Origin of the sequence: Microbispora rosea (assembly GCF_044460045.1) — a bacterium.
Lineage (GTDB): Bacteria > Actinomycetota > Actinomycetes > Streptosporangiales > Streptosporangiaceae > Microbispora > Microbispora rosea.
Genome location: NZ_JBITJO010000003.1, coordinates 57210 through 113798, shown reverse-complemented (window position 1 = coordinate 113798; position 56589 = coordinate 57210). Strand labels below are relative to the sequence as shown.

The 56589-nt window shown below is 71.7% G+C and carries 51 protein-coding genes (2 of these 51 running past the window's edge); 18 read left to right on the top strand and 33 right to left on the bottom strand.

The window, feature by feature from the left end; all coding sequences use genetic code 11:
* Positions 1-221 carry the beginning of an AMP-dependent synthetase/ligase gene (locus ACIBK1_RS12975; RefSeq protein WP_396734595.1) on the bottom strand. It extends 1621 nt beyond the left edge of the window, so only the first 221 of its 1842 coding nucleotides appear in the window; its start codon is at positions 219-221; the stop codon falls past the left edge of the window.
* A 180-nt stretch (positions 222-401) separates the two neighbouring features.
* Between ACIBK1_RS12975 and ACIBK1_RS12970 the strand changes: the two genes are divergently transcribed.
* Positions 402-1907 carry a peptide MFS transporter gene (locus ACIBK1_RS12970; RefSeq protein WP_081903423.1) on the top strand — a complete coding sequence of 502 codons (1506 nt, stop codon included), beginning with the start codon at positions 402-404 and terminating at the stop codon, positions 1905-1907.
* A gap of 40 nt (positions 1908-1947) precedes the next feature.
* Here the strand turns inward: ACIBK1_RS12970 and yczR are convergent, their stop codons facing one another.
* Positions 1948-3441, bottom strand: coding sequence for a MocR-like transcription factor YczR (gene yczR / locus ACIBK1_RS12965; RefSeq protein ID WP_396734592.1), 1494 nt, complete (start codon positions 3439-3441; stop codon positions 1948-1950).
* A 64-nt stretch (positions 3442-3505) separates the two neighbouring features.
* On the opposite strand from yczR, the gene yczE reads away from it, so the two are divergent.
* The 3 genes from yczE (at position 3506) to ACIBK1_RS12950 (ending at position 7889) form a co-directional block, all read left to right on the top strand.
* On the top strand, positions 3506-4144 hold the full coding sequence (yczE, locus tag ACIBK1_RS12960; protein ID WP_030507263.1) for a membrane protein YczE: 639 nt from the start codon (positions 3506-3508) through the stop codon (positions 4142-4144).
* 97 nt (positions 4145-4241) lie between these two features.
* Complete coding sequence (locus ACIBK1_RS12955) at positions 4242-6068, top strand: glycoside hydrolase family 15 protein (RefSeq protein ID WP_396735989.1); 1827 nt, start codon at positions 4242-4244, stop codon at positions 6066-6068.
* 48 nt (positions 6069-6116) lie between these two features.
* Positions 6117-7889, top strand: a complete 1773-nt coding sequence (locus ACIBK1_RS12950; RefSeq protein ID WP_396734589.1) for a glycoside hydrolase family 15 protein — start codon at positions 6117-6119, stop codon at positions 7887-7889.
* Here the strand turns inward: ACIBK1_RS12950 and ACIBK1_RS12945 are convergent.
* The 3 genes from ACIBK1_RS12945 to ACIBK1_RS12935 form a co-directional block, all read right to left on the bottom strand.
* The gene (locus ACIBK1_RS12945; protein ID WP_396734586.1) at positions 7871-8764 is read right to left on the bottom strand and encodes a GNAT family N-acetyltransferase; all 894 of its coding nucleotides are present in this window, start codon (positions 8762-8764) and stop codon (positions 7871-7873) included. The genes ACIBK1_RS12950 and ACIBK1_RS12945 overlap by 19 nt on opposite strands.
* 98 nt (positions 8765-8862) lie before the next feature.
* On the bottom strand, positions 8863-9768 hold the full coding sequence (locus ACIBK1_RS12940) for a hypothetical protein (RefSeq protein WP_396724347.1): 906 nt from the start codon (positions 9766-9768) through the stop codon (positions 8863-8865).
* 44 nt (positions 9769-9812) lie between these two features.
* On the bottom strand, positions 9813-10775 hold the full coding sequence (locus tag ACIBK1_RS12935; protein ID WP_081903425.1) for a S66 peptidase family protein: 963 nt from the start codon (positions 10773-10775) through the stop codon (positions 9813-9815).
* A 31-nt stretch (positions 10776-10806) separates the two neighbouring features.
* Between ACIBK1_RS12935 and ACIBK1_RS12930 the strand changes: the two genes are divergently transcribed.
* Complete coding sequence (locus tag ACIBK1_RS12930) at positions 10807-11685, top strand: sulfotransferase family protein (protein ID WP_030507268.1); 879 nt, start codon at positions 10807-10809, stop codon at positions 11683-11685.
* Positions 11686-11713: 28 nt separating this feature from the next.
* On the opposite strand, the gene ACIBK1_RS12925 is transcribed toward ACIBK1_RS12930, so the two are convergent.
* The 5 genes from ACIBK1_RS12925 to ACIBK1_RS12905 all read right to left on the bottom strand — a co-directional run bounded on the left by ACIBK1_RS12925 (position 11714) and on the right by ACIBK1_RS12905 (position 17665).
* Complete coding sequence (locus tag ACIBK1_RS12925) at positions 11714-13600, bottom strand: ABC transporter ATP-binding protein (protein ID WP_030507269.1); 1887 nt, start codon at positions 13598-13600, stop codon at positions 11714-11716.
* A 222-nt stretch (positions 13601-13822) separates the two neighbouring features.
* Positions 13823-14677, bottom strand: a complete 855-nt coding sequence (locus ACIBK1_RS12920) for an enoyl-CoA hydratase/isomerase family protein (RefSeq protein WP_396734581.1) — start codon at positions 14675-14677, stop codon at positions 13823-13825.
* 201 nt (positions 14678-14878) lie between these two features.
* Positions 14879-15094: a helix-turn-helix domain-containing protein gene (locus tag ACIBK1_RS12915; protein ID WP_030507271.1), complete on the bottom strand. Its 216-nt coding sequence runs from the start codon at positions 15092-15094 to the stop codon at positions 14879-14881.
* 115 nt (positions 15095-15209) lie between these two features.
* A complete protein-coding gene (locus ACIBK1_RS12910; protein WP_396734578.1) occupies positions 15210-16808 on the bottom strand; it encodes an ABC-F family ATP-binding cassette domain-containing protein in 1599 nt (532 codons plus the stop codon).
* Between the two features lie 149 nt (positions 16809-16957).
* Positions 16958-17665 carry an acVLRF1 family peptidyl-tRNA hydrolase gene (locus ACIBK1_RS12905; protein WP_357317927.1) on the bottom strand — a complete coding sequence of 236 codons (708 nt, stop codon included), beginning with the start codon at positions 17663-17665 and terminating at the stop codon, positions 16958-16960.
* A 118-nt stretch (positions 17666-17783) separates the two neighbouring features.
* Between ACIBK1_RS12905 and ACIBK1_RS12900 the strand changes: the two genes are divergently transcribed.
* Positions 17784-19121, top strand: coding sequence for an EAL domain-containing protein (locus ACIBK1_RS12900; RefSeq protein ID WP_396734574.1), 1338 nt, complete (start codon positions 17784-17786; stop codon positions 19119-19121).
* A 13-nt stretch (positions 19122-19134) separates the two neighbouring features.
* Here ACIBK1_RS12900 and ACIBK1_RS12895 read toward each other — a convergent pair whose 3' ends face one another.
* From ACIBK1_RS12895 to ACIBK1_RS12810, 18 genes are all read right to left on the bottom strand, one after another.
* Positions 19135-19740 (bottom strand): response regulator transcription factor, encoded by a 606-nt coding sequence (locus tag ACIBK1_RS12895; protein ID WP_030507275.1) that lies wholly within the window; start codon positions 19738-19740, stop codon positions 19135-19137.
* A complete protein-coding gene (locus tag ACIBK1_RS12890; RefSeq protein WP_051761540.1) occupies positions 19737-20903 on the bottom strand; it encodes a sensor histidine kinase in 1167 nt (388 codons plus the stop codon). The genes ACIBK1_RS12895 and ACIBK1_RS12890 overlap by 4 nt, the downstream gene beginning before the upstream one ends.
* An 82-nt stretch (positions 20904-20985) precedes the next feature.
* Complete coding sequence (locus ACIBK1_RS12885; RefSeq protein ID WP_357317918.1) at positions 20986-21723, bottom strand: ABC transporter permease; 738 nt, start codon at positions 21721-21723, stop codon at positions 20986-20988.
* Between the two features lie 2 nt (positions 21724-21725).
* Entirely contained in the window at positions 21726-22610 is an 885-nt protein-coding gene (locus tag ACIBK1_RS12880) for an ABC transporter ATP-binding protein (RefSeq protein WP_030507278.1), read from the bottom strand.
* A 120-nt stretch (positions 22611-22730) separates the two neighbouring features.
* The gene (locus tag ACIBK1_RS12875; protein ID WP_143734694.1) at positions 22731-23297 is read right to left on the bottom strand and encodes a hypothetical protein; all 567 of its coding nucleotides are present in this window, start codon (positions 23295-23297) and stop codon (positions 22731-22733) included.
* A gap of 55 nt (positions 23298-23352) precedes the next feature.
* A complete protein-coding gene (gene hisG, locus ACIBK1_RS12870) occupies positions 23353-24198 on the bottom strand; it encodes an ATP phosphoribosyltransferase (RefSeq protein ID WP_030507280.1) in 846 nt (281 codons plus the stop codon).
* A gap of 61 nt (positions 24199-24259) precedes the next feature.
* Positions 24260-24523, bottom strand: coding sequence for a phosphoribosyl-ATP diphosphatase (locus ACIBK1_RS12865; protein WP_030507281.1), 264 nt, complete (start codon positions 24521-24523; stop codon positions 24260-24262).
* A 162-nt stretch (positions 24524-24685) separates the two neighbouring features.
* Complete coding sequence (locus ACIBK1_RS12860; RefSeq protein ID WP_030507282.1) at positions 24686-25651, bottom strand: acetylxylan esterase; 966 nt, start codon at positions 25649-25651, stop codon at positions 24686-24688.
* A 289-nt stretch (positions 25652-25940) separates the two neighbouring features.
* The gene (locus ACIBK1_RS12855) at positions 25941-27764 is read right to left on the bottom strand and encodes an alpha/beta fold hydrolase (RefSeq protein WP_396734569.1); all 1824 of its coding nucleotides are present in this window, start codon (positions 27762-27764) and stop codon (positions 25941-25943) included.
* Positions 27765-28010: 246 nt separating this feature from the next.
* On the bottom strand, positions 28011-29699 hold the full coding sequence (locus tag ACIBK1_RS12850) for a DEAD/DEAH box helicase (protein WP_030507284.1): 1689 nt from the start codon (positions 29697-29699) through the stop codon (positions 28011-28013).
* A 514-nt stretch (positions 29700-30213) separates the two neighbouring features.
* A complete protein-coding gene (locus tag ACIBK1_RS12845; RefSeq protein ID WP_030507285.1) occupies positions 30214-30603 on the bottom strand; it encodes a metal-sulfur cluster assembly factor in 390 nt (129 codons plus the stop codon).
* A 67-nt stretch (positions 30604-30670) separates the two neighbouring features.
* Positions 30671-31108 carry a Fe-S cluster assembly sulfur transfer protein SufU gene (sufU, locus tag ACIBK1_RS12840; RefSeq protein ID WP_030507286.1) on the bottom strand — a complete coding sequence of 146 codons (438 nt, stop codon included), beginning with the start codon at positions 31106-31108 and terminating at the stop codon, positions 30671-30673.
* Between the two features lie 3 nt (positions 31109-31111).
* Positions 31112-32374 carry a cysteine desulfurase gene (locus tag ACIBK1_RS12835; RefSeq protein WP_396734566.1) on the bottom strand — a complete coding sequence of 421 codons (1263 nt, stop codon included), beginning with the start codon at positions 32372-32374 and terminating at the stop codon, positions 31112-31114.
* Positions 32374-33126, bottom strand: a complete 753-nt coding sequence (gene sufC, locus ACIBK1_RS12830) for a Fe-S cluster assembly ATPase SufC (protein ID WP_076441416.1) — start codon at positions 33124-33126, stop codon at positions 32374-32376. The genes ACIBK1_RS12835 and sufC overlap by 1 nt, the downstream gene beginning before the upstream one ends.
* A gap of 6 nt (positions 33127-33132) precedes the next feature.
* Positions 33133-33462 (bottom strand): non-heme iron oxygenase ferredoxin subunit, encoded by a 330-nt coding sequence (locus ACIBK1_RS12825; RefSeq protein WP_030507289.1) that lies wholly within the window; start codon positions 33460-33462, stop codon positions 33133-33135.
* Entirely contained in the window at positions 33459-34583 is a 1125-nt protein-coding gene (gene sufD, locus ACIBK1_RS12820) for a Fe-S cluster assembly protein SufD (RefSeq protein ID WP_396734563.1), read from the bottom strand. The genes ACIBK1_RS12825 and sufD overlap by 4 nt, the downstream gene beginning before the upstream one ends.
* The gene (sufB, locus tag ACIBK1_RS12815) at positions 34583-35995 is read right to left on the bottom strand and encodes a Fe-S cluster assembly protein SufB (RefSeq protein ID WP_030507291.1); all 1413 of its coding nucleotides are present in this window, start codon (positions 35993-35995) and stop codon (positions 34583-34585) included. The genes sufD and sufB overlap by 1 nt, the downstream gene beginning before the upstream one ends.
* Positions 35992-36822 carry a helix-turn-helix transcriptional regulator gene (locus ACIBK1_RS12810; protein WP_081903426.1) on the bottom strand — a complete coding sequence of 277 codons (831 nt, stop codon included), beginning with the start codon at positions 36820-36822 and terminating at the stop codon, positions 35992-35994. The genes sufB and ACIBK1_RS12810 overlap by 4 nt, the downstream gene beginning before the upstream one ends.
* 263 nt (positions 36823-37085) lie before the next feature.
* Between ACIBK1_RS12810 and ACIBK1_RS12805 the strand changes: the two genes are divergently transcribed.
* The 3 genes from ACIBK1_RS12805 (at position 37086) to ACIBK1_RS12795 (ending at position 39893) form a co-directional block, all read left to right on the top strand.
* Positions 37086-38042, top strand: coding sequence for an ABC transporter ATP-binding protein (locus ACIBK1_RS12805; protein ID WP_051761543.1), 957 nt, complete (start codon positions 37086-37088; stop codon positions 38040-38042).
* Between the two features lie 56 nt (positions 38043-38098).
* Positions 38099-38812 (top strand): ABC transporter permease, encoded by a 714-nt coding sequence (locus tag ACIBK1_RS12800; protein WP_051761567.1) that lies wholly within the window; start codon positions 38099-38101, stop codon positions 38810-38812.
* A gap of 169 nt (positions 38813-38981) precedes the next feature.
* Positions 38982-39893 carry an EamA family transporter gene (locus ACIBK1_RS12795; RefSeq protein ID WP_030507295.1) on the top strand — a complete coding sequence of 304 codons (912 nt, stop codon included), beginning with the start codon at positions 38982-38984 and terminating at the stop codon, positions 39891-39893.
* 10 nt (positions 39894-39903) lie between these two features.
* Here the strand turns inward: ACIBK1_RS12795 and ACIBK1_RS12790 are convergent, their stop codons facing one another.
* Complete coding sequence (locus ACIBK1_RS12790) at positions 39904-40611, bottom strand: GntR family transcriptional regulator (protein WP_036405844.1); 708 nt, start codon at positions 40609-40611, stop codon at positions 39904-39906.
* Between the two features lie 164 nt (positions 40612-40775).
* Between ACIBK1_RS12790 and ACIBK1_RS12785 the strand changes: the two genes are divergently transcribed.
* Together ACIBK1_RS12785 and ACIBK1_RS12780 are read left to right on the top strand one after the other, a co-directional pair.
* Positions 40776-41783 carry a COX15/CtaA family protein gene (locus tag ACIBK1_RS12785; RefSeq protein ID WP_051761544.1) on the top strand — a complete coding sequence of 336 codons (1008 nt, stop codon included), beginning with the start codon at positions 40776-40778 and terminating at the stop codon, positions 41781-41783.
* A 6-nt stretch (positions 41784-41789) separates the two neighbouring features.
* Positions 41790-42530 carry a SanA/YdcF family protein gene (locus ACIBK1_RS12780; RefSeq protein WP_030507298.1) on the top strand — a complete coding sequence of 247 codons (741 nt, stop codon included), beginning with the start codon at positions 41790-41792 and terminating at the stop codon, positions 42528-42530.
* 362 nt (positions 42531-42892) lie between these two features.
* On the opposite strand, the gene ACIBK1_RS12775 is transcribed toward ACIBK1_RS12780, so the two are convergent.
* Positions 42893-43984: a lytic polysaccharide monooxygenase auxiliary activity family 9 protein gene (locus tag ACIBK1_RS12775; RefSeq protein WP_030507299.1), complete on the bottom strand. Its 1092-nt coding sequence runs from the start codon at positions 43982-43984 to the stop codon at positions 42893-42895.
* 201 nt (positions 43985-44185) lie between these two features.
* A complete protein-coding gene (locus tag ACIBK1_RS12770) occupies positions 44186-45601 on the bottom strand; it encodes a PrsW family intramembrane metalloprotease (protein WP_063754590.1) in 1416 nt (471 codons plus the stop codon).
* 140 nt (positions 45602-45741) lie between these two features.
* On the opposite strand from ACIBK1_RS12770, the gene ACIBK1_RS12765 reads away from it, so the two are divergent.
* The 3 genes from ACIBK1_RS12765 to ACIBK1_RS12755 all read left to right on the top strand — a co-directional run bounded on the left by ACIBK1_RS12765 (position 45742) and on the right by ACIBK1_RS12755 (position 48836).
* Positions 45742-47292, top strand: coding sequence for a N,N-dimethylformamidase beta subunit family domain-containing protein (locus ACIBK1_RS12765; RefSeq protein WP_197042543.1), 1551 nt, complete (start codon positions 45742-45744; stop codon positions 47290-47292).
* A gap of 141 nt (positions 47293-47433) precedes the next feature.
* Positions 47434-47832: a nuclear transport factor 2 family protein gene (locus ACIBK1_RS12760; RefSeq protein ID WP_030507302.1), complete on the top strand. Its 399-nt coding sequence runs from the start codon at positions 47434-47436 to the stop codon at positions 47830-47832.
* Between the two features lie 2 nt (positions 47833-47834).
* On the top strand, positions 47835-48836 hold the full coding sequence (locus ACIBK1_RS12755; RefSeq protein WP_030507303.1) for a zinc-dependent alcohol dehydrogenase family protein: 1002 nt from the start codon (positions 47835-47837) through the stop codon (positions 48834-48836).
* 998 nt (positions 48837-49834) lie between these two features.
* Here ACIBK1_RS12755 and ACIBK1_RS12750 read toward each other — a convergent pair.
* A complete protein-coding gene (locus tag ACIBK1_RS12750; RefSeq protein WP_030507304.1) occupies positions 49835-50743 on the bottom strand; it encodes a LysR family transcriptional regulator in 909 nt (302 codons plus the stop codon).
* A gap of 378 nt (positions 50744-51121) precedes the next feature.
* Between ACIBK1_RS12750 and ACIBK1_RS12745 the strand changes: the two genes are divergently transcribed.
* Both ACIBK1_RS12745 and ACIBK1_RS12740 read left to right on the top strand, forming a co-directional pair.
* Positions 51122-51622: a hypothetical protein gene (locus tag ACIBK1_RS12745; protein ID WP_156080861.1), complete on the top strand. Its 501-nt coding sequence runs from the start codon at positions 51122-51124 to the stop codon at positions 51620-51622.
* A 151-nt stretch (positions 51623-51773) separates the two neighbouring features.
* The gene (locus tag ACIBK1_RS12740) at positions 51774-52250 is read left to right on the top strand and encodes an MMPL family transporter (RefSeq protein WP_331281163.1); all 477 of its coding nucleotides are present in this window, start codon (positions 51774-51776) and stop codon (positions 52248-52250) included.
* A gap of 410 nt (positions 52251-52660) precedes the next feature.
* Here the strand turns inward: ACIBK1_RS12740 and ACIBK1_RS12735 are convergent, their stop codons facing one another.
* Positions 52661-53614 (bottom strand): heme o synthase, encoded by a 954-nt coding sequence (locus ACIBK1_RS12735; RefSeq protein WP_030507307.1) that lies wholly within the window; start codon positions 53612-53614, stop codon positions 52661-52663.
* A gap of 213 nt (positions 53615-53827) precedes the next feature.
* On the opposite strand from ACIBK1_RS12735, the gene tkt reads away from it, so the two are divergent.
* Together tkt and tal are read left to right on the top strand one after the other, a co-directional pair.
* Complete coding sequence (tkt, locus tag ACIBK1_RS12730; RefSeq protein WP_051761545.1) at positions 53828-55969, top strand: transketolase; 2142 nt, start codon at positions 53828-53830, stop codon at positions 55967-55969.
* Between the two features lie 10 nt (positions 55970-55979).
* Positions 55980-56589, top strand: the 5' portion of a protein-coding gene (gene tal / locus ACIBK1_RS12725) for a transaldolase (RefSeq protein ID WP_030507309.1). Its footprint extends 494 nt past the window's final position; only the first 610 of its 1104 coding nucleotides appear in the window; the start codon lies at positions 55980-55982; its stop codon lies beyond the right edge, outside the window.

Here is a 56589-nt window from a genome sequence, read left to right as displayed (position 1 = left end):
GCGTCGCCCGGCCGCAGGCCCAACGCGGCGTAGCCCGCGGCGATCTGCAGCGCCCTCCCGCGCGCCTCGGCGTAGGTCAGGGTCGTCCAGCCGTCGCCGGCGGGATCGGAGTAGGCAGGCGAGTCCGGATGCTCCTGCGCGGCCCACCTGAGCTGCTCGCACACCGTCCGGCCCGCGATCTCCTGTTCGATCGCGGCCCGCTCCTCGATCACGCCGGTCATCGCGCCTCCCAAGGGGTATTCCGCACGCGTGGCATGCATCGCACCACACAGGATCATCGGGGACAAGACCCCGGCGACGAGAAGCACGGCGCCCTGTGCTATGGGCGGCCCTCATAATCGGACAAACAAGACATAAAGGCAGGTAAGGTACACGGGACGATGCGTGATCGGGGGGATCGCATGGCATCCGGAAGATCGGGTCCGCCGACGGCCGAGCGGACGTTCTTCGGCCATCCGCGGGGGCTGGCCACGCTGTTCGGCACGGAGATGTGGGAGCGCTTCAGCTACTACGGCATGCGCGCCATCCTCGTCCTGTTCCTGACCGCGCCCGTCGCACGCGGCGGCATGGGCCTGCCGGAGACGACCGCGGTCGGCATCTACGGCGTCTACATCGCCTCGGTCTACCTGCTCGCCATCGCGGGCGGCTGGCTCGCCGACCGGCTGCTCGGGGCGCGCAGGACCGTGCTGTGCGGCGCCCTGGTCATCATGGGCGGCCACGTCAGCATGGCGATGCCCGTGGGCGGCGGGTTCGTCTGGCTCGGCCTCGTGCTGATCGCGCTGGGCAGCGGGCTGCTCAAGCCGAACATGTCGGCGCTGGTGGGCGAGCTGTACCGGAACGAGGACGACGCCCGGCGCGACTCCGGCTACACGATCTTCTACATGGGCATCAACCTGGGCGCCTTCCTCGGCATCATGGTCGTGCCCTGGCTGCAGACGGGCGGCCGCTGGCACCTCGCCTTCGGCGCGGCGGCGCTCGGCATGGCCTTCGGCCTGGCGCAGTACGTGCGGGGCCGGGCCACGCTCCACGGCGCCGGCGAGGAGCCGGACCACCGCATGACACCGGACGAACAGCGGCGCTTCAAGGCCGTCGCGGGCGTCTCGCTCGCCACCGGCGCGGGCGCGCTCGCCCTGTGGGCGCTCAGCGGCACGCTCACCGTGGACCGGTTCGCCCTCGTGCTCACGGTCGTGACGGCCGCCGTTCCGGTCGCGTACTTCGCCTTCCTGTTCTCCTCGCGCGAGGTCACCGCGGAGGAGCGCAAGGGCCTGTACGCGTACGTGTGGCTGTTCCTGGCCGCCGCGATCTTCTGGCTCGTCTACGACCAGGCCGGCAGCGCCCTGCTGCTGTTCGCGAAGAACGACACGAATCTGGACGTGCTCGGCTTCACGATCCCGCCGGGCTGGGTGGGCAACGTCAACTCGCTCGCGATCATCCTCGTCGCACCCCTCTTCGCGGAGATGTTCCTCAAGGCGGGCACCAGGATCAGCACTCCGCTCAAGTTCGCGGTCGGCCTGGTGCTCGTCGGGCTGAGCTTCGTCGTCATGTCGGTCGCGGCCGGCATCGCCTCCGGCGGGGTGAAGGTCTCGGTCATGTGGCTGCTGTCGGTCTACCTCATCCAAACCGTCGGCGAGCTGTTCCTCAGCCCGGCCGGGCTGTCGGTCACCAACAAGCTCGCCCCCCGGGCGTTCGAGAACCAGCTCATGGGTCTGTGGTTCCTCTCGATGGCCCTCGGCGACTCCGTCGGCGGCCAGGCCTACCGGCTGACCACGGTCGTGCCGATGCCCGTGTACTACCTCGCGCTCGCGCTCGCCGCGATCGCGGCGGGCCTGCTCATGCTGCTGTTCGTCCGCAGGCTCCGCATGATGATGGCCGAGCACCACGTGCCGTCCGTGCCCGCGGCCGGCTGAGCACAGCGGGACCGGGCAGAGGCAGGGCCGGAAACGCCGCTCACAGGGTCGGCGTGAGCGGCTCGCGCGGGCGATAACCGGCGGGGTCGCGGGCGATGCGGCGCACCGCCTCCTCCATCACCGCCGGCGGCTGGGTGAACGGCAGCCGCAGGTAGCGCTCCAGCGTGCCGTCCACTCCGAACCACGGGCCCGGAGCCAGCCGCACGCCGCGGGCGGCGGCGGCCTCGGCGACCGAGCTCGCCACCGGCCCGTCGAGCCGCACCCACAGCGAGCCGCCGCCGCGCGGCGGCGTGAACGCCCAGCCGGGCAGCTCCTCCCGCAGCACCGCGGCGAGCGCCGCACACGACGCGCCGAGCGCACGGCGGCGCTCGGCGCGCGCCTCCTCGACCCGCTCGAACAGGCACGCGACGACCAGTTGCTCGAAGACCGCGCCCGCGATGTCCACGGCGGCCCGCAGCACGGCCAGGCGGCGGATGGTCGCGGCGCTCGCCCGGATCCAGCCGACCCGCAGGCCGCCCCACCACAGCTTCGAGGCCGAGCCCACGCTGATCACCCGGCCGTCGGTGTCGAACGCGGCCAGCGGCGCCGCACGCGCCGTCTCGTCCAGCACGATCTCCGCCCAGCTCTCGTCGGCGATCAGCGTGACGCCGTACCGGCGGGCCGCCTCCACCAGTGCGGCGCGGCCGGCGTCGGCCATCAGGTGTCCCGTCGGGTTCTGGAAGTCGGGGATGACGTAGGCCAGGCGGGCCGCCGACTGGTGCATCGCGCAGCTCACCAGGTCGAGGTGCCAGCCGTCCTCCTGCACGCCGACCGGCACCAGGCGGGCTCCCTTCATCCGGGCCGCGTCGATCGCGTGCGGGTAGGTCGGCGACTCGACCAGCACCGGGTCGCCCCGCCCGGCGAACGCCGACATCAGCAGGTGGACGGCCTGCTGGGCCCCGGCCGTGACGAGGATCTGCTCGGGCCGGGTGGGCAGCCCCCGCTCGCCGTACCTGCGGGCGATCGCCTCGCGCAGCGGCGCGAGCCCGGCCGGGTGGTAGCCCATGCCCAGCGCGTACCGGTGGTAGGCCCGGCCCGCCTCCTCGATGGCCTCGCCCAGCAGGGCGGTCGCCGGGGGCGCCGCCGCGTGCAGCGGCAGCAGCCCGTCGTCGTCGGACGCCAGCCACGGGTTGTCGGTCCCGAGCGCGCCCGCGTCGGGCAGGGCCGCGCGGCTGCCCGATCCCTGCCTGCTCTCCAGGTAGCCCTGCTCGCGCAGCCGGTCGTACGCGGCGGTCACGGTGGTGCGGCTCACACCGAGGGCCTCGGCCAGGTGCCGCTCGGCCGGCAGGCGCACCCCCACGGCGAGCCTCCCGTCGAGGACCAGGCCGCGTACGGCCTCCGCGAGCGCCCGGTAGTAGGGCCGGGCCTCCGGCCTGTCCCCCGCGCCCTTCGCCGTGCCCTTCGCCGTGCCGTCAGCCGCGCCTTCAGCCGCGCCTTCTGCCCCGCCGCCCCGGACGAGCCGGGCGAGCTGGGCAGCGCTGAGATGCCGATCCATGCAGGCCAATTTCTCTGATTGGCCCTTTTCTCGCAACCCCTCCGGCTTGCACGATGGGCCGACTATGACCGAACTGTCCCTCCCCCGCCCTCGTTCGCTCCCGCTGCGGCTCATCCGCCTCTACACCGGCCTGGCGCTGTACGGCGCCGGGATCGCCCTGCTCGTCAGGTCCGGGCTGGGCCTCGACCCCTGGGAGGTCTTCCACCAGGGCATGTCGGTGCGCACCGGGTGGTCGATCGGCCTGTGCATCAACCTGGTGGGCGCGCTGGTGCTGCTGCTGTGGATTCCCCTGCGGCAACGCCCCGGCCTCGGCACGATCAGCAACGTCCTGGTGGTCGGCACCAGCGCCGACGGGGTGATGGCACTGGTGCCCGCGCCCTCGGCCTGGCCGGTCCAGTGGGCCTTCCTGCTGGGCGGCATCGTCGCCATCGCCGCCGCCTCGGGGCTCTACATCCACGCGGGCTTCGGCCCGGGGCCGCGCGACGGCCTGATGACGGGCCTCAACCGGCTCGGCCTGTCGATCCGGCTGGCCCGCACGGTCGTCGAGATCGGCGTGCTCGCCGTGGGCTGGCTGCTCGGCGGCACGGTCGGGATCGGCACGGTGGTGTTCGCGGTGACGATCGGCCCGGTGACGCAGGTCTTCATGAAGCTGTGGGCTCCCGCCGGGGACACCGCCCGGCCACCGGGTACGAAGCCGTCGTGATTACACGGCCGGGGCCCGGACCGCGGCAGGCGCGGATGCGCCCGACCAAGCAGGCCGGCGTGGGACCGCTGCCGGGGGAGGAGGCCCACGCCCGGCGCTGAGGGGGACCCGAGCGCGGGGAGGCGAGCGCATGCGGATCGAGGACTACGCCATGATCGGGGACACGCAGTCGGCCGCCCTCGTCGGCATGGACGGGTCGGTCGACTGGCTGTGCCTGCCGAGGTTCGACTCTCCCTCCTGCTTCGCCCGGCTGCTCGGCGACGAGCACAACGGCTTCTGGCGGCTCGCCGCCGCGGGGCACGACCGGGCCGCCCGGCGGGCCTACGTCGAGGACACGCTCGTGCTCGCGACCGAATGGGAGACCTCCACCGGGACGGCCAGGGTCGTCGACTTCATGCCGCCCCGCTCCGGCAATCCCGACCTCGTGCGGATCGTGGAGGGCCTGTCCGGCACAGTGGAGATGACGACCGAGATCCGCATCCGCTTCGACTACGGCCGCATCGTCCCCTGGGTGCGCCGGATCGGCGGGCACCTGCACGCCATCGGCGGCCCGGACTCGGTCTGGGTGCGCTCCCCGATCTGCCTGCGGGGCGGCGACTACCGGCACGAGGCGACGTTCACGGTCGCCGCCGGCGAGCGGGTGCCGTTCGTCTTCACCTGGCACCCCTCGCACCGGCCGCAGCCCGAGGTCATCGACCCCCTGGACGAGCTCGGCCTCACCGTCGCCGTGTGGCGGGAGTGGATCTCCCGTTGCGGCTACCGGGGTCCCTGGCGCGACGCCGTGGTCCGCTCGCTCATCACGCTCAAAGCGCTCACCTACAGCCCCACCGGCGGCATCGTGGCCGCCCCGACCACCTCACTGCCCGAGCGCCTGGGCGGGGTGCGCAACTGGGACTACCGCTACTGCTGGCTGCGCGACGCGGCGATGGCTCTCGACGCGCTCCTGCGATGCGGATACCTCGAGGAGGCGGACGCCTGGCGCGTGTGGCTGCTGCGCGCCATCGCCGGCCGCCCCGAGGACCACCAGATCATGTACGGCGTGGCCGGCGAACGCCGCCTGCCGGAGACGACGCTCGACTGGCTGCCGGGCTACGAGGGCTCACGGCCGGTGCGCATCGGCAACGGGGCCGCCGGCCAGTTCCAGCTCGACGTCTACGGCCAGGTGGTCAACGCCCTCTACCGGGCACGCAAACAGGGCATGGCGCCCGACGACTACACCTGGTCGCTGCTGCTGAAAGGGGCGGTCTTCCTCGAGCACAACTGGGACCGGCCGGACGAGGGACTGTGGGAGGTGCGCGGCCCCCGCCGCCACTTCGTCCATTCCAAGGTCATGGCGTGGCTCGCCTTCGACCGTTTGACCCGCGCGGCCGAGCTGGGCCGCACCGGCCCGTTCGACCGGTGGGCCGCCCTGCGCGACCATATCCACGCCGAGGTCTGCGACAAGGGCTACGACCCCGTACGCAACACCTTCACCCAGTCCTACGGCTCCCGCGAACTGGACGCCGCTCTCCTCCAGATCCCCATCGTCGGCTTCCTCCCCCCCGACGACCCCCGCGTCATCGGCACCGTCGAGGCCATCGAACGCGAACTCATGACCGACGGCTTCGTCCTGCGCTACCCCCTCGCCGAAGACAACCCCGTCGACGGCCTCCCCGGCGGCGAAGGCGCCTTCCTCGCCTGCAGCTTCTGGCTCGCCGAAGCCCGCGCAATGATCGGCCGCCACAACGACGCCGTCGAACTCTTCGAACACCTCATCGCCCTCACCAACGACGTCGGCCTCCTCGCCGAGGAATACGACCCCACAACAGACCGCCAACTCGGCAACTTCCCCCAAGCCTTCAGCCACATCCACCTGATCCGCACCGCCCTGGCCCTGAGCGGGGAGATACGCGGCGCCGGCATGGCGGAGGCGACGAGCAGGTGACCGCGCTCGCGGATGAGCGGACAGCCCGCGCCCGGTAGCGTGACGGGCATGCGGATCGAGGACTACGCCATGATCGGGGACATGCAGTCGGCCGCCCTCATCGGCATGGACGGGTCGGTCGACTGGCTGTGCCTGCCGAGGTTCGACTCCCCCTCCTGTTTCACGCGGCTGCTCGGCGACGAGTCCAACGGCTTCTGGCGGCTCGCCGCCGCGGGACAGGAGCAGGCCACGCGCCGCGCGTACGTCGAGGACACGCTCATCCTGGAGACCGTCTGGGAGACGCCCACGGGCTCGGTCAAGGTGATCGACTTCATGCCGTCCCGGCACGCCAACCCCGATCTCGTACGGATCGTGGAGGGCCTGTCCGGCACGGTGGAGATGACGACCGAGATCCGAATCCGCTTCGACTACGGCCGCATCGTTCCCTGGGTGCGCCGCAGCAACGGGCACCTGCACGCCATCGGCGGCCCCGACTCGGTCTGGATCCACTCCGGAGTCCCGCTGCACGGGGGCGACTACCGGCACCGGGCGACGTTCACGGTCGCCGCCGGCGAGCGGGTGCCGTTCGTGTTCACCTGGCACCCCTCCCACGAGCCGGAGCCTGAGCGGATCGACCCGCTGGAGCAGCTCGCCGAGACCAGGCTCCTGTGGGAGGAGTGGGTCTCCCGTTGCGGTTACCGGGGTCCCTGGCGCGACGCCGTGGTCCGCTCGCTCATCACGCTCAAGGCACTGACCTACAGCCCCACCGGCGGCATCGTGGCCGCCCCGACCACCTCACTGCCCGAGCATCTCGGCGGGGTGCGCAACTGGGACTACCGCTACTGCTGGCTGCGCGACGCCTCCATGACGCTCGACGCGCTGACCGGCGCCGGATACGTCGAGGAGGCCGCCGCCTGGCGTTCCTGGTTACTGCGCGCCATCGCCGGCCGCCCCGAGGACGTCCAGGTCCTGTACGGCGTGGCCGGCGAACGCCGCCTGCCGGAGATGACGCTCGACTGGCTGCAGGGCTACGAGGACTCGACGCCCGTGCGGATCGGCAACGGGGCGGCGACCCAGCTCCAGCTCGACATCTACGGGGAGTTCGTCGACGCGCTCTACCAGGCGCGCAAGCAGGGCATGGCGCCGGACGACCACGCCTGGGCCCTGGTCACGAAGGTCATGGAGTTCTTCGAGCACAACTGGGACCAGCCCGACGAGGGACTGTGGGAGGTGCGGGGACCCCGCCGCCACTTCGTCCATTCCAAGGTCATGGCCTGGGTCGCGGCCGACCGCATGGTCCGGGTCATCGAGGAGCTGGGCCGGCGCGGCGACGTGGAGCGCTGGCGTGCCCTGCGCGACCGCATCCACGCCGAGGTCTGCGACAAGGGCTACGACCCCGTACGCAACACCTTCACCCAGTCCTACGGCTCCCGCGAACTGGACGCCGCTCTCCTCCAGATCCCCATCGTCGGCTTCCTCCCCCCCGACGACCCCCGCGTCATCGGCACCGTCGAGGCCATCGAACGCGAACTCATGACCGACGGCTTCGTCCTGCGCTACCCCCTCGCCGAAGACAACCCCGTCGACGGCCTCCCCGGCGGCGAAGGCGCCTTCCTCGCCTGCAGCTTCTGGCTCGCCGAAGCCCGCGCAATGATCGGCCGCCACAACGACGCCGTCGAACTCTTCGAACACCTCATCGCCCTCACCAACGACGTCGGCCTCCTCGCCGAGGAATACGACCCCACAACAGACCGCCAACTCGGCAACTTCCCCCAAGCCTTCAGCCACATCCACCTGATCCGCACCGCCCTGGCGCTGACCCGCTACGCCGAGCGGCGGTAGCCGAGGCTCCTGGCGCACTCCCTGAACCCGAGCGACCGGTAGAGCCGGGCGGGCGCCGGATAGGCGTCGTCGCCGCGCGGGCTCACCACCGCCCGCCGTGCACCCGCCCGCCGCGCCGCATCCAGCGCGGCCAGGCAGACGGCCCGCGCGAGGCCGCGCCCGCGGTGGCCCGGCGCGGCGCCGGCCGGCTCGATCCGGGCGGCCCGGTTGGCCTCGTCCAGCCACACCAGGCAGAACGCCGCGGCGCTCCCGTCCGGCGCCTCGGCGATCCAGTCCAGGTCCGGCCGATACGGCCAGGCCCGCCGGACCGCGTGGTAGCTCTCCTCGGTCACCCGCGACGGGTGGAACGCCGCCCGGTGCGCGGCGGCGCGTCGCGGGACGTCGGCGTCGGCCACCGTCCGCAGGCGGTATCCGGCGGGCGGGCGCGGGGCGGGCAGGCCGTCGTCCAGGTCCATGACCATGTGCAGGAAGAAGGGCCCGTCGCCGGCACGCCGATAGCCGTGCCGTTCGAGCGCCGGGAACAGGTGCGTCTCGGTGCTGGAGACCGTGACCGTCCGGACGTGCCCGGGCGCCGTCGCGGGCGCCGTCGCCGCGAACCAGCCCAGGACCTCGCCGGCCAGCGCTGGGTGGCGCGGGTCGGCCGCCAGACCGAGGTGGCCGGAATCGGCCCATCCCCAGGCCGCGGTCGCGTCACCGGCGTCCCAGAGCATGGTCGGCCACTCGTGCTCCCTGCCCGTGTGCTGGAAGCGTTCCCACGCCAGGTCGCCGACGTGCCAGGTCGCCCCGGGCGACCACAACCGGGCGGCGAGGTCCTGCATCGCCCGCAGGTCGTCCGCCCCGGCGTACGGTCTGCGGTCGAAGCGCGCGGTCGTCATGCCGGCCAGTCTCACCCCGGCCGGCGTCCCCCCGCACGCGATTTCCGGCGCGGCTACTTCTGGCGCGGCTACTTCTGGCGCGGCTACTTCTGGCGCGGCTACTTCTGGCCGGCGATGCGGGCGAGGAGCCGGGCGAACTCCGGCGGCGGCGCGACGACCAGCCTGGTCTGCCCGTCGTGGCTGATGAGGTCGGCCTGGATGCGGGTCAGCTTGCCCCTGCGCCACCAGTACACGTGGGGGCTCAGCCCGTCGGCCCGGCCGGCGTGCTCCCGGTGGGCGAAGATGCGCAGGCGCTCGATCGCGCGGACCACGCCGATGCCGGCCACCGGGTGCACCGCGACCATCCCCCGGTGCGGCAGCACGGCGAGCATGCCGTCCTCGGGCACGTCCATGTACGCCGTCAGGCGGCGCAGGTGGGCCGCCGCGCTGGGCGCGGTCAGCAGCGACACCTCGGTCCCGGCGAGGTCGAGCCGCGACACGGTGGGCCGCTCGTCGGTCAGGGCGTTGCCGACGGCCACGTCGAGCGCCTCGGCCGGCGGGATGGGCCAGCAGAAGGCCTCCTCCGGCCGCACCGGGCGGGCGCCGACGGTCAGCACCTCGATCAGGTCGGCGCTGAGGTGGCGGCCGATGATCCGGGAGGGGTCGGGGAAGGCCGGGTCGTCGGCGGCGTGGACCCGCGTGCGCAGCAGCGGCTTGATGGGCGTGAGGTTGCAGGCGTCGAACGGCTCGCCCGACACGGCGTGCGCCAGGTGCTCGGAGACCAGCATCGGCCAGTCCTCGCGGGCACGGCGAGCGGCCTCCCGGCGCAGGCCGACGAGGTTCACCTCCCGCTCACGCTCGGGCGAGGTCAGCCGCAGGAAGGTGCCGTCGGCCGCGAACGCGCAGGTATAGCCCATGGTCTCGGCGACCAGGGCCAGCAGGGAGTCGAGATCGACGTCCTCGACAGCTCTCGGGGCGGGATGGTCCGGCCGCGTCCGGCTGAGCAGTCGCCGCAAGAGTCCCAACGCACCATCCCTTCGCCGCCGCCCGGATGCCTCCGGGGCGGGTCTCAGGTTGCCGCGTCCGAGTCGCGGAACATGCCCAGGAGAGAACACGATTCGGCAACAATAGCCACATTCGTCTCCAACCACACACTCATCTGTGGTGTGCCGTGGCCCACAGGCAGCCCCGCCAGCACCGGAACGCCCAGCGGGGCCAGGCGTTCGGCCAGCATGGGCAGCGGGTCGCCGCAGTCCACCCACGATCCCAGCACGATGCCCGCCGCGCCGTCGAGACACCTGGCCTGCAGTAGTTGCGTCACCATGCGGTCGATCCGGTACGGCTCCTCGGTGACGTCCTCCAGCAGCACGATGCGGCCCCGCCCGCGCAGCGCGTACGGCGTGCCGCACAGGGCGGCGAGCAGGGCGAGGTTGCCTCCCGTGAGCGGGCCCTCGGCCCGGCCCGGCACGATCACCCGGTCGCCCGTGACCGGCGCGGGCGTGCCGCCCTCGAACAGGGCCTCCCGCAGGTGGGCGAAGGTGGCCGGCTCGGGCCCCTCCGGGCCGCCGATCGTCGCCGTCGCCGGCATCGGCCCGAACAGCGTCGCCAGGCCCAGCCGGTCGGCGAAGGCCCGGTGCAGCGCGGTGATGTCGCTCGACCCGAGCAGGATCTTCGGACCGGCCGCCGCCATGGCGTCCCAGTCCAGCAGCCCGAGCAGCCGGGTGGTGCCGTAGCCGCCCCTGGCGCAGACGACCGCCGCCACCCCGGGATCGCACCACGCGTCCTGGAGGTCGCCCGCCCGCGCGGCGTCCGGCCCGGCCAGGTAGCCCTCCCGCGCGAGGATCGACGCCCCGTGCACGACCCGCAGCCCGAGCCCGGTCAGGAGCTCGGTGCCGTGCTCGAGCAGTACGGGGTCGACGGGACCGGCCGGCGCGACCAGCGCGACGGTGTCACCCGGCCGCAGCCGCCGCGGCAGGCTCGGGACCGTTACCGAGGCGTCACCGCCCGCCCCGCCCGGGAAGCGCTCGCTCACCCTTCAAAGGGTGTCAGACTTAGCGGTATCTATGCGACCTCCGACGCACATCCTCGTGGTCAACGGTGTCAAGGTCCGCCGTCCGGTGTTCGTTGTCGCGGCGCCGCACTCCGGCGCGGACCTGCTGGGCCGTGCCCTCAAGCGCTCGCCCGGCTTCCACGTGACCATGGGCAGGGGCCCGGTGGCCCGGGTCGTCTACGCCTTCGCCAGGAGGCCGTCGATCGCCCGCAGCGGCGGCGCCCCGCAGGTGCTGCGCGACGTGCTCGCGGAGGCGTGGCAGGTGGTCCCGGCGGCGTGCGCGGAGTGCACGGCCACCTGCCGGGAGGCGGGCGGCATCGTCGGGGCGGGACCCTGCGTCGGGCCGGGCTCGCTGTCCCGGTTCGGCGACGCCAGCCCCGACCTGCTCTACAGCGCGCCGGTGCTGCTGCAGGCGTTCCCCGACGCCCGGCTCATCCAGATCATCCGCGACGGCCGTGACGTCGTCGCCGACATGCTCGCCGACCCCGCCTGCATGACCTGGGTCAAGCCCCACATGCTGAGCGAGGACGCCGAGTTTCCCAATCCGTTCCTCGGCGTGCGCTCGGCCGAGCACCGCGAGCGCTGGGCCGCGATGCCGCCCGCGGGCAAGTGCGCCCTGCGCTGGCGCGGCGCCGTACGGCTCAGCGCCGCCCTGCGCCACGAGCTGCCCGCCGAGCACCTGCTCACCCTGCGGTACGAGGACGTGGTGGCCTCGCCGGGAGACGCGATCGACGCGGTGTCGTCGTTCCTGGAGGCCAAGATCTCCACGATAGCGCTGTACGGCGCGGCGATCCCCCGGCCGGGGAGCTGGCGCAGGCGGCTGCCGGCCGAGGACGCCGAGCTCGTGGAGAAGGTGGCCAGGGAGGAGCTCGCCCGCCTCGGCTACCGCTGAGCCGTCATCTCACAGCCCGCCGTGGGCCTCAGGAACCGCTCTGCCCTGAGGCGGTGAACTGGGTGCGGTACAGCTCGGCGTAGGCGCCGCCCCGCTCCAGCAGCTCTTCATGCCGGCCGCGCTCGACGACCCGGCCGTCCTCGACCACCAGGATCGTGTCGGCCTCGCGGATGGTCGACAGCCGGTGGGCGATCACCAGCGACGTCCTCCCGCGCAGCGCGGTCTTCAGCGCCTGCTGCACCGCGGCCTCGGATTCGGAGTCCAGGTGGGCGGTGGCCTCGTCCAGCACCACCACCCGCGGCGCCTTCAGCAGGAGCCGCGCCAGGGCGATGCGCTGTTTCTCCCCTCCGGAAAGCCGGTAGCCGCGGTCGCCGACGACCGTCTCCAGCTCCTCCGGCAGGTTCTTGACCAGGTCGGCGATCTGGGCCGCGCGCAGGGCCTCCCAGACCTCCTCGTCGGTCGCCTCCGGACGGGCGTAGCGGAGGTTGCTGCCGATCGTGTCGTGGAACAGGTGGGCGTCCTGCATGACCACTCCCACCGTGTCCCTGATGCCGTCCAGGGTGGCGTCGCGGACGTCCATGCCGTTGATCCGGACGGCCCCCTCGTCCACGTCGTACAGCCGGGACACCAGTGACGTGATGGTCGTCTTGCCCGCGCCCGAGTGGCCGACGAGCGCCACCAGCTCCCCCGGGTGCGCGGTGAACGACACGCCCTTGAGCACCTCCTGCGAGGGCCCGGTGTCCGGGCGGGCCACCGACTCCAGCGATGCCAGCGAGACATCGGAGGCGGCCGGGTAGCGGAAGCGGACGTCGTCGAACTCGATCGTGACCGGCCCCTCGGGGACCGGCCGCGCGTCCGGCTTCTCGGCGACCATCGGCTTAAGGTCGAGCACCTCGAAGACCCGGTCGAAGCTCACCAGCGCGGTCATTACGTCCACGTGGACGTTCGACAGGCTGGTCAGCGGGCCGTACAGGCGCATGAGCAGGGACGACTGGGCGACCAGGGTGCCGAGCGCGAAGGCCCCGGAGATCGCGAGCATGCCGCCGAGGCCGTAGACGAGCGCGGTCGCCAGCGCGGCGACCAGGCCGAGCGCGATGCGGAACACCGTGCCGTACATGGCGACGATCACGCCCACGTCGCGGACCCGGCCCGCGCGCTCCGCGAAGTGGAGCGCCTCGTCGTCCGGCCTGCCGTACAGCTTGGCGACCATGGCCCCGGCCACGTTGAACCGCTCGGTCATCACCGAGCTCATCTCGGCGTCGAGCTGCATCTGCTCGCGGGTCAGCGCGGACATCCGGCGGCCGACCCACTTCGCCGGGAAGATGAAGATCGGCAACAGGACCAGCGCGACCAGCGTGACCTGCCACGACAGCACGAGCATGGTGCCGAGCACCATGACCAGGCTGATGACGTTGGACACCACCGACGACAGCGTGCTGGTGATGGCCCGCTGCGCTCCGATGACGTCGGTGTTCAGGCGGGAGACCAGCGCGCCGGTCTGGGCCCGCATGAAGAACGCGACCGGCATGCGCTGCACGTGGTCGAAGACCTCGGTGCGCAGGTTGTAGATCAGGCCCTCGCCGATGCGTGAGGAATACCACCGCTGCAGCAGGCCGAGCCCGGCGTCCAGCACCGCGAGCCCCGCGATCGCCACGGCGAGCCACACCACCACGTCGACCCGCTTGGGGGTGATGCCGTAATCGATGATCGCCTTCATCAGCAGCGGGTTGGCGACCACGATGACCGCGTCGACCACGACCAGCGCGAGGAAACCGGCGATCTGGGCGCGGAACGGCCGGGCGTAGCCGGCGATGCGCCGGACGGTCCCCGGCGCGATCCGCTCCTTCGTCACGGAGCTGTCACGCCGTAAGGACCGCATCACCTGGAAGCCGTAGCCCCCGTTCATCATCGCCATATGCCGTACATCCTCCCAGCCGTTCAGCAGTGGGAGGACTCCCCCGATTCCGCCGTCAGCTCGAAGCGAACAGCATGTGTCCGTTCGCCTCGGACATCGACCTTAGTTCGCCCGGAGCAGTGCCCATGAGTCCGGCCTGAACACTGCCCATAAGTCGGGCCCGAACACCGCCCATCAGCTCGGCCCGAGCGGCGCAATTCAGCTCGGCCTGAGCGGCGCAATTCAGCTCGCCCCGAACAGCGCCCGGATGCGCGCCACCTGCTCGACCCGCTCGGCGGCGGCCTGTTCCTCCAGCGTGCGCCCCGGCGCGGCCTGCAGCAGCCTCTTGGTGGCGGCCGCGGCGGCGCGGTCGGTCGCCAGCAGCGCGGCGGCCAGATCCTGCACGGCCTGGGCCAGCTCGGGCGTGGGCACCGCGATCTCGGCCAAGCCGAGCCGTACGGCCTCGGCGGCCCCCACGGTGCGCGCGGTCAGGCACATCTCGATGGCCCGGGGAACCCCCACGATGTCGGCCAGGGGCTTGGTCCCGGTCAGGTCGGGAACCAGCCCCAGCGCGGGCTCCTTCATGCAGAACTTCACGTCGTCGGCGACGACACGCAGGTCGCACGCGAGTGCGAGCTGGAAGCCCGCCCCGATCGCATGGCCCTGCACGGCCGCGATCGACACGATCTCCGGCCTGCGCAGCCACAGGAAGCCCTTCTGGGCCTCCGCGATCCGCTGCTCGAACTCGGTGTCGCCGAGCGTCGCGGCGCTCGCGAACGATTCCTGCCCGGGCACCCCCTCGGGCGTGAACATGCGCAGGTCGATCCCGGCTGAGAAGGACGGCCCCTCGCCTTTGACCACGACCACTCTCACCTGCTCCGGAAGGGTTTCCCCGATCCGGGCCAGGGCCGACCACGTCGCGAACGTCTGAGCGTTGCGCTTGTCCGGCCGGTCCAAAGTGACGGTCGCGATCTCGCCGTCCACCTCGAAGCGCAGTCCGACCCCGGCCGGCTCGGCCGCCGAGATCGTCGACACATCGGAGCCCTCGCCCGCCCCACGGGCGTGCTCCAGATTCCCCCCCATTGCCGCTTCCGCCATGCCCTGCTCCTGCGTCCGGTGCGGAGCGGCGTCGCCTCGCACGGCCGGTCCGGTGCGGCGCACCGTCCGTGCCGGGCGTCCGCCCTCCTGTTCATCCCGCGGTCGCGCCCGAGCTTACCGAATATCGTTCTGGCGAGTCGGACGCGACCGCTCCTCCTTGCAGGAACGAGCGGCTGCGGTCGCGCGTCTTGAGGTGGATCTCTAGCGCTTGGACTTGCCCCGGGTCGCGCCGCCGCGCCCGCGCAGAGTCACCCCGGACTCGCTCAGGATGCGGTGGATGAACCCGTACGACCGGCCGGTGGAAGCAGCCAGAGCGCGGATGCTCTCACCCGCGGAATAGCGCTTCTTGAGATCAGCGGCCAGCTTTTCCCGGTCGGCCCCGGTCACCCGGGTGCCCTTCTTCAGAGTCTCGGCCACGAGTACCTCCTGTAGTGCCAGACTTCCGCAGCGTTACCTCAGCCCATGATCAGTCATTTCGACGGGATCGGCTACCTACTCCGCGGGAAAAGATCCCTACCCGCTCAAATTAAGATCAGGCAAGCGCCACAAGATCGGAAAATTCGTCGCTCCATGCGTCTTCTACTCCGTCTGGCAACAGAATCACCCTATCCGGCTTCAGCGCCTCCACCGCCCCCTCGTCGTGCGTGACCAGCACAATCGCGCCCGTGTAGGAGCCGAGGGCGGTCAGCACCTGGTCGCGGGAGGCCGGATCGAGGTTGTTGGTGGGCTCGTCGAGCAGCAGCACGTTGGCACTCGACAGCACCAGCGTCGCAAGGGCGAGACGGGTCTTCTCACCGCCGGACAGGACCCCCGCGGGCTTGTCCACGTCGTCGCCGGTGAACAGGAACGACCCCAGCACCTTGCGCAGGTCGACGTCGGCCAGGTCGGGCCCGGCCGACCGCATGTTCTCCAGGACCGTGCGTCCGGAGTCGAGCGTCTCGTGCTCCTGCGCGTAGTAGCCCAGTTTGAGCCCGTGGCCCGGCATGACCTCGCCGGTGTCGGACTTCTCGATGCCCGCGAACAGGCGCAGCAGGGTGGTCTTGCCCGCGCCGTTCAGGCCCAGGATGACGATCCGGGAGCCCCGGTCGACCGCGGCGTCGACGTCGGTGAACACCTCCAGCGAGCCGTACGACTTGGACAGGCCGCGGGCCGTCAGCGGGGTCTTCCCGCAGGGCGCGGGGTCGGGGAAGCGCAGCTTGGCGACGCGGTCGGAGCGCCGCTCCCCCTCGACGCCGGACAGCAGCCGCCGGGCGCGCCGCTCCATGTCCTGGGCCGCCTTGGCCTTGGTGGCCTTCGCCCGCATGCGGTCGGCCTGGGACAGCAGCGCGGACGCCTGCCGCTCGGCGTTGGCCCGCTCGCGCTTGCGCCGCTTCTCGTCGGTCTCCCGCTGGGCGAGGTAGGCCTTCCAGCCGACGTTGTAGGTGTCGATCACGCAGCGGTTGGCGTCGAGATGGAGCACCCGGTTTACCGTCGCATCAAGAAGGTTTACGTCATGGCTGATGATCACCAAGCCGCCCTGGTGCGAGCGCAAAAACTCACGAAGCCAGCCGATCGAGTCCGCATCGAGGTGGTTTGTCGGCTCGTCAAGCAGGAGAGTCTCCGCTCCGGAGAACAGAATCCGGGCCAGCTCGACCCGCCGTCGCTGACCACCGGACAGGGTCGCCAGCGGCTGGCCGAGGACGCGGTCGGGCAGCCCGAGGCTCGATGCGATCGAGGCCGCCTCCGACTCCGCCGCGTAGCCGCCGAGGACGTGCAGGCGGTCCTCCAGGCGGCCGTAGGCGCGCACCGCCCGGTCGCGCACGCGCTGGTCGTCGGCCGCCATCCCGGTCTCGGCCTCGCGCAGTTCGCGGAGCACCTCGTCGAGGCCGCGGGCCGACAGGATCCGGTCGCGCGCCAGCACGCTCAGGTCGCCGGTGCGGGGGTCCTGCGGCAGGTAGCCGACGCTGCCGGAGATCGTGACCGTGCCCGCGGCGGGCAGGCCCTCTCCCGCCAGGACCTTGGTGAGGGTGGTCTTGCCGGCCCCGTTGCGGCCGACCAGGCCGATCTTGTCGCCGGGGTTCACCCGGAACGAGGCGCCCTCGATGAGCAGGCGCGAGCCGGCGCGGAGTTCGATGTCGGTTGCGATGATCATGATTTAGGGGACACTCCCGTGGGTGATGAGGTCAGGATCGGCATCGGGAGCGATCAATCGGGAGTGCGCATGCGCTCAAGTGTAGTGCCGCCCCGTCCGTCAGCGCCTGCGCCGAAACCCCCGGCCGTGCCCCACCGTCGCGCGGCCGGTCAGGGGTCGAGCAGGCGGACACGTACGGCGCGGAACAGCGCGGGCGCGCCCTCCAGAACCGCCGGCCGGGGGTCGGGGACGCTGAGGAAGGGGCCGGACTCCAGGGCGAACAGCGGCGCGAGGCGCCGGTCGCGCCTGATCTCGTCGATCGAGCGCCGGTCCCCGCCGAGCACGACGGCCTCCAGATCCGCGAGCCTCGGCAGGAGCACCCGGGCGGCCACGTCGGCGGCGGCCCGCAGCGCCTCGGCCGACTGCTTGTCCCTGCGCCGGGCGAAGCGCTGCTGCGACCACCCGCCCGCCGCGCTGCGCCCGTGGACCTGACGCGAACCGGCCTTGCCCGTGACGAGGCGGGCGCCGGTGAAGACGCCGGCGGCGTGCCCGCCGAGCCGGGCCAGCAGCACGCCGACGGTCCGCTCCCGGCATACGTGGGCCACCAGCGCCGCCGCGGCCGGGGGAAGCCGGAACTCACCCTCGTCTCCGCTGTCGTCCCCGCCGTCGCTCTCGTCCCCGCGGGAGGGGCGCAGCGGCGGGAACGGCACCTGGCACTCGGCGACCGCGCCGTCGGCGGCGTCGAGACGGACCAGGCCGGGCAGGACGACGGCCTCGATCGCGCCGTGCCGCTCGGCGAAACGCGCGATCCATCCGGCGAGCCGCTCGGGGGCGACCGAGATCCGTCTGCCGCCTCCCGCGGCCGGCCCTGCCGTCATGGCTGATCAGGCTACCCGGACACAGGTCTGTAGGATTCCGACCAACTGACAGGGAAATATAGGTGAATTTCCCCCCGCGAACGGCAACATCGCAGCTCGGGTGTCCCAGAATTCAATCGTGTCGCTCCCCGTCCACCCGGCGGCGCCGCCCGCCGCGACCTCTCAACGCGTCCCGGCGCCCGGCGCGGCCCCGGCGACCCCGTTCCCCCCGGACAGCGGGTGGGAACATCCGACGGCCGACGTCGCGCGGGAGCACGACCCGGCCACCATGGTGCGGAGATACACCCCCGCGGCCCCCGCCCAGCCATATGACCAGCGCGGGCACGCGCCCTCCGCGTCCGGCCTCCCCGGCCCGGCCACCCCGGTCTTCCTCCCGGTGGTCGATCTCGACACCGGCGGCGCCGTGGCCGTCGAGGTGATCAGCGAGGGCGCCTCCTACGGCGGCCCGGGCATGGCGAGCACGGTGAACGGTCTGCTGGCCGCCGCCCGCGAGGAGGCCCTGCTGCCGCTGGTCCTGCCGATCTCCGCCGCCGCCGTGGCCGGCGGCTCGGCCGGCCTCGCGTCGCTGCACGAGGCCATGCGCGTGTGCAACCGGCGTCCCCGCGAGGTCATCCTCGTGATCGAGGGCGGCTCCGCGTCCGTGGAGCGCACCGCCCTGCTGTCCGGGATCGACGGGCTGCGGGCGGTGGGTTACCTCATCGCGTTCGGCGGGATCGGCACCGCCGCGCTGCCGCTCGACCTGCTCGCCGACGCCTCGCCGTACATGATCGCGCTGTCCCCCGACGTGGTGGCACGAGGGCCGCGCGATCCCCGGCGCGGCGCGCTCGCGGAGTCGCTGGTCCGGCTCGCGCGCGGCGTCGGCGCGCACGTGCTCGCCCCGGGCGTGCGGGACGAGACACAGCTCGCGGCCGTACGCGGCTGGGGGATCCGGCTCGCGCAGGGTCCCCTGCTCGCGCCGTTCGACTGGCGGCCCTCCCACGGGTACAACCGGGTCCACGTGCCGCTGCCGGTGCCGGAGGCGACCGCCGCCACCGCGTCGCTGGGCCCCCGGGTGCAGGAGCTCCTGCTCCCCGCGGTCACGCTGCCGGCCGAGTCGACGGCCGAGGAGGTGGTCGCCGTGCTGAGCGCCGAGCCCTCGATCACGAGCGTGATCCTGGTGGACGAATACCAGCGGCCGCAGGGCAGCATCGACCGCAGCCGGTTCCTGCTCTTCATGGCCGGGGCGTACGGCCACGCGCTGCACGCGAAGAAGGCGGCCGGCCGCCTGGCGGACACGGCGAAGATCGTGGCGAAGACGACCCCGGTGATCGCGGCCATGCAGGTGGCGGGGCGGGACAACACCCGCGTGTACGACGACCTCGTGGTGGTCGACGAAGTCGGCAGGTGCATGGGCGTGGTGCGGGTCGGCGACCTGCTGCGGCACGCCGCCGACCTCCAGTCGCGGTCGGCCCGCTGAACCCGCCTCGCGGTCAGAGCCAGCCCTGCGCCTGGGCCTTCTGGACGGCCTCGATCCGGTTGCGCGCGCCGGTCTTGTGGATGGCCGCCGACAGGTAGTTGCGCACCGTGCCCTCCGACAGGTGCAGCCGCAGCGCGATGTCGTTGATCGTCGAGCCGTCCGCGGCGGCGGACAGCACGTCGCGCTCGCGCGGCGACAGGGGGTTCGGCCCGGCGCTGAGCGCGGCGGCGGCCAGTCCCGGATCGATCACGCGCTCGCCCCGCAGCACCCGCCTGATCGCGGCGGCGAGTTCGCTCGCCGGGCTGTCCTTCACCAGGAAGGCCACCGCCCCCGCCTCCATCGCGCGGCGCAGGTAGCCGGGCCTGCCGAAGGTCGTGAGGATCACCACCCGGCACCCGGGGACCCGGCGGCGCAGCTCCTCGGCGGCGGAGATCCCGTCCCTGCCGGGCATCTCGATGTCGAGCAGCGCGACGTCCGGCTTGGTCGCCTCGGCGACGCCGATCACCTCGTCGCCGTCCGACGCCTCTCCGACCACCTCGATGTCGGGCTCCAGGCCGAGCAGGGAGGCGAGCGCTCCCCGCACCATGCTCTGGTCTTCCGCCAGCACGACCCTGATCACTGGCCCAACCTATCCGCGATCATCTCGGCCGTACGGTCCAGGGGCGGCGGAACCGCCACCCGCACCCTGAACCCATGCTTGCCGGCCTCGACTTTCAGGCTCCCGCCCGCCGCACGCACCCGCTCGCCGAGCCCGGTGAGGCCGTTGCCCGGCTCGTACGCGCCGCCGCCGTTGTCGGCGATCTCCAGCACCGCGCCCTCCTCGCCGTACGACACGTCGATCTCGCAGCGGGTGGCCCCGGAATGCCGTACGACGTTGGTGGTGGCCTCGCGCACGGCCCAGGCGAACAGGCCGTCGAGGTCCTCGGGCAGCGGGGTGCCGCGGGTGCGCACGGTGAGGGCGACGTCGGCGGCGCCCAGCGCCGACCTGGCGCCGTCGATCTCCTCCGACAGGCGGCGCCGGCGGTATTCGCTGACGGCCTCGCGCACCTGGGCCAGCGCCTGCCGCGCCACCGACTCGATGTCCGCCACCTCTCCGGCGGCCTTCTTCGAGCCCTGCTCGCCCAGGCGGCGGGCCAGCTCACTCTTGAGCACGATGAGCGAGAGGCTGTGTCCCAGCAGGTCGTGCAGGTCCCGGGCGATCCGCAGCCGCTCCTCCGTGGCGGCCAGCCTGGCGACCTCGCTCTGCGCCTGCCTGAGCTGGACGACGAGGACGCGGGTGTTGCGGACGCTCACGAACAGCACGCCGAGCGTGATGATCTGCAGCACGAGCGCCCACACCGTGCCGTCGTCGGCGCCCATGACCTTGCCCTCGGCGAGGACGAGCCCGGCCATCGCCGCGATTCCCAGCAGTGCGCGGCGGGGCTGCAGGCCCATCGCGTAGACGACCACCATGTAGACCAGCAGGGTCAGCCAGGAGGGGCTCCGGAAGATCAACGGGAAGACGGCCGCCATCGTCGTCACGACGCCGAGCAGGGGGAACATCCACCGGGGGTGGTGATCGAGATCGCGCGGCCCCAGCACGACCGCCAGATAGACGGCCACGAAGGCCGCGAGCGCGCCCATCCACCAGACCGCCCGCGCGCCGCTCACCGTGCCGTCGATCACCTCGGACACCGGGTAGAAGAGGTAGATCAGGCCCAGCGACATGCCCATCAGGCGCCTCAGGCGGGAGGGACGCTCCTCGATCCCGCCGAAGGTGAACACGTTGGCCAGCCGGCTCATCCCGCTGTCCCTCCGAACATGGTGGATGTCAGGCGCGCACCGTCGCACTGTTCCTTCAGGCGCGCACCGTTGCACTGCTCCTTCAGGCGCGCACTGTCGCACGACGGTAGGCGACGAGCGCCAGCGCCACCAAGGCCACCCCCCAGGCGAGGATGCCGGCCGCGTCGGCCGCGTGCGGGGCCTCGCCCGCCGCGATCTGCCATCCGACGCGCGCGTAGTCGTACGACGGGGTCACGTGGGCGATGCTCTTCATGGCGGCGGGCATCATGCTCTCGGGGAACCAGAGCCCGCCGAGAAGGGCCAGCCCGAACATGCCGATCATCGCGACGGGCTGCGCGGTGTCGGGCGGCAGCAGGGATCCGATCGCCAGACCCAGCGCCGCGAACGGGATCGTGCCGACCCACATCGCCAGGATCAGCTCCGCCCACTGCAGCGGCGGCAGCGAGACGTGCTGGGTCAGCACCGCGGCCAGGCCGACCAGCAGCAGCGCCGGCAGCACCAGCAGCATCGAGGAGGCCAGCTTCGTCAGGATGATCGCCCGGCCCGGCAGCGGAGTGATCTGGAGCTGCCGCAGCCAGCCGCTGTGCCGCTCCTGCGACCAGGGCACGGCCGTCGACATCATGGCGGCGGCCAGCGCGCCGTACGCGGCCATCGAGACCATCAGCAGGACGCTGCCGCGCAGCCCGGTCGCCTGGTCGGACTCCGACCCCCAGAGGTTGGAGTAGAGGAGGTAGAACCCGACGGGGAAGGCCACCACGAAGATGATGTAGCGCTTGTTGCGCAGCATCCGCAGCATTTCGACCTTGATGTAGTGCCGCATCGTCAGGCCTCCTTGGTGAGGGCGAGGAAGGCGTCCTCCAGGTCGGCCCCGTGGACCTGGAGGTCGCGGACGTCGAGGGTGGTCTTGCGATACAGGGCGGCGACGGTGGCGTCGAGGTCGGTGGTGCGCAGCGTGACCCGGCCGCCCTGGAGTTCCACGCCGGTCGTCCCGGGCAGGGCGTCGAGCCCGGCGACCGGCTGGTCGCCCAGCAGGAAGCTCACCGCCTGACCGGCGACCCCGGCCTTGATCTCGGCGGCGCTGCCGTCGGCGACGACCCGGCCGCGGGCGATCACGACGACCCGGTCGGCGTTCTCGTCGGCCTCCTCCAGGTAGTGGGTGGCGAACAGGATCGTCCGGCCCCCCGCGGCGTACGCCCGCATGTTGTCCCAGAACGTGCGGCGGGACTCGACGTCCATGGCCGCGGTGGGCTCGTCGAGCAGCAGCAGTCTCGGACCGCCCGCGATGGCCAGCGCGAACCGGACCCGCTGGGTCTGGCCGCCGGACAGCCGGTCGGCCCGCCGCCGGGCGAGCTCGGTGAGGTCGGCGAGCCGGAGGATCTCCTCCAGCGGCAGCGGACGGGGGTAGAGCCGCCGGACGAAGTCCACGGTCTCGGCCACGGTCAGCTCGGGGATCAGCGCGCCCTCCTGGAGCATCGCGCCGATCTCCCCGTCGGCGACCGCCGTCTCGGGCGGCGAGCCGAAGACCCGGATCTCCCCGGAGCTGGGCCGCAGCAGGCCCAGCAGCATGTTGATGGAGGTGGACTTCCCGGCCCCGTTCGGCCCGAGGAGGGCGACCGTGGCGCCGGCCGGGATCTCCAGGTCGAGGCCGTCGACCGCGAGGACGTCCCCGTATCTCTTCGTGACGCCGGTGAAGGCGATGGCGTTCATGCCTTCACGGTAGGGATCGGGCGTGCCCGATCATCAGTGCCGCGTCTCCGGCCTTCGCGATGACATTTGTCACCCGCCTCCCTCCCCCGCGCGGGGGGGAGGGAGGGAACGCCGGGATCGTCAGGCCACTCGTCTCAGGTCCATCTGGAAGTTCTGCCGCCAGGTGGCGCCGCCGTCGAGGGTGTACTCACCGACCTCGTGCCACGTTCTGCCGGTGAAGCTCAGGGTGTAGCGGATGGTGGGCCCCCCGGTCTGGAGGCTCCATTGGAAGGTGTGGTCGCCGACCACGGGCACGGACTCGGTGACGTGCCCCTGGGAGAACGCTTCCCACCGGTACTGCCCGGTCGCGTCGCTGTAGCTGACGACCGCGAGCGCGGTGTCCACGATCCTGCGCGGATCGGCCTTGTCCCGCCCTTCGCCCTCCACCGTGAGCACCTGGCCGCCCGCCTTGTAGGCGACCTTCTCGGTCTGGAGGAACTCCTGCCGGCCGGTGGCGGTGTCGACCCATCCCGAGCCGGCCCATTTCCCGACCATGAAGTCGAGCCTGCGGATCGCGTCGAGTTGCGTCGCGGGGACGTCCGCCGCCCCCGCGCTGGTCGCCGAACGCTCCGCCGCGACGGCGGGCGCGCCCGCCGCGAGGGTGAGCGCGCACATCAAAGGCACCAGCAGACGATGTAATCGCATCATGACGCGATCTTGACACACGGTGCGCCCCGGTGACAGCGGGCCGGAACAGCCTGATTCAGAGACGGCAGGCGAAGATCGCGGTGACCAGGATCGCCTTGGCGCCGATCTCCCAGAGCTGGTCCATCACCTGCTGGTGGCCCTTGCGCGGGACCATCGCCCGCACGGCCACCCAGCCCTCGCGGTGGAGCGGGGAGACGGTCGGCCCCTCCATGCCCGGGGTGATGGCGATGGCCTCGTCGATGCGCTCGGCCCGGATGTCGTAGTCGATCATCACGAAGTCGCGGGCCACGAGCACGCCCTGCAGGCGCCGGATGAGCTGCTGGAAGCCGTTGGCCTCGGGGGCGCCGGCCCGCTTGATCAAGATGGCCTCGGAGTGCGCGATCGGCTCGCCGAACACCTCGAGGCCGACGTTGCGCAGCGTCGTGCCGGTCTCCACCACGTCGGCGACCGCGTCGGCGACGCCGAGCCTGATCGCCGTCTCGACCGCGCCGTCGAGCTTGATGACCCGGGCGTCCACGCCCTGGTCGGCGAGGTGCTTGCCGAGCAGCCCGGCGTACGAGGTGGCGATGCGCAGCCCGGACAGGTCGGTCACACCGGAGTGGGCGCCCGGCGCGGAGGCGAAGCGGAACGTCGACCGGCCGAACCCGAGCGGCATGACCTCCTCGGCGGGGGCGCCGGAGTCGAACAGCATGTCGCGCCCGGTGATGCCGGCGTCCAGGGTGCCCTCGCCGACGTAGACGGCGATGTCGCGCGGGCGGAGGAAGAACAGCTCGCAGGAGTTCTCGGAGTCGACGACCACGAGCTCCTTGCTGTCCCTGCGCTGGCGGTAGCCCGCCTCTTTCAGCATGGTCTGGGCGGCTTCGGAGAGCGCGCCCTTGTTCGGTACGGCGATGCGCAGCATGGGTGGAAGATCCTTTCAGGCAAGAACGAGGTCGATGGACGATCTGCGGCCGCCGTGGCGGCTACAGATGCTTGTAGACCTCGTCCAGCCCGATTCCGCGCGCCAGCATCAGGACCTGGACGTGATAGAGCAGCTGCGAGATCTCCTCGGCCGCCCGGTCCGCCGACTCGTGCTCGGCCGCCATCCAGCTCTCCGCGGCCTCCTCGACGACCTTCTTGCCGATGGCATGGACGCCGGCGTCCAGGGCGGCCACGGTGCCGGACCCCGCGGGCCGGGTGCGCGCCTTCTCTGCCAGCTCGGCGTACAGCTCTTCGAAGGTCTTCATGGTCTCTCTCGGATCGTGGGCGTGCGCCTTCAGGGTATCGGCCCCAGGGTAGTCGCGGGGGCGGGCCGCCGCTCCCCGCGTCCACCCTGCGAGATCGGCCCCACTCCCGGGCTCGATTCCCGGGAGATCGGCCCCCGGGGGATCGGGCCTCGGGGATCGGGCTCAGCCGAGGATCTTCCTGGCCAGCCTGAGCTGCTCGAGCGCCTGCTGCGACTCCCCGCCCTCGTGACCGTTGAACGGCCAGACCGTGATGTCCTTGGGACCGGCGTAGTGGTTGTAGGCCGCGAACACGGTCGAGGCCGGGGTCACGCCGTCGCGCAGGGCCACGGAGAACCGGGCGGGCGTGCGGGCCCGCGCGGCGAAGTGAAGCCCGTCGAAGTAGTCGATGGTCGCGAAGATGTCCTCGACCCGGGTCCTGTGGATGCCGCAGAACCGGCCCAGCTCGCCGTACGGCTCCTCGTCGGTGATCTCGACGGCGCGCCGGATGTCGCACATGAACGGCACGTTGACGAACGCGTAGGCGAGGTCCGGCACGAGCGCGGAGGCGGCCAGCGCCATGCCGCCGCCCTGGCTGCCTCCGGTCACCACGACCCGCGCGGCGTCCACCAGGGGGTGCGACCTGGCCGCCTCGACCGCGCGTACGACGTCGGTGTAGAGCCGCCGGTAGTAGTAGTCGTCCCGGTCGAACACGCCCTGGGTGAGCTTGCCGGGGATCTGCGCGCCGTTGCCGCCCACCGGATCGGGGGTGTCGCCCGAGCGCCAGGTGCCGCCCTGCCCGCGCGTGTCCATCACAAAGGTCGCGTATCCCGCGGCCGGCCACAGCAGCCAGTCGTGCGGCCGGCCGCGGCCGCCGCCGTACCCGATGAACTCCACCACGCACGGCAGCGGGCCGGACGCGCCCGCGGGCGCGATGAACCATCCCTTGATCGGATGCCCGCCGAATCCCGAGAACGTCACGTCGGCCACGTCGACCAGCGCGAGGTCGGCCTCGTACGGCTCGAAGACAGGGTTCAGGTCGTGCGTGCGGGCCTCGGCCAGCGTGCGGTCCCAGAAAGCGTCGAAGTCGGCGGGCTCCCGGCGCTCCGGCAGGTACGCGCGCAACTGGTCAAGGGGCATGTCGACGAACATGGGGGCTCCCGTGAGGTGGTGGGCCTGGGCTCGTGTACGCCGCAAGGTTACACAAGTGCCCTGTTTCAGACTTCTGATCCGATTAAGAGCCATTCGCCGGAATCCGGCTCACCATCTTTCCCGCCGTTCACCTGCGTGATCACGCCCTGAACGGCGTGACGCCCGGATTGACGGGATGAAACACCCTCTCGAAACTCATCCGGTTCAGTGCCGACTCTGCACGTGGCCCACCGGCGGCGACGAGAGCGCGGCCTTCCGATCGCCTTCTTCCTCACCTTCCGGCGCTCTTTCACCCGCGGGATCGTGCTGAGCGGCCTGAAGGGCCGACGGCCGATGCGCCCGGGGATCGATTCCCCGCGCCGACGGCTCGGGCGACCTCCTGCGGGTGCGTCAGCTGGGGGTGATGACCGGCCTCCGGGATCACCGTCACGGCGGCCCGCGGGAGCGTGTCCAGAAGGGCCCGTCCTTCCGGGCTGAGAGGGTCGCGGGAGCCCACGACGACATGCACGTGCCCCGGGTAACGTGCCAGCTCGGCCCGGAGGTCCGCCCGCCACCGGGACGACGCCGCGGCGGTCAGGAGCCGGGCCGCGGTTGCGGCGGCGCCGCGGCGCAGATCCGCCACGCTCGATTCGAGGGCGGCCGCGAGCGCCGGGTCTCCGGTGAGCCGCTCGGCCAGCGCCCGGGACGAGACCCGGCCGAGATACCGGCGGGCCAGAAGCCGGGGGGTGGAGGCCGGGCGCGCCTGGAGGAAGAAGGGGGCCACGAGCGTGAGCCGCTCCACCGCGTCCGGACGGGCGGACGCCGCCTCCACCGCCGCCGCGGCGCCGATGGAGTGACCGACGATGTGACGCGCGCCGGTCTCGGTGACGAGGGCCGTCAGCCAGGACGGCCAGTCGTCGCGATCCCCCGCGCTCATCCCCAGCCCCGGCAGGTCGGCGGCGCGGGCCCGGCCCAGCGCCGCGACGACCGGCGCCCAGGTGTCGGCGTTGACCGGCAGACCCGGCAGCACCACCGTGGGCGCGCCCGGCTCGCCGAGCTCGAACGTCCGCACCCCGCCCGGAGCGGTGAACCGTCTGCCGCCGGCGGGGACGTCCCCGAACCGGCTCGCCGCCAGATGGTCGGCCCAGCGGCGGATCGTCGTGGCGGTGTCCGGCATGGTCAGGCCGTGGCGAGCGGCGAAGTCGCGCGCCGAGGCGGTGGGATAGCGGTCGCTCGACAGGAACGTCAGCGTCTCCGGATCCGCCTTCGTGAGCCGGCGGGGCAGGCGCTTCACCACGGCCACCGGAACCCGCGCCCGGGGCGCCGTGACCCGGTAATGCTCCGCGACGAGCGCGATCAGGCCGGGCAGCGTGGGCGTCTCGTCGTCCAGCAGCCAGTAGGAGGCGCGCTCGGCGGCCTCGTCCACCGGCAGCAGGGTCATGAACCGGGCGAGGTGGTCGACCGCGACCACGGGCACGAACGTGCGCGCGTTCCCGGGCACCGCCGGGAGATCGCCCTGCCAGAGGTCGCGCAGGGTCGACGCGAGCCCGAGGTACTGGCCGGCCTCGCCGGTGACGCTGTCGCCGATGACGCTGGCCGGGTTGACCACCGACCAGGGCACGCCCAGCCGCTCCGCCTCGGACCGGAAGACGGCGTCCGCCTCCACCTTGGACGCCTCGTACGCGCCCAGGGCCCGGTAGGTCGCCCGCCGCCGCTCCTCGCTCCAGGGACGGGGGTCCTGCCCGCCCACCCGATACCCGGAGACGTGGACGAGGCGGCGCAGCCGCGGCAGTCGCGCCGCGAAGGCGACGACCGCGCGGACGCTGTCGACGTTGGCGCGGCGCGCCTCGTCCGCCGTCATGCCGAACCGGTAGGCGCCGGCGCAGTTGTAGACCTCCGTGACGTCGCCGAGCTCCCCCTCGACCGGCGACGCCTTGGTGAAATCCACCCGGAGGTCGGCCGGAGCCTCGTCGTGCCCGTGCTCGGCCAGCCAGCGGGCGAGCCGCCGGTAGGACTCGCGGCTCCGATTCGCCGTGCTCACCCGGACGCCCGCTTGCCCGAGCGCGAGGACCAGATGGCGCCCGACGAAGCCGGTCGCGCCCAGGACCAGCGCGTGCCTCTCCCCGGCGCTCACGGCGACACCTCCGTACGCTCTGCCCGGGTCGCCTCGCCGTCCAGGGGCGCCCGCCTGCCGGGGGATGCACCGTTGCCGTGGGATGCTGGCCGGGCGCCGGTCCCGTGGGCCATGATTCCGATCATGCATGCCACACTAGACCGGTCTACATAGTTTGCGTCAAGCACGGCCCCATACGCCACCGGGCCGCCCATAAGGACGGCCCGGTGGAGGTGCGGTGTTTCAGGCAATCATGGTGATGACGACTCAGCGGCCGGTGAAGCGGCTGCCGCGGCCGCGGCGTCCGCCACGGCCGCCGTCGCCGCCGTAGCCTCCGCGTCCGCCCTGGCCACCGTAACCACCCTGGCCACCGTAACCGCCGTAGCCTCCGCGCCCGCTCTGGCCGCTCTGGCCGCCCTGGCCGCCGTAACCGCCCTGGCCGCCCTGGCCGCCGTAGCCGCCCTGACCGCCGTCGCCGCTGTATCCGCCGGCCTGGCCGTGTCCGGACTGGCCGCCGTGCCCACCCGTACGGCCACGGTGGTGGCCGCCGCGCGACTCGGTGCGGCCCTCGGCCCAGCCGTCGCCGGTCCGGGGACCGCGGGACCGCTCACCCTGCTCGGACCGCCTGCGCCGGCCGTCCCCGTCACCGGGGCGGTCGGTGCCGCGAACACGGTCGCCGCCGTGCCGCCTGCGGCCCGGCGCCCGGTCGTCCCGCGCGGGCCGCAGCGGCCTGCGCACGTCGGGCTCCCACACCGGAACGGCCTCGCCGCTCGGCCGCCTGGCCCCGGCGATCTCGGCCAGGATCGGGTCGCCCGGCGCCACCCGGTGACGGGACGGGGTCACCCCCGCCTTTCGGGTCATCGACTCGGCGGCGCGGCGCTCGCTCGGCAGGACCAGCGTCAGCACCACGCCGCGCTCGCCGGCGCGGGCCGTACGGCCGCCGCGGTGGAGGTAGCTCTTGTGGTCGGCCGGCGGGTCCACGTGCAGCACGAGGCTCACGTCGTCCACGTGGATGCCGCGGGCGGCGACGTCGGTGCAGACCAGCACGCCGATCCTGCCCTCGCGGAACCCGTCGAGGATGCGGGTGCGCTGGTTCTGCCGCTTGCCGCCGTGCAGGCCGCCCGCGCGGACCCCCGACCGGGCGAGTTGCTTCACGATGCGGTCCACCCCGTGCTGGGTGCGGACGAACAGGATCGTGCGGCCGTCCCGGTTGGCGATCTCCGCCGTCACGTCCACCTTGTCGTCACGGTGCACCTGGAGCAGGTGGTGCTCCATCGTCTCCACCGAGGAGGTGGCCGGATCCAGGGAGTGGATCACCGGGTCGGTCAGGAAGCGCGTGACCAGCGTGTCCACGTCGCCGTCGAGCGTCGCGGAGAACAGCAGGCGCTGCCCGTCCGAAGGCGTGCGGGCGAGCAGCGCGCTGACCACGGGCAGGAACCCGAGGTCGCACATGTGGTCGGCCTCGTCGAGGACGGTGATCTGGACATCGTCCAGCGCGCACTCGCCCTGCTCGATGAGGTCGGTCAGCCGGCCGGGCGTGGCGACGACGATGTCGACCCCCCGGCGCAGGTCCTCGATCTGGCGGCCCATGGACATGCCGCCGACGACCGTGCGGGTGCGCAGCGACAGCCCACGGCCGAGCGGTTCGAGGGTGTCGGCCACCTGCAGGGCCAGTTCGCGGGTGGGCACCAGGACGAGGGCCCGAGGCCGGCCGGGGCGCGCCTTCTCCCCCGCGATCCTGGTCAGGGTGGGCAGGCCGAAGGCGAGCGTCTTGCCGGAGCCGGTCTGGCCCCGGCCGAGGACGTCATAGCCGGCGAGGATGTCGGGAATGGCCGCCCGCTGGATGGGGAACGGCTCAGTGATGCCCTGCCGGGCCAGCCCCGCCACGAGCGGCTTGGGCAGACCCAGCAGTGCGAACTCGGCGCGGGTCTCGGTGCCCTCACCGAGGTCAAGCATGGTCACGAAATCGTGCCTTTCGTAGAAAGAACGTGCCGGAACACGTGGGCGCGTCACTTCTGCGAAAGGACGAGCCGTTACACGTACGGCGAGCGAGCCGTACCGATCGGGGCGCCGAGGGCCGGAAAGTGAGCGGCCTACGCCCGAGTGATGCCGTGAGCGCGTCCCGCAGAAGTGGAGACCGCCGGGTGGCGGCATCCCACGGACGCCCGACACTCACGTCGCACAATGCAAAGCAAAGAACAACTGTACGGCATTCCCGCTCCGCGACGGCGATTCCGCGGGCGGACGGCGGCGGGGCGCCGTATCACGGGCGCCGTGTCACGGCACCGCATCGCGACCGCCGCGTACCGAACGCCGGATCGTGAGCACCCCATCGTGAGCACCGCATTGTGAGCACCGCATTGTGAGCACCGCATTGTGAGCACCCGGGGGGGACGACCGGCGGAACGCGTGTGTCCGGGGCGCGAGGCCCCGGACACACGGGTGGCAGGACCGGACCCGGTCCGGCCGGTCAGACGTTGAAACCGAGCATGCGAAGCTGGTCGCGGCCCTCGTCGGTGATCTTGTCGGGACCCCACGGCGGCAGCCACACCCAGTTGATGACCACGTTGGAGACCATGTCGGCGAGCGCCGAGTTGGCCTGGTCCTCGATCACGTCGGTCAGCGGGCAGGCGGCGCTGGTCAGCGTCATGTCGATGGTGGCGATCGGGCGCTCGCCCTCGCCGGCCGGGTCGAGGTTGACGCCGTACACGAGGCCGAGGTCCACCACGTTGATCCCCAGCTCGGGGTCCACCACGTCCCTCAGCGCCTCGACCACGTCGTCGAGGGAGGTCTCCCCGTCGTAGGTCCCCGTCGGCGCCTCGGTCACGGTGCCCGTCGGGGTCTCGGTCGGCTTGCTCACGTCGTCTCCTCACCTCGCGGCGCCCGCGGCGCGGCGCCGTAATTCCCAACGCGGCCGGGGCGGCCGGTCATCCCTGGCTCCTCATCAGCGCGTCCTTGTAGGCCATCCAGGCCAGCAGCGCGCACTTGACGCGGGCGGGGAACTTCGCCACACCGGCGAAGGCCACCGCGTCGCCCAGCACGTCCTCGTCGGGATCCACCTGGCCCCTGCCCTGCATGAGCCGGGTGAACTCCTCCACCACCGACAGCGACTCCTCCACCGTGGAGCCGGTGGCGAGCTCGTGCAGCACCGAGGCGGCGGCCTGGCTGATGGAGCAGCCCTGACCGTCGTAGGACACGTCGAGCACCTTGCCGCCGTCGGCCACCTTCACGCGCAGCGTCACCTCGTCGCCGCAGGTCGGGTTGACGTGGTGCACCTCCGCGTCGTACGGATCACGCAGTCCCCGCCCCTGGGGATGCTTGTAGTGTTCCAGGATCAGCTCCTGGTACATGGATTCACCGATCATGGGTCAGCCGAACACCTTCTGCACGTGGTGGAGGCCGCGGACCAGTGCGTCGATCTCGGCCGTCGTGTTGTACAGGTAGAAAGACGCCCGCGTGGTCGCCGGAATTCCGAACCTGAGGTGGAGCGGCCGGGCGCAGTGGTGACCTACCCGCACCGCGATCCCGTACACGTCGTCGAGGATCTGCCCCACGTCGTGCGGGTGGATCCCCTCCAGGGTGAACGAGATCGTGCCGCCACGGGCGATGGGCGTGCGCGGGCCGATGATCCTCAGCCCGGGGACCTCCGGCAGCGCCTCCAGCGCGTACGCGACCAGTTCCTTCTCGTGCGCCTTGATCTGGTCCATACCGACGGCGGTCAGGTAGTCGGCCGCGGCGCCGAGGCCGATCGCCTCGACGATGGGCGGCGTGCCCGCCTCGAACTTGTGCGGCACCGGCGCGTACGTCGAGTGGTCCATCCAGACCGCCTCGATCATCTCGCCGCCGCCGAGGAACGGGGGCATGGCGTCGAGCAGCTCGCGGCGGCCCCACAGCACGCCGATGCCGGACGGCCCGACCATCTTGTGCCCGGTGAACGCGACGAAGTCGACGCCCAGCTCGGTCACGTCCACGGGCTGGTGGGGCACCGACTGCGAGGCGTCGAGCATCATCAGCGCGCCGACCTCGCGCACGCGGGCCACGATCGGCGAGACCGAGTTGACCGTGCCGAGCACGTTCGACTGGTGCGTGATCGAGACGATCTTCGTGCGCTCGTTGACGAGCTCGTCCAGGCCCTCGATGTCGAGGCGGCCCTCGTCGGTCACCGGGAACCAGCGCAGCGTCGCGCCGGTCCGCTGCGCGAGCAGCTGCCACGGCACGATGTTGGAGTGGTGCTCCATCTCCGAGATGACGATCTCGTCGCCGGGGCCGATCCGGAACCGCTCGTCCTCGCCGACGGGGTTGCCGAAGGCGTACGCCACGAGGTTGAGGGCCTCGGAGGCGTTCTTGGTGAACACGATCTCGTCGCGCGACGGGGCCTTGACGAAGGCGGCGATCTTGTCGCGTGCGGCCTCGTACGCCTCGGTCGACTCGCTTCCCAGCACGTGCAGCGCCCGGCCGACGTTGCCGTAATGCCAGGTCAGGTGGTCGCGCATGGTCTCGACCACCTGGGTCGGCTTCTGGGAGGAGTTGCCGGAGTCGAGGTAGACCAGCGACCTGCCTCCGGAAAGTTCGCGGCCGAGGACCGGGAAGTCCTTCCTGATCCTCTCCACGTCGAAGCCGGGCGCACTCATCAGGCGGACGCCGCCTTCGAGGTGTAGGCCTCGTAGCCCTCGTTCTCCAGCTTGTCGGCCAGCTCGGGACCGCCCTCCTCCACCACGCGCCCGCCGGCGAAGACGTGGACGAAGTCCGGCTTCACGTAACGCAGGATGCGGGTGTAGTGGGTGATCAGCAGCACGCCGGTGTCGCCGCTCGCGCGGAACCGGTTGATGCCCTCGGACACGACGCGCAGGGCGTCGACGTCGAGGCCGGAGTCGGTCTCGTCCAGGACGGCGATCTTGGGCTTGAGCAGCTCCAGCTGGAGGATCTCGTGGCGCTTCTTCTCACCGCCGGAGAAGCCCTCGTTGGTGTTGCGCTGGGCGAAGGCCGGGTCGATGGACAGCGCGTCCATGCCCGACTTCAGCTCCTTGGCGAACTCGCGCAGCTTGGGCGCCTCGCCGCGGACCGCGGTGATCGCCGAGCGCAGGAAGTTCGACACGCTGACGCCGGGCACCTCGACCGGGTACTGCATGGCGAGGAACAGGCCGGCGCGGGCGCGCTCGTCCACCGACATCTCCAGCAGGTCCTCGCCGTCGAGCAGCACGGAGCCGGAGGTGACGGTGTACTTGGGGTGCCCCGCGACGGCGTACGCCAGCGTGGACTTGCCCGAGCCGTTCGGGCCCATGATGGCGTGCGTCTCGCCGCTGCGGACCGTCAGGTCGACGCCGCGCAGGATCTCCTTGTCGCCCACGGCGACGTGCAGGTCACGAATCTCAAGGGTGGACACTTGTATTTACTCCTTCGAGAGCGAGACGTACACGTCGTCGCCTTCGATCTTGACTCGGTAGACGTTGACGGGCCTGGTCGCCGGCGGCCCGGTGGGCTTGCCGGTGCGCAGGTCGAAGCAGGAGCCGTGCAGCCAGCACTCCAGCGTGTGGTCGTAGACCTCGCCCTCGCTGAGGCGGACCTCGGCGTGGGAGCACACGTCGTGCAGGGCGAAGACCTCGCCGGCGGTCCGCACCAGCGCGACGGGCGTCTCCCCGACCTCCAGCCCGAGGACGCCGCCGTCCGGGATGTCGCCGACCTGGCAGACCTTCTCCCAGTGGGCGGTCTCGGCGTTCATCGGGCCAGCTCCGCCTCGACCGCGGACATGACGCGCTCGCGGATCTCCGGCACCTCGATCTTCTCCAGCAGTTGGGCGAAGAAGCCGTGGATGACCAGGCGGCGGGCCTCGTCGAACGGGATGCCGCGGGCCTGCAGGTAGAAGATGTGCTCGTCGTCGAGGCGGCCGGAGGCGGACGCGTGGCCCGCTCCCGCGACCTCGCCGGTGAGGATCTCCAGGTTCGGCACCGAGTCGGCGCGGGCGCCGTCGGTGAGGATGAGGTTGCGGTTCAGCTCGTAGGTGTCGGTGCCCTCGGCCTCGGCCCGGATGATCACGTCGCCGATCCAGACCGCGTGGGCGGCGTCGCCCTGCAGCGCGCCCTTGTAGGTCACGTTGCTGCGGCAGTTGGGCACGCTGTGGTCCACCAGCAGGCGGTGCTCCAGGTGCTGTCCCGCGTCCACGAAGTACAGGCCGGTCAGGTCGGCGTCGCCGCCCGGGGCGGTGTACGACACCGAGGGCGACAGCCGTACGAGGTCGCCGCCGAGGGTGACCACGAACGAGCGGAACGTCGCGTCCTTGCCGAGCCGCGCGTGGTGGTGCGAGACGTGCACGGCGTCGTCGTCCCAGTCCTGCAGGCTGACGACCTTGAGCGTCGCGCCCTCAGCCACGTCGAACTCGACGTTGTCGGCGTAGACGGCGCTGCCGCGGTGGTCGAGGACCAGCACGGCCTCGGCCATCGGCTCCACCGACACGAGGATGTGCCCGTAGGCGGCGGCGCCCGCCCCGGACCCCCGCAGCGTGATCACGGTGGGCCGGGAGGCGGCCGTCATCTTCGGCACCGTGACGACGGTGGCCTTCTCGAACGACGAGTAGGCCTGCGCGCTGACCCGGTCGGCCGGCGTGTAGGCCTTGCCGAGCCGGGCGTCGTCGCGGCCGACGGTCTCGACGCGCACCTCGGGCGCGGCCTCGACGTCGACCACGACGCCGCCGGTGACGGCGGCCGTGCCGTTGTGCAGCCCCTTCAGCCGCGACAGCGGCGTGAAGCGCCACTCCTCCTCGCGGCCCGTCGGCACGGCGAAGTCGGTCACGTCGTACGACGACTTCTCGTGCAGCGTCGACAGCGGCTTGGTCTCCAGGCCCATCAGCCGACCGCTCCTTCCATCTGCAGCTCGATCAGGCGGTTGAGCTCCAGGGCGTACTCCATGGGCAGCTCGCGGGCGATCGGCTCGACGAAGCCGCGCACGATCATGGCCATCGCCTCGTCCTCGCCGAGGCCGCGGCTCATCAGGTAGAAGAGCTGGTCCTCCGACACCTTGGAGACCGTGGCCTCGTGGCCCATCGACACGTCGTCCTCGCGGACGTCCACGTAGGGGTAGGTGTCGGACCGGCTGATCTGGTCGACCAGCAGCGCGTCGCACTTGACGGTCGAGGCCGAGCCGGCCGCGCCCTCCTCGATCTGCACCAGGCCCCGGTAGGAGGTGCGGCCGCCGCCGCGCGCCACGGACTTGGAGATGATCGTCGAGGACGTCTTGGGCGCGAGGTGCACCATCTTGGCGCCCGCGTCCTGGTGCTGGCCCTCGCCGGCGAAGGCGACCGACAGCGTCTCGCCCTTGGCGTGCTCGCCCATCAGGTAGACGGCCGGGTACTTCATCGTGACCTTGGAGCCGATGTTGCCGTCGATCCACTCCATGGTCGCGCCCTCGTACGCCACGGCGCGCTTGGTGACCAGGTTGTAGACGTTGTTCGACCAGTTCTGGATCGTCGTGTAGCGGCAGCGGGCGCCCTTCTTCACGACGATCTCGACGACCGCCGAGTGGAGCGAGTCGGACGAGTAGATCGGCGCGGTGCAGCCCTCGACGTAGTGGACGTAGGAGTTCTCGTCCACCACGATCAGGGTCCGCTCGAACTGGCCCATGTTCTCGGTGTTGATCCGGAAGTAGGCCTGCAGCGGGATCTCGACGTTCACGTTCGGCGGCACGTAGATGAACGAGCCGCCCGACCACACGGCGGTGTTGAGCGCGGCGAACTTGTTGTCGCCCACCGGGATCACCGTGCCGAAGTACTCCTTGAAGAGCTCCTCGTGCTCACGCAGGCCCGTGTCGGTGTCGACGAAGATGACGCCCTTCTCCTCGAGGTCCTCACGGATCTTGTGATAGACGACCTCGGACTCGTACTGGGCGGCGACGCCGGCGATGAGGCGCTGCTTCTCCGCCTCCGGGATGCCGAGCTTGTCGTAGGTGTTCTTGATGTCGGGGGGCAGCTCGTCCCAGGACGCCGCCTGCTTCTCCGTCGAGCGGACGAAGTACTTGATGTTGTCGAAGTCGATGCCCGTGAGGTCGGAGCCCCAGGTCGGCAGCGGCTTCTTCCCGAACAGCCGAAGGCCCTTGAGGCGCAGGTCGAGCATCCACTCCGGCTCGTTCTTGAGCGCGGAGATGTTGCGGACGACCTCTTCGGACAGCCCACGACGGGCCGTGGCCCCCGCCACGTCCGTGTCGGCCCAGCCGAACTTGTAATTCCCGAGGCCTTCCAGCTCCGGGCGGTCGGTGACAGTCACCTTCCGGACTCCTTGCTCGTCGATGTGCTCGATAGATGTGCGGCCGATAGACCGGTGGTGGTCGATGGATCGGCGGTCGTCGAATCGGGACGCGCGTGCCGTGCGGCCAGCGCGTGTGAACTCACGTGGGTGGTGCAGACCCCGTCGCCGTTGGCGATCGTGGCCAGGCGCTGCACCGGCGTGCCCAGCAGCCGGGCGAACGCCTCGGTCTCCGCCTCGCACAGCTGCGGAAACTGCGCCGCGACGTGCGCGACCGGGCAGTGGTGCTGGCACAGCTGCTCGCCGCCCTTGCCCGTCGCGGACGCCGACGCCGCGTAGCCCTCGGCGGACAGCGCCTCGGCCAGCACGCGGACCCGCTGCTCGGCGGGGACCTCGCGCATCAGCGCGTCAAGCCGGCCCACCAGCCCGGACACCTGCGCCCGCGCGAACTCCGACACCGCCCCGCCGCCGAGCCGCTCGGCCAGGAAGCGCAGCGCGCTGCCCGCGAGGTCGTCGTAGGCGTGCACGAAGGCGCTGCGGCCCGCATCGGTGATCGCGAACATCTTCGCCGGCCTGCCGCGCCCCCGCTGGCCGCGCGGGCGGGCCGTACGAGGCTCTATCATGCCCTCGGCCAGCAACGCGTCGAGATGGCGGCGCACCGCGGCCGGGGTAAGCCCGAGCCGCTCGCCGAGCGCCGCCGCCGTCACCGGGCCGTGCTCCAGGATGAGCCGCGCCACCCTGGCGCGGGTGCCGCGCTCGGCGGTGATGTCCAGGTGCACAGGGGACGCCGGAACGGGCCGTGTCACCACGGCCTTCTCGGCGCTCTGCTTCCCCTGCACGTTTTTCACAACATCAGTGTGCCGTAATTCCTTCCCCGGCGACAAACCCAAGGTGAGGTCGGCGGGGATGCAATTTCTCACGCAGGTAAGCCTTACCTAACCTGCGACAACGGGACTTTTCCGCATCCTTTACCTCCCTGGACTGGAATGGCGGCACTCGCCGACGAGAGCGCGCCTCCCGCTCCCTAGACTCGATGCCGTCGACGACTGACCAGGGCGGCCCGCATCCGGCCGGCTCCGGCGGTCGGTGCTGCGAGGGGAGGCCGGTGGGAGTGCCGGGGGTTGACAGCACGTTCGAGAGCACGCTCGGCAGCGCGGGTGGCGCCGCGCCGGCGGTAGAGATCGACGGGCTGGTCAAGCGCTACGGAGGCACCACGGCCGTCGACGGGCTGACCCTCACCTGCGCGCGGGGCGCCGTCACGGCGATCCTCGGGCCCAACGGCGCGGGCAAGACCTCGACGATCGAGATCTGCGAGGGCTTCCGGCGGCCGGACGGCGGGACCGTGCGCGTGCTCGGCCTGGACCCGGCCGACCCCGCCCTGAAGCCGCGCCTGGGGATCATGCCGCAGACGGGAGGGGTGCCTCCCGCCGCCCGCGCGGGCGAGTGGCTGCGAGTGGTCTCCCGGTTCTACGCCCACCCGCTCGACCCCGACTCCCTGCTCGGCCTGCTCGGCCTGGCCGACCACACGCGCACGCCGTACCGGCGGCTGTCGGGCGGCCAGCAGCAGCGCCTGTCGCTCGCGGCCGCGGTGATCGGGCGGCCGGAACTGGTCTTCCTCGACGAGCCGACCGCCGGTCTCGACCCGCAGGCGCGGCACGCCTGCTGGGACCTGGTCGCCGCGCTGCGCGCCGCCGGGGTCTCGGTGGTGCTCACGACCCACCAGATGGACGAGGCCGAGAAGCTCTCCGATCACGTGGTGGTCATCGACCACGGCCGGGTGGTGGCCGAGGGCACGCCCGAGTCGCTGACCGGCGCCGAGCGCCAGCTCAGGTTCCGTGCCCGCCCGGGGCTCGACCTGGAGGAACTGCTGGCCGCGCTGCCGCCGGGCAGCGCCGCCAAGGAGTCGCCCTCGGGGCACTACATCATCGAGGGGCAGGTCGGCCCGCAGCTGCTCGCCACCGTCACGGCCTGGTGCGCCACCGAGGGCGTCACCACCGAGGACCTGCGCATCGAGCGGCGCACGCTGGAGGACGTCTTCCTCGAACTGACCGGCAGGGAGCTGCGGTGACCACGATCGCCACGCTGGACCTCACGCCGCGGCCCGGGGCCGCGCCGCTGCACCGGATGGTCCTCGCGCAGGCGGGCGCGGAGATCCGGGCCATGCTGCGCAACGGCGAGCAGCTCCTGCTCACGATGATCATCCCGATCCTGCTGCTCGTCGGATTCTCCACGGCCCCGCTGGTGGACGTCGGCGGCGGCGCGCGCGTCGACTTCGTCGCCCCCGGCATCCTCGCGCTCGCGGTCATGTCGACCGCGTTCACCGGGCAGGCGATCGCCACCGGCTTCGAGCGCAGGTACGGCGTGCTGAAGCGCCTGGGCGCGACCCCGCTGTCACGGACCGGGCTGCTGCTGGCCAAGACCGTCGCGGTCGTCGCCGTGGAGGTGCTGCAGGTCGTCGTGATCGTCGCGGTGGCGCTGGCGCTCGGCTGGTCGCCGCACGGCGACCCGCTGTGGGGCGTGCCGCTCCTCCTGCTGGGCACGGCGGCCTTCAGCGGCCTCGGCCTGCTCATGGCCGGCACGCTGCGAGCGGAGGCCACGCTGGCCGGCGCCAACCTCGTCTACCTGGTGCTGCTCGGGCTCGGCGGCGTGCTGTTCCCGCTGGACCGGTTCCCGGCCGGGGTGCAACACGTGCTCGGGCTGCTGCCGATCAGCGCGCTCACCTCCGGGCTGCGGAACGCCCTGAGCACCGGCGGCTTCCCCGGCGGCGCGCTGCTCGTGCTGCTGTGCTGGACGGTGGCCGCGCTCGCCCTGGCCGCCCGCACGTTCCGCTGGGAATGACCCGGGCCCGCGGCGAGTGACTCGGGCCCACCGAGTGACACGAGCCCACCGGGAGTGACACGGGCCCGCGGGGAGTGACGACGCCGGGGCCCCTACCTGCGGCCTGACGGCCGGCGCATATGATTGCGGGCGTTTGTCTCTGATCAATGCCTTTTGTGGGGTTGCCGGCATGACCGCTGAATCCCTTCCGGACGCCGAGTCGTATCGCGGGTGGCGGTCGCCGAGCAGGGCGCTGCGGGCCGCCTCCGACGCGATACCGCCCTCGGGGCTGGTGCTGCTGGGAATCCTGTCGGTCCAGGTCGGCGCCGGACTGGCCAAGAACCTGTTCACGCAGCTGTCCCCTTCGGCCGTGGTCTTCCTGCGCATCGCCACCAGCGCCGTCATGCTGCTGGCCGTCGTCCGGCCCAAGGTGCGCGGGCTGTCACGGCGCGACCTCTCCGTCGGCGTCGCGTTCGGGCTCAGCCTCGGCCTGATGAACCTGTCGTTCTACGAGGCCCTCGCCCGGCTGCCGATCGGGATCACGGTGGCCATCGAGTTCATCGGGCCGCTCACCCTGGCCGTGGTGTCCTCCCGCCGCCGGCTCGACCTGCTGTGGGTGGGACTGGCCGCCGCGGGCGTGATCCTGCTCGCCCCCTGGGGAGACGCGGGGACCGCGAGCTGGATCGGCATCGGGTTCGCGGCGCTGGCGGGGACGTTCTGGGCCGCCTACATCGTGTTCTCCGCGGCCACGGGCGCCCGCTTCCCCGGCGCGAGCGGGCTGTCGTTCGCCATGATCGTGTCCACGATCGTCGTCGCGCCCATCGGGGTCACCGCGGGCGGGAGCGATCTGCTGCGGCCCGAGATTCTGCTGGTCGGCGCGGGGGTGGGCCTGCTCTCCTCCGTCATCCCCTACTCGCTGGAACTCGAGGCCCTGCGCCGGATGCCCAAGCGGGTCTTCGGCATCCTGATGAGCCTGGAGCCCGCCGCCGCCGCGCTCGTCGGCCTCTTCGTCCTGCACGAGGTGCTCCAGGTCCGCGAGTGGGCGGCCATCGGCTGCGTGGTCGTCGCCTCGATCGGCGCCACCCGGGCGGGCGACGGCTGAGCCGCACCGCTCAGGCCGGGGGCGGGTCGGCCGACCAGATCGCGCGTACGTGCTGCAGATGGTGGTTCATCAGGCGCTCGGCCGCCTGGGCGTCACCGCGTACGAGGGCGTCGAGGAGATCGAGGTGCTCGCGCGCCGAGGACGCCAGCATCTGCGCGTCGGGCAGCCCGCGCAGCCCGTAGAGCCGGGCCCGGGCGCGCAGGTCCCTGACCGTCTCGACCAGCCGGGCGTTGCCCGACAGGGCCAGCAGCGCGAGGTGGAATCGCTGGTCGGCCGCCACGTAGGCGAGCAGGTCGCCTCGTCCGGCGGCGGAGACGATCTCCTCGGCGATCGGGCGCAGCGCCTCGGCCCGCGCGCCCAGGGACTCTCCGGCGAGCCGGGTCACCGTGGGCACCTCGATCAGCCGCCTGATCTCGATGATCTCGTCGAGGTCGCGCTCGGACACCTCGGCGACCCGGAAGCCCTTGTTGCGCAGGGCCTCGAACAGGCCCTCCTTGGCGAGGTCGAGCATCGCCTCCCGCACCGGTGTGGCCGAGACCCCGAACCTGGCCGCCAGCGCGGGGGCCGAATAGACGACCCCGGGCCGCATCTCCCCGGCCACCAGCGCGTCGCGCAGCGCCTGCGCCACCTGCTCGCGCAGGTTCTGCCGCGTTCCGGCGCCCGCCGCGCGGAGGTCGTCACGCTCACGGCTCGCCGGTCCGTTCCACGCCCCGCCCATCGACCGGCCACCGCCCTCCTCGGTCCCGTACGGCCGATCGTACCGGCCTTGCCGGGGAAAACGATCAGTGCGTGCCCGGGCGGCCCCCGAGGGAGCGGGGACGGCGCGGGCCTGGCCGGACGGCGCGCGGCCCGGAGAAGGGACCACCCCCATGGCCGCCTACGATGAATTCCGTGAATCCCACGACTGACCGGATCCGCGGCACGTTGCTCGCTCTGTATCGCTCGTTGAGGTTTCCCACGAACGAGTCGATGCGGCGGTGGGCCCTGGCGGCGATCGTGGTCAACGTCGGCATCACCGTCACGGGCGCCGCCGTCCGCGTCACCGGCTCCGGCCTCGGCTGCCCGACCTGGCCGCGCTGCACGCCGGACAGCTTCGTCCCGGCGAGGATCGACACGCACGCGCCGCTCAACATGGCGATCGAGTTCGGCAACCGCCTGCTGTCGTTCCTCGTGCTCGCGGTCGCGGCCGCGTGTGTGATCGTCGCCTGGCAGCTGTCGAGGGGCGAGCGCGGCCGCCCGGTCCTGCTGCGGCTCGCGCTGGTGCAGCCGGCCGGCGTCCTCGTCCAGGCCCTGTGGGGCGGTGTCGTGGTGCACACGATGCTCAACCCCGTGACCGTCAGCGTCCACTTCCTGCTGTCCATCGGCATGACCGCCGCCGCCGTCGTGCTGTTCGCCCGGGCGGGCGAGGGCGACGCCCCGGCGGAACGGCTGGTCCACAGGGACATCCGCACGCTCGCGTACGCGCTGTCCGCGGCGGCCTTCGCGCTGCTGCTGGCCGGTGTGGTGGTGACCGGCACCGGGCCGCACTCGGGGGACGAGGCGGCCTCCCGCTTCGGCTTCGACATCCAGAGCGTGGTGCGGCTGCACACCGACATCGCCTACGTCGTCGTCGGGCTGACGTTCGCCCTGCTGTTCGCCCTGCGCGTCAGCGACGCCCCCGGCCGGGCCCGGCGCGCCGCGCTCGTGCTGCTCGGGGTGGAGCTGTCCCAGGGCGTGGTCGGGTATGTGCAGTACTTCCTCGCCGTCCCCGCGGCGCTGGTGCTCCTGCACGTGCTGGGAGCGACGCTCGTATGGGTCTGCGCGCTGCGCGTCGTGTTCCTGATGCGGACCCGGGGTCCCGCGCCCGCCCCCGCCCACGAGCAACCGGAGCTCCACCACGCGGGGGTGTGACCCGAGGTGGAGGGGCTCCCCGGCTCCTCGTCCCCCGGGGGCGTCCTGTCCCGGGTCGTCCGCCCCTGGACCTGGTCGCGTACGGCACTGCGCCGGGGTTTCCAGGGCCTGGTCGCCCTGAGCGTGCTGCCGCTGGCGCCGATGACCTGGGCCTGGCTGACGAGCTCCGCCCACCGGGTGACCGCCGAGCCGGGCACGAACTGGACCACCGAGGTGCCCGCGATGCCGGCCGCGCTCGTGCTGGGTGCGGGCGTCAGGAACGGGAAGCCCACCCCGATGCTGAGCGCCCGGCTCGACATCGCGGCCGAGCTGTACCGCGTGGGCAAGGTCCGGGCCCTGCTGCTGTCCGGCGACAACAGCCGCGAGGACTACGACGAGCCCTCGATCATGCGTGACTACCTGATCGCGCACGGCGTCCCGGCCGGAAAGATCGTGCTCGACTACGCCGGGTTCGACACGTGGGACTCCTGCGTGCGGGCCAAGGAGATCTTCGGCGCGTCCCGTCTCGTCGTCGTGACCCAGGTGTTCCACCTCCCCCGGGCCGTCGCGCTGTGCCGTGCGGCGGGGCTGGACGCGTTCGGCGTCGGCGACGACTCCAGCCACGACTGGCCGGTGGAGACGCTGGCCTACGCCGTCAGGGAGTTCCCCGCCTCCGCCAAGGCCCTGGTGGACAGCCTGGTCCTGCACTCCTCGCCGCGTTTCCTCGGCCGTCGCGAGACCGCGCTCGACCGCGCGCTGACCGGCTGAGCGCACGAGCCCGGCGCGTGGCACGTGGCGGCGGCGTGACGGGCGGAGCGGCGGGCGGCGTGACGAGCGGGGCGGCGAAACTTTCATCGGGCCACACGCCCTGACCTGGGCGGACGTGACGGGCGGAGGCGCGTCCACTGGCCGGTGACGGCCCCGCGCGTTAGGGTCCGGCCACGTGGGAGCGCTCCCACCATCCCCCGAGGGAGGTGAGGCCACACCCACAGTGGCTATCGCACCGCGGGTACGAGCGGATCCTCCTCCGCCCACCCATCGCGCAACGCCCGGGGAGCCGCCGTGACGGCTTCCCGGGCGTCTCCCGCGGACTCCGGCGCCGGGCCGTGCCGCGCGGGATCAGGCCCCGCTCAGCCGCAGCTGATGTCGCTGATCGACGGCGTGGCCGACCCGCTGCCGAGGAACCCGGCCGTGGCCGAGGCCCCCGGGGCCAGCGAGGAGTTCCACTCCGGGGCGTGGATCATCGCGAACGGCCCGCTCTGCATGGACGTGCCGTTCCACGCCTGCGTGATCGTCGCGCCGTTCGACATCTGCCACTGCACGTACCAGCCGTTGAGCGGTCCCGTGCCGGTGTTCTTGATGGTGACCTCGCCCTGGAAGCCGCCCTGCCAGGTGTTGGTCAGCTTCACCGTGGCCGTGCAGGCCGGGTTTCCGGCCGTCGGGGAGGCGGAGGGGCTGGGCGACGGGCTCGGCGACGGGCTCCTGGTGGGTGAGGCGCTCGGCGAGGGGCTCGGCGAGACGCCGTCGCGGAGGAAGTTCACGTCCGAGCAGCCGTAGAAGGTCTCCTGGCTGTCCGAGCGGTACCAGACGGCGTAGATGATGTGCCGGCCGCTCTTGTCGGGCAGCTTGCCGGAGAAGCGGTAGGCGCCGTTGCTGACCTCAGGCTCGGGGTCGGCCGTGAGGAACGGCTGCTCCTCCATGTCGTCCCACGTGAGCGGCCGGGTCGGGTTCCAGCCGTCCTTGGTGACGTAGAGCTTGAAGCCGCCGGGGTGCGGCACCCATGCGCCGTAGACGAAGTTGTAGGTGCTGTTGGCCTTCAGCGTGGTGGTCGGCCAGTCTGTCCTCGGCGCGTCGTAGGCGGCGTACTTGCTGAAACCGCCGCTGCACAGCTGGCCGTCGGGGATGAAGCCCCGGGTGCGGCCGCCTCCGTCGGAGCGGAGCACGCCGTACCAGTCGTAGAGGGGCTGGGTGCCGCCGGCCGCCACGGCGTCCTTGCAGGCGGGGTTGTTGGGGATGATCTGGCCGCCGGTGAGGCCGTCGGTGTAGCACGCGTACGTGCGGCTCGCGGGGGCCTGCAGGGCGCCGTGCGCCTCGGCCGCGGTCTGCGTCAGGACCGCGACGAGGCCGGCGAGCACGGCCGCCACCGCGGCGAGCACGGCGAGTTTTCGCCCGGGCCTCAGGGACAGCGATCTCCAACGCGGGGATCGCGCTGTGGTGCTCATGGTTGGGGGTTCTCCTCATGGTGGGCGGGCACGCCTTCCGGAGAAGGCCGCGCCGTCTGGGGCTGTCGTACGAGAAGAACGCATGCGGCATCGCCGCACGCCCTCCTGGAGCCCACCCATCAAGTGGCCACCGCGCACAGTGATTGAAACACGCACCGGCCGTCCGGGCCAAGCGCCACCGCGACCTTGCCGCGGGGCGGATCAGCGCCGCGGGTCGCCGAGCCCGGGATCCGGCCCGGCGCCGGGACCGAGGCCCCCCTGCGGCGGGCCCTGCGGCGGGTTCTGCGGCGGCCCTGGTGGCTGCCCGGGACCGCCCAGCGGGTACCCGTACCCGGGAGGCGGCCCTTCCGGCGGCGGGCCGTGGCCCGGCCCGCCTGGTCGCTGTCCGTACCAGGGCGGCACGGGAGGACCGCCGCCGGGCCACCGGCCCGGGGGTGGGGCGCCCGGCGCGTACCCCGGCGGGGGCACCCCCCGCGCGGCGTTCGCCTGGTGGCGTTCCGGCAGCGGGAACGACAGCCGGGCGTAGGCCATGAGGTCCGCGAGCGCCCGCTGCTGGGCGCGGAAGGTCTCCTCGTCCACCCCGCCCCTGGCCGCCCGGGCGTGCAGCAGCCCGAGCTCGGTGGAGGCGACCTGATAGTCGATCATCGCCCGTGCCCCGGCCCTGCCGCCGTGGGCCTTGGCCCACACCCTGGCCTGCCGGCGGCGGCGCAGGGACGACAGCATGAAGATGTCGGCCTGGTTGATCAGCCCGTTGCGCTCGTACGGCGGCAGGTAGTGGTGGATCAGGCCGACGATCCGCCGTCTGTCCCGGAAGATCACGATGAGCTCGACGATGAGCAGGATCATCAGCAGCAGGTAGGCGATGGCGAGCCCGCCGAGGCCGCCGAAGGTGGCGAAGCCGTTCCAGAGGCCGTGCAGCAGCATGGCCCCGATCCACCCGATGACGATGACGACGACCCCCACCGCGCCCCCGCGCTGCGCGGCGTACGCCACCGCGATGCCGATCAAAGAGGTGAACAGCGGATGGGCGAACGGCGACAGCACGGCCCGCAGCACGAGCGTGGCGGCCAGCCCCTGCGCGCCGTTCTCCTCCAGCGCGGCCAGGTAGTAGCTGACGTTCTCCGACATGGCGAAGCCGAGCCCGACCATGCTGGCGTAGATGATCCCGTCGGTGGGCCCGTCCAGCTCCTGCCGCCGGAACCACAGCAGCCCGAGCAGGACCAGCCCCTTGGCCGTCTCCTCCACGGGCGGGGCGCCGAAGGTGGCGACGAGGTTGCGCGCGCTGGTCGCGTCCCCGAGCTGATGGGCCACGTAGACGAGGTTGAGCGAGTTGAGCACGCCGGCGAGCAGCACGGCGATGCCCGCGCCCCAGGCGAACGCGAAGATCAGGTTGGTGCGCGGCTCCGGCTCCATGCGGTCGAGGGCGAGCACGCCCGCGAGCAGCAGCGGCACGGGGGCCACCGCGAGCCCGAGCGCGATGAAGAACTGGACCGGCTCGCCGTTGATGATGTCGAAGGAGAACGACACCAGGGCGCAGATTCCGGCGACGACCAGACCCACGATGAGGCCGATGGACGGACGCTCCCTGAGAACGGCGCGGGGGTCGAGGCCTGCCACTGTGCGACTGTAACCGACCACGCCCGCCGCGGTCCTCCTCCGGCCCCAAAAGATCCTCATGCATTCCGTGCCGGGGCAAGTATCTCGCAGGCGCGCCGGTCGTCTCGAACACGTCCCGGTTGCGGGCACAATGGGCGATCATGGATGTCGCACCACGTGACGGGCTCGGACGACGGGGGTTCCTCCGTATCGCGTGCGCCGCCGCCGTCGGCTCGGTGGCCGCATGCGCGCCCGGGTCCCGGGAAGGCTCCGCGCCCGCCTCCTCCTCGCCCTCCCCCGCCTCTCCGTCGCCGTCCAGGAAGCCGGTGGCGGAACGGCTGCTGCCCGGCGACCCGGACTGGCGGGTGCGTGAGCGCGGCCCCGACGAGGCGATCGAGGGCTACGGCGACCGCGCGAGCGTGCTGCCCGGGGAGTCGTTCGGGCTGCACGTCTCCACTACCGAGGGCCGCTACCGGGTCACGGCCTACCGGATGGGCTGGTACGGCGGCACGCTCGCCCGCCGGGTGTGGCGCTCGGGGTGGATGAAGGGGCGCGACCAGGGCCGCGGACGGCTCGCCGGCGACACCCGCACCGTACGGGCCCGGTGGCGGCGCTCCCTGACCGTGTCCACGGAGGGCTGGCCCGAGGGGGCCTACCTGCTGCGCCTGGACACCGAGCGCGGCCACCAGCGGTACGTGCCGCTGGTCGTGCGCTCGGCCTCCGGGGCCGGCCGCACGGTCCTGGTGCACGCCACCCCCACCTGGCAGGCGTACAACCGGTGGGGCGGCTACAGCCTCTACTACGGCGAGGACGGCCGCTACGAGAGCCGCTCGCTCGCGGTCAGCTTCGACCGGCCCTACGACAGCACCGGAATGGAGAAGTTCCTCATCCACGAGCGGCCGGTGGTGGCCCTCGCCGAACGGCTCGGCCTGCCCCTGGCGTACACGACGGGCGGCGACCTGGAGGCCGGCGACGACGTGCTCACCGGCGCCTCCGCGGTGATCTTCCTCGGGCACGACGAGTACTGGACGCCCGGGGTGCGCCGCACGGTGACCGAGGCCCGCGACGCCGGCGCCAACCTGGCCTTCCTGGGCGCCAACACCTGCTTCCGCCGCGTCCGGATGGAGGAGGACGGCAAGCTGGTGGTCTGCTACAAGACCGCGGTGGACCGCGATCCGCTGGTCCGCACGCGCCCGTCGCTGGCGACGACCGACTTCCGGGCGGCGCCGAAGGCCGATCCCGAGTCGTCGCTCATCGGGGTCTACTACGACGGCTATCCCGTGGACGCGCCGTTCGTCGTGCACGAGCCCCGCCACTGGATCTTCGCGGGCACCGGTGTGCGCCGCGGCGACGCGTTCCCCCACCTCGTGGGCGTGGAGTACGACCGGGTGAACACGGACGTGCCGACGCCCAGGCCGCTGCAGATCCTCGCCCACTCGCCGGTCACCTGCGTGGGACGGCCCAGCTTCGCCGACGCGGCCTACTACACCGCCCCGAGCGGGGCCGGGGTGTTCGCCTCGGGAACCATGCGGTGGGCCGAGACGCTCATGGCACGCACCCGCGACCTGCCGCGGGCGCACGGGATCGACGCGCGTACGCGGGCCTTCGTCACCGCCACGACGACCAACCTGCTCAAGGGTTTCGCCGAAGGACCCGCCGCCGAGCGCCTGCCCGCCCCCGACGACAACGTCCGCCGCGTCTACCGCGCCTGACGCCGCGGCCCGTCACGGACGGGCGCCCTCCCCTCCCGCCCGGCGTACGGCGTCGCGCGCGCAGGCCCGCCCTTGACTAGTAGATCGACTGGTCGATATAACCCTATAGACCGAACGTTCTATCTCGCTCAGGGAGCCGATGTGCCGCAACTGACCACGGCCGAGGTCATCGACCGCTTCAACCACGCGTTCGTCCACCACGACCCCGCGATTCTCGACGACCTGGTCGCCGAGGACTGCGTGATGGAGGCCGTCCAGCCGGCTCCGGACGGGGAGCGCGTCGAGGGACGCCAGGCGTGCCTGACGTTCTGGCGGACGCTCGCCGGCGACCGCACCACCCAGTTCGGGCCGGAGGACGTCTGGGTCGACGGCGACCGCGCGACGATCATGTGGCGCTACCGCTTCGGCGACGGCCCCGGCGACTCGGTGCGCGGAGTGAACCTCATGCGGGTCCGGGACGGGAGAATCGTCGCGGCCCTCGGCTACAGCAAGACCGGCGCCCCCGTCCCGCTCGCCACCGACTCCGACGCCCGGGCCTGACCATGCGCAGCTACCACCTCGACAGCGGCGCCGGAATCGCGGGACTGACGATCAGAGACCATCCCGACCCGGTCCCCGGCCCCGGTCAGGTCGTCGTGGCCGTACGCGCGGCGTCTCTGAGCTTCCGGGAACTGATGATCGCCCGCGGCGACTACGTCCTGCCGGTGAAGCCGGACGTGGTCCCGCTGTCCGACGGGGCCGGCGACATCGTGTCGGTCGGGCCCGGGGTCGACCCGCGGCGGATCGGCGAGCGGGTCGCCGCCACCCTCTTCCCCAGCTGGCAGGACGGCCCGTTCGGCATCGAGCACCTGCCGCAGCGAGGCGGCTCGTTAGACGGCATGCTCACGGAACGCGCCGTGGTCGCCGAGGACGCTCTGGTGCCGGTTCCCTGCCACTTGTCCTACGAGGAGGCGGCGACGCTCCCGTGCGCCGCGGTCACCGCCTGGAACGCCGTGACCGGCGCGGACGGTCTGCGTCCGGGCCAGACCGTGGTGACGCAGGGATCGGGCGGGGTGTCGCTGTTCGCCCTGCAGTTCGCCAAGACGCTCGGCGCCCGGGTGATCGCCACCACCAGCGCGCCCGGTAAGGCGGCCCGCCTGCTCGATCTCGGCGCGGACGATGTCATCGACTACCGTGCCGTCCCCGACTGGCCGGCGAGGGTCCGGGAACTCACCGGCGGGCGGGGCGCCGACCGCGTCATCGACGTGGCCGGCCTGCTGGAACAGTCCCTCAAGGCGGTGGCGATGGCAGGCCACGTCGCGTGCGTGGGCTTCGTCTCCGACACCGCGCCCCCGGTCGACACGCGCACGCTCTTCGCCTCCGGCGCCACCGTGCGGGCCGTCGCGGTCGGCAGCCGCGCCCAGTTCCTCGCCATGAACCGAGCCATCGAGGTCAACGGCCTTCGCCCGGTCATCGACCGCGCGTTCCCCTTCGACCAGGCTCGCGACGCCTATGACCGTTATGCCTCTGGCAAGGCGTTCGGCAAGGTCGTCATCACCATCTGACCGGGGACAGGCCCGGCCGCGCCACACCGGCTATCGATACGAAGACAAGGTCCCGTCCGAACTCCTTTCGGACGGGACCTCTCCTGGTTCACGAGGACGCCGCGGCTCGTGCGGCGATGTGTTCAAGCCGACCGGAAGCGTCGTGGCACCGCTGCACCTACTCCCCTGATCCGTACGCCGCCCCGGCACCGGCCGGGTCGTGGGCGTACGCGCGGCCGTAGCCAGGGGTGATGTTCCACGGGGGACGCCCGCGACGCCCTCCGCGCCACCGTTGGACCTCTCTTCGACGACGACGAGAGGTGCGGAATGGAGACGTTGCGACGTCTGGTCGGTCTGCCCGCGGGACGGATCGGCAAGTGGGTGGTGATCGCCGCCTGGCTGGTGGTGCTCGCCCCCCGGCGCGCTGGCCGCGGGGATCGGGCAGGTGCAGGACAACGACGAGACCAGCTGGATGCCGTCGGGGGCCCAGTCGACCCCGGGCCGTGGAACTGGCCCGGCGGGAGTTCCCCCGCATAGGAGTGAAGCCCCGGGCACGAGGTTCGTCCGGGGCTTTCGAGTGTGCTCACGGGCAGAGAGTCATCCGGGACGCACGACAATCCGAAGTCGATGCTCTTCTCGATGCCGTCGAGGTGTTCAGCGATCGCGGTCTGGGCGGTGAGCATGCCGATCTGGAGGCGGAGCTCGGGGGCGTGTGGTCGTTGAGCTGTACGCGCACCGCAGCGAGCTGTTCCCGCGCGATCCCGACACTGGTGTCCGCCATGGGGGTTACCTGCTCCCCTTCTCCGATGGGATCAGCACCTTGTCGAGGAACTCATCGAGGGTGTCTTCGTCGAGGTTGCCGTCCACGGCCAGCGCCGTTTCGATCGATCGCTTGCTCGCCTCGCGGGAGCTTGTACCGCGCGGGCCGAGCGGGTGGGGTGGGCTGCGACGAAATGCTCGATGCGGTTGGCGATGATGCCGGCGACGGCGTTCGCATGGGCGCGGCCATCGCATCGGGCCTACAGCAGGCGGCGGGGGCCGACAGCCTGAAATGCCTCCACCAGGGCATGAACGGCGGCACGCCGGTCGGTGCGCCGGCACGCGACGTAGTAGACCAGGGGCGCAGCGCCGGTCAGCGTCACCGACCGCAGGCTAGACCCTAGGAGTGGAGCGATGTGCGCGACCGCGGCGATCACGGCCTTGCCCTCGACGATGCTCCGCAAGACGCCTACGACATTCTCGGACTCGACCTCGACCAGGCGCGCCTCGCGGCGGGACCGCATGTCTGCGAGCCAGAACTGGTTCATCCACTCCTCGGCGACGGCCGGGATATACAACATTGGCTGTTCGATGAAGTCTTCCACGTTCATCGTTCCGGCGTCGGCGAAGGGATGCCGGGCGGCGACCACGCCCATGCGAGCGCTGGTGATCGGCAGGGGGAACGACTCCACGGCGGGATGGTGGACGGGCGCTATGTTCCACAGCACGTCCACCCGATTCTCGGGCAGGCAGCGAGTCAGCGCGGAAAAGGGAACGTCCTGAAGCACCAGCCGGGTCTCGGGGAAGCTGCGGCGGACGTGCCGTGCGATGCGGGTCATGTCGAATTGCCCAAGGATCGCGCCGCCGCCGGCGGGCATACCGACCCGCAGCGTGTAGCGGGCGGGTACCGCCCGGGCACTCTCACGGGCGGCGACGGCCTGAGCCATCAAGGGTTCGGCGGCGATCGCGAACCGTCGGCCTGCGGACGTAACGGCGAGCACACCCGTAGAGTCCCGCTCGATGAGGGGTACACCGAGTTGTCGTTCCAGACGTTGGACCCGCTTCGTCAACGCAGATGAGCTCATGTGCAGCCGCACGGCCGCACGCCCATAGTGCATCTCCTCCACGAGGACCAAGAAGTTGGCGACCAAACCCAGATCCAGGTCCATACGCCGCATTGTGCTTGAACCCGGCGACCGATCCAAGATGCCGGATTAGGGACATCGATCAGCGGTCGCTGCCGAAGTCTCCGGCACTGTCAAGACCCGATTCCGCATCGGAACGAGGGCGTGTCACACCCCACCAATGCGCGTAGAAATTCACCCAATACGGCATTGATCCATACGCGCCCGCGTGCATTGGTCCGAAAGCGAGGTCAGTAGGGAAGGTGGCAAAAACGACAGGGCGTGGTAGCGGCCGGCGCGCGGACGTACTCCTCTGGCGTCGTCTCGAACTCGCCGTTGAGGGATAGGACCGTCGCAGCTAGCGTCCATTCCGTGTGGCCGCAGTTGTGACAATTCAGCGAAGGTCCACACAAGGAGGCTTCAATGGCCATACGCACTGGACGTCGAACACTGTCCATGCTGGGGGCGCTCATCGCGATGGCAGGTGCGGCATTCGCCGCCGCTTCGGGCACAGCCGAGAGCGCCACACCAGGCCCGGCCGCCGTGTACAGCGGGTGGAAGAACAACTTCTCGACTGGGAAGACCGCGCCCGGCCAGCAGAAGCAGATCGCCAGGCTCTTTCTACCAGCGGGCAGCTACACCGTGTTCGCCAAGCTCAATCTGGAGCCGCCAGTTACCGAAGGCTACCCCGCGATCGTCAAGTGCTACCTTCGGGCTGGAGACGACAACGATTACGCTGTCGCCACCCAGGATCCGGTCCTTGCGTCGGTTCCCATGTCCTTGAACGTCGTGCACACCTTCACGGCAGGCGGCCAAGTGGTACTGAGCTGCGGAAGCCTTGGTTCGTCAGCCACCACAGAGCTGAGCATGATCAAGATTACGGCCATCCGGGCATCCTCGCTTTCGAACAAACTCCTGCCGTAATCTGCTCGATTCAGCTGTGCGACATCCCGTGATTTTCTCTGGCCCCCTGCCGGGGGCCCAGAACCTGCCCTGGGGCTCTTCCTTATTGCCCGCTGGGTCAGCTTGTGACGTAACTTGGTGCCGCTTCGCAACCGCCGGTTCCCTCCCCCTGATGCCGTGCCAGCGACTCTGTCCAGTCGTCCACCTCGTCGGTCCGGGAGCGACCAGACGGTGCTCACGCTCGGGGTCGATTCCTGGTGACGCTGGGTGTGGACCACCCGATCTTCCTCATGGCCCGGGTCAGGCAGGTGTCCGCGAGCGCGGGCACCGGGACGGCGTCGTCACGGCGCTCGTCGCAACGGGCGGCGTCATCGCCGGCGCCGGCGTCGTGCTCGCCGGGACGTTCATGGTGCTGACCGTCACCCCGGTGGTCCTCAACATCCAGTTCGGCCTGCTGGTCGCGCTCGGCGTGCTCGTCGACGCGTTCGTGGTGCGCACGGTCCTGGTCCCCGCCCTGGCGCTCGACATCGGCCCCGCGACCTGTGGCCCGCCCGTCCCACGCCCGCGCCTCGGCCGTGTCACCCCTCGGGATCGGCAGCCCGCCATGGTAGGCGAACACGACGAACTGGGGGCGGTCCCGCGCGCTTAGCCCTAGAAGAAGCCCGAACCACCCGCCCGAAGCCGGCGCGAGGAGCCACAGCACGGCCGGCGCGGGCACGCCCATCTCCGGCGCGTCCGGCACCGCCGTCAGGGACGAGAACGACAGGGTAGGCGGCGGTCACCGCCGCCGGCGCCGCCGCGGACACCCGTTCCGGGCGCCAGGCGGCGGCGGAGTACACGGCCACCGACGTCAGTGCGAGCACCGGGGCGTACGGATGACCCCGGGCCAGGAAGGCGATCGTGGCCGCGAAGGTGACCGTGAGGCCCGCGAGCGGCCACGCCGCCACCTTCCATGGCTCGAACGTACGCAAGAGTGCGCCGGGCGGCATCAGCGCCGTGACCTGTCCCATGGACACACCGGCCGTAGCCGTCTTCCGGCCGAGCCGGTGGCGGACCGGCTCAGGCGACCAGGGAGTCGATCGCGACGGCGAGGAACAGCAGCGCCAGGTAGATGTTCGACCAGTGGAAGAACCGCATCGGGCGCAGGTCGACGCCGGTCTTGCCGGCGTTCACCCGGCCGAGCAGGCGGTAGACCTCCACCAGGCAGACCGCGCCGAGCACGAGCGCCGCGGCCGGGTAGATCAAGGAGGTGCCGGCGATCGGCCACAGCAGCAGCGAGCAGAGCACGGTGGCCCAGGTGTAGGCGACGACCTGCCGGACGACCCGGCGCTCGGTGGCGACCACCGGCAGCATGGGCACTTCGGCCGCCGCGTAGTCCTCGCGGTAGCGCATGGCGAGCGTCCAGGTGTGCGGCGGCGTCCAGAAGAACACGACGCCGAACAGCACGACCGGGGCCCACGACAGCCCGCCGGTGATGCCGGCCCAGCCGATCAGCACCGGCATGCAGCCGGCGATGCCGCCCCACACGATGTTCTGCGACGTACGCCGCTTGAGCACCAGCGAGTACACGAAGACGTAGAACAGGATCGCGCCCAGCGACAGCACAGCGGCCAAGCCGTTGACCGTGAGCGCGAGCCCGAGCGTGGAAAGAGTGCCGAGAATCACACCGAAAATCAGCGCGCCCATCGGCGACACGTCGTGCTTGGCGAGCGGACGCCTGCGGGTGCGCCGCATCGTCCGGTCGATGTCCCGGTCGATGTAGCAGTTCAGGACGTTCGCGCTGCCCGCCGACAGCGTGCCGAACACCATGGTGGCGGTCGCGGTCCACAGGTCGGGCAGGCCGTGCGCCGCGAGGAACATGACCGGCAGGGTCGTGATCAGCAGCAGCTCGATGATCCGCGGCTTGGTGAGCGCCACGTAGGCCTTCACGAGCGCCCCGATGGAGCGGGGGGCCGTGGCCGTCGCGGCGGACCCGAGGGGGGTCACCGTCTGCTTGTTCGTCAGGACCGTCAAGGCGCTTCCAACACGTGCGGGGTCAACGCGTAACCTCTGATTAGGGCGGATCTCCGGGCAGCCTGTCTCCGGGCGGCAGCCGGCACTTGCGAAATCACTGTAGTCGCCACCGCAGGTGGTCCCCGAACCGGGGCCGAAGCCGCTGGTGCCGCTACCGAGGTGGCTACCAAACGGTATTACGGGGAACCCGTTAGGGTCCCCTGTGGGCGGGAAATGCCAGAACCGGCGCGAAAAATAGAGGGGATCGAGCAGTTGAGCAGCGCAAGCCTTGAGTGGAGTGATCTTGACCGGCAGGCGGTCGACGTCGTGCGAGCCCTGGCGATGGACGCCGTGGAGAAGGCGGGCTCGGGTCACCCCGGCACCGCGATGAGCCTCGCCCCCGCTGCCTACCTTCTTTTCCAGCGGGTCCTGCGTCATGACCCTTCGGATCCCAAGTGGACGGGACGAGACAGGTTCGTCCTTTCCTGCGGGCATTCGAGCCTGACGCTTTACATTCAGCTCTACCTGTCCGGCTACGGCCTGACCCTGGACGATCTCAAGGCGCTCCGGCAGTGGGGCAGCCTCACCCCGGGCCACCCCGAGTACGGGCACACGGCCGGCGTGGAGACCACGACGGGTCCGCTCGGCCAGGGCGTCGGCAACGCGGTCGGCATGGCCATGGCGGCCCGCCGCGAGCGCGGCCTGTTCGACCCGGACGCCGCGCCCGGCACCTCGCCGTTCGACCACATGATCTGGTGCTTCGCCTCCGAGGGCGACCTCGAGGAGGGCATCAGCCACGAGGTCAGCGCGCTCGCGGGTCACCAGAAGCTCGGCAACCTGGCCGTGGTCTTCGACTCCAACCACATCTCCATCGAGGACGACACCCAGATCGCCCTGTCGGAGGACATCGTCAAGCGCTACGAGGCGTACGGCTGGCACGTCCTGGAGGTCGACTGGACCACCACCGGGGACTACAAGGAGGACGTCCAGGCGCTGTACGCCGCGCTTGAGGCGGCCCGCGCCGAGACCGACCGGCCGACTTTCATCAAGCTCCGCACGATCATCGGCTGGCCGGCGCCGAACAAGCAGAACACCGGCAAGATCCACGGCTCGGCCCTGGGTGCCGACGAGGTCGCCGCGACAAAGCGCGTCCTCGGCATGGACCCCGAAAAGAGCTTCGCGGTCCCCTCCGAGGTGCTCGACCACGCGCGGGAGGTCGTCGAGCGCGGCCGGGCCCTGCGCGCGGAGTGGGACAAGGGCTACCAGAGCTGGCGCGAGGCCAACCCCGAGCGGGCGGAGCTGTTCGACCGGATCTCCAAGCGCAAGCTGCCGGAGGGCTGGGACAAGGCGCTGCCGTCGTACGAGATCGGCTCGCAGGTCGCCACCCGCAAGGCGTCCGGCGAGGTGCTGAGCGCGCTCGCGCCGGTGCTGCCGGAGCTGTGGGGTGGCTCGGCCGACCTCGCGGAGTCCAACAACACCACGATGAAGGGCGAGCCGTCCTTCATCCCGGACGAGTACCAGACCAAGGAGTTCCCCGGGAACCGGTACGGCCGGACGCTGCACTTCGGCATCCGCGAGCACGGCATGGGCGCGATCCTGAACGGCATCGCGCTGCACAACGGCACCCGCCCCTACGGCGGCACGTTCCTGGTGTTCAGCGACTACATGCGGCCGTCGGTGCGGCTCGCCGCGCTGATGAAGCTGCCGGTGACCTACGTCTGGACGCACGACTCGATCGGCCTCGGCGAGGACGGCCCGACGCACCAGCCGATCGAGCACCTGTGGGCGCTGCGCGCGATCCCCGGCCTGGACGTCGTCCGTCCGGCCGACGCCAACGAGACGGCGGCCGCGTGGAAGGCCGTCCTCGAGCACGACGACCGCCCGGCGGGCCTCGCCCTGACCCGGCAGAACGTCCCCACCCTGGAGGGCGCGGGCGACCCGGACGCCGTCGCGCGGGGCGGTTACGTCCTGCAGGACGCGTCCAACGGCCAGCCCGAGGTCGTGATCATCGGCACCGGCAGCGAGGTCCAGCTCGCCGTCGAGGCCCGCACGATCCTGGAGTCGCAGGGCATTCCGACCCGCGTGGTCTCGATGCCGTGCGTGGAGTGGTTCCGCGAGCAGGACGCCGCCTACAAGCAGACCGTGCTGCCCCCCGCCGTCAAGGCCCGGGTCGCGGTCGAGGCGGGAATCACGATGGGCTGGCGCGAGTTCGTGGGAGATGCGGGCGAGGTCCTGGGTCTCGAGCACTTCGGCGCCTCCGCCCCGTACAAGACGATCTACGAGCAGTTCGGCCTCACCGCCGACCGCGTCGTCGCCGCCGCCAAGGCCAGCCTGGCCAAGACGGGCGCCGACAAGGGCGAGACGACCGGAAACTGAGGGACGAAGGATGAATGAGAATCTGAAGCGGCTGACGGACGCCGGAGTCTCGATCTGGCTCGACGACATCAGCCGGGAGCGGCTGCGCACCGGCAACCTCGCCGCCCTGATCCGCGACAAGAACGTGACAGGAGTCACCTCCAACCCCACGATCTTCGCCTCCGCGCTGAGCAAGGGCGACGCCTACGACGCGCAGCTGCGCGACCTGGCCACCCGCGGCGTGACGGTCGAGGAGGCCGTGCGGGCGATCACCACGTTCGACATCCGCTGGGCGGCCGACGTGCTGCGTCCGGTCTTCGACGCCACCCGCGGCGTCGACGGGCGCGTGTCGATCGAGGTGGACCCGCGCCTGGCCCGCAGGACCGAGGCGACGATCGCCGAGGCCCGCGCGCTGTGGTGGCTGGTCGACCGGCCCAACGTGCACATCAAGATCCCGGCGACCGTCGAGGGCCTGCCGGCGATCACCCAGGCCATCTCCGAGGGCATCAGCGTCAACGTCACGCTGATCTTCTCGCTGGAGCGGTACCGCCAGGTGATGGACGCCTGGCTGAGCGGGCTGGAGAAGGCGAAGGCCAACGGCCTCAACCTGGCCACGATCGAGTCGGTCGCGTCGTTCTTCG

What these genes read in the sequence shown, in the direction of transcription:
- ACIBK1_RS12970 (WP_081903423.1), top strand. Translation starts at nt 402, where the DNA reads ATGGCATCCGGAAGATCGGGTCCGCCGACGGCCGAGCGGACGTTCTTC.
- yczR (WP_396734592.1), bottom strand. Translation starts at nt 3,441, where the DNA reads ATGGATCGGCATCTCAGCGCTGCCCAGCTCGCCCGGCTCGTCCGGGGC.
- yczE (WP_030507263.1), top strand. Translation starts at nt 3,506, where the DNA reads ATGACCGAACTGTCCCTCCCCCGCCCTCGTTCGCTCCCGCTGCGGCTC.
- ACIBK1_RS12950 (WP_396734589.1), top strand. Translation starts at nt 6,117, where the DNA reads ATGCGGATCGAGGACTACGCCATGATCGGGGACATGCAGTCGGCCGCC.
- ACIBK1_RS12945 (WP_396734586.1), bottom strand. Translation starts at nt 8,764, where the DNA reads ATGACGACCGCGCGCTTCGACCGCAGACCGTACGCCGGGGCGGACGAC.
- ACIBK1_RS12930 (WP_030507268.1), top strand. Translation starts at nt 10,807, where the DNA reads ATGCGACCTCCGACGCACATCCTCGTGGTCAACGGTGTCAAGGTCCGC.
- ACIBK1_RS12925 (WP_030507269.1), bottom strand. Translation starts at nt 13,600, where the DNA reads ATGGCGATGATGAACGGGGGCTACGGCTTCCAGGTGATGCGGTCCTTA.
- ACIBK1_RS12920 (WP_396734581.1), bottom strand. Translation starts at nt 14,677, where the DNA reads ATGGCGGAAGCGGCAATGGGGGGGAATCTGGAGCACGCCCGTGGGGCG.
- ACIBK1_RS12910 (WP_396734578.1), bottom strand. Translation starts at nt 16,808, where the DNA reads ATGATCATCGCAACCGACATCGAACTCCGCGCCGGCTCGCGCCTGCTC.
- ACIBK1_RS12905 (WP_357317927.1), bottom strand. Translation starts at nt 17,665, where the DNA reads ATGACGGCAGGGCCGGCCGCGGGAGGCGGCAGACGGATCTCGGTCGCC.
- ACIBK1_RS12890 (WP_051761540.1), bottom strand. Translation starts at nt 20,903, where the DNA reads ATGAGCCGGCTGGCCAACGTGTTCACCTTCGGCGGGATCGAGGAGCGT.
- ACIBK1_RS12885 (WP_357317918.1), bottom strand. Translation starts at nt 21,723, where the DNA reads ATGCGGCACTACATCAAGGTCGAAATGCTGCGGATGCTGCGCAACAAG.
- ACIBK1_RS12880 (WP_030507278.1), bottom strand. Translation starts at nt 22,610, where the DNA reads ATGAACGCCATCGCCTTCACCGGCGTCACGAAGAGATACGGGGACGTC.
- ACIBK1_RS12875 (WP_143734694.1), bottom strand. Translation starts at nt 23,297, where the DNA reads ATGATGCGATTACATCGTCTGCTGGTGCCTTTGATGTGCGCGCTCACC.
- hisG (WP_030507280.1), bottom strand. Translation starts at nt 24,198, where the DNA reads ATGCTGCGCATCGCCGTACCGAACAAGGGCGCGCTCTCCGAAGCCGCC.
- ACIBK1_RS12865 (WP_030507281.1), bottom strand. Translation starts at nt 24,523, where the DNA reads ATGAAGACCTTCGAAGAGCTGTACGCCGAGCTGGCAGAGAAGGCGCGC.
- ACIBK1_RS12860 (WP_030507282.1), bottom strand. Translation starts at nt 25,651, where the DNA reads ATGTTCGTCGACATGCCCCTTGACCAGTTGCGCGCGTACCTGCCGGAG.
- ACIBK1_RS12850 (WP_030507284.1), bottom strand. Translation starts at nt 29,699, where the DNA reads ATGCTTGACCTCGGTGAGGGCACCGAGACCCGCGCCGAGTTCGCACTG.
- sufU (WP_030507286.1), bottom strand. Translation starts at nt 31,108, where the DNA reads ATGATCGGTGAATCCATGTACCAGGAGCTGATCCTGGAACACTACAAG.
- ACIBK1_RS12835 (WP_396734566.1), bottom strand. Translation starts at nt 32,374, where the DNA reads ATGAGTGCGCCCGGCTTCGACGTGGAGAGGATCAGGAAGGACTTCCCG.
- ACIBK1_RS12825 (WP_030507289.1), bottom strand. Translation starts at nt 33,462, where the DNA reads ATGAACGCCGAGACCGCCCACTGGGAGAAGGTCTGCCAGGTCGGCGAC.
- sufD (WP_396734563.1), bottom strand. Translation starts at nt 34,583, where the DNA reads ATGGGCCTGGAGACCAAGCCGCTGTCGACGCTGCACGAGAAGTCGTCG.
- ACIBK1_RS12800 (WP_051761567.1), top strand. Translation starts at nt 38,099, where the DNA reads ATGGTCCTCGCGCAGGCGGGCGCGGAGATCCGGGCCATGCTGCGCAAC.
- ACIBK1_RS12795 (WP_030507295.1), top strand. Translation starts at nt 38,982, where the DNA reads ATGACCGCTGAATCCCTTCCGGACGCCGAGTCGTATCGCGGGTGGCGG.
- ACIBK1_RS12790 (WP_036405844.1), bottom strand. Translation starts at nt 40,611, where the DNA reads ATGGGCGGGGCGTGGAACGGACCGGCGAGCCGTGAGCGTGACGACCTC.
- ACIBK1_RS12785 (WP_051761544.1), top strand. Translation starts at nt 40,776, where the DNA reads ATGAATTCCGTGAATCCCACGACTGACCGGATCCGCGGCACGTTGCTC.
- ACIBK1_RS12775 (WP_030507299.1), bottom strand. Translation starts at nt 43,984, where the DNA reads ATGAGCACCACAGCGCGATCCCCGCGTTGGAGATCGCTGTCCCTGAGG.
- ACIBK1_RS12765 (WP_197042543.1), top strand. Translation starts at nt 45,742, where the DNA reads ATGGATGTCGCACCACGTGACGGGCTCGGACGACGGGGGTTCCTCCGT.
- ACIBK1_RS12755 (WP_030507303.1), top strand. Translation starts at nt 47,835, where the DNA reads ATGCGCAGCTACCACCTCGACAGCGGCGCCGGAATCGCGGGACTGACG.
- ACIBK1_RS12750 (WP_030507304.1), bottom strand. Translation starts at nt 50,743, where the DNA reads ATGGACCTGGATCTGGGTTTGGTCGCCAACTTCTTGGTCCTCGTGGAG.
- ACIBK1_RS12745 (WP_156080861.1), top strand. Translation starts at nt 51,122, where the DNA reads ATGGCCATACGCACTGGACGTCGAACACTGTCCATGCTGGGGGCGCTC.
- ACIBK1_RS12740 (WP_331281163.1), top strand. Translation starts at nt 51,774, where the DNA reads ATGCCGTGCCAGCGACTCTGTCCAGTCGTCCACCTCGTCGGTCCGGGA.
- tkt (WP_051761545.1), top strand. Translation starts at nt 53,828, where the DNA reads ATGCCAGAACCGGCGCGAAAAATAGAGGGGATCGAGCAGTTGAGCAGC.